The sequence below is a fragment of the Arthrobacter sp. CAN_A214 genome (assembly GCF_015751955.1).
Classification (GTDB): Bacteria; Actinomycetota; Actinomycetes; order Actinomycetales; family Micrococcaceae; genus Arthrobacter_D.
In genome coordinates this window covers 55,482-110,212 of record NZ_JADOUU010000010.1, presented here as the reverse complement: position 1 = coordinate 110,212, position 54,731 = coordinate 55,482, and the positions used below count along the sequence as shown (strand labels likewise).

Genomic DNA, 54,731 nt, shown 5'->3' with positions numbered 1-54,731 from the left:
CTTGAGGCCGCGGAACGCCTGCTCGTCCCCGTAGTAGATGGATGGGGTGCCCCCAACAGTGAAAAGAACCACCAGGGCATGGGCAAGGAGTGCCGGGTCGGTGAGCTGGGTGGCGAGCCGGGTGACGTCGTGGTTCCCCACGAAGGTCAGGGGGGCGAAGCTTTCGAGGAGGGAGTTGTGCCTGTCGAGCGCGGCCGCGAGCTCGAAGAAGTTGGCGTCGTTGAGGCTGCTCCAGACGGCTTTCCACAACTGGTATTGCGTCGTGGAATCGAGCCGTCCTGCGCGAACGTCGGCGGCGTAGTCGCCGTGGATGTATTCACCCACGAAGTAGGAGTCGGGGAATTCCGCCCGGACATCACTCAGCACGGTGGACCAGAACGACGACGGCACGGCGTACGCGGCGTCGAGCCTCCAGCCGTCGGCGCCGCGGCGGAGCCAATGCTTCATCACGTCGGCGACGAAGCGTGCCACCTCCGGCTCCTCATGGTTGAGTGCGGCGAGGTGGTGGTGGCCCTCGAAATCGTCATAGGCGACCTCGCCGCCCGAACTGTCATTGCCGGAATTAGCCTCCCCGGAACTGCCGCCGTCCGGAGGCCAATGGAAACGGAACCAGCCGGCAGTCGGCGCGGATGGGCCGAGGCGCACGGCGTCCTGGAACTGCTGGAACGAGCGGCCGGTGTGATTGAAGACGCCGTCGAGCAGGACGCGGAGTCCGCGACGGTGGGCTTCATCGATCAGCCGGTGGAAATCGTCGTCATCGCCGAGCCGCGGGTCCACGCGGAAGTAGTCCGTGGTGTCATACCCGTGCGTTTCGGACGCGAAGATGGGGCCGAGGGCGAGCCCCGATGCGCCGAGTTCCACCGCGTAGTCGAGCCAATCGACCAGCCGGGTCAACCGATGGGCAATGGGAGTGTCAGCAGGACCGGCGGCCTTCTCGGCTCCCACGAATCCCAGCGGATAGACCTGCCACCAGATGGCGTGCCGCACCCAGGATGGTTCAGATGTCACGGATGTCCCCTCCAATTCTTCCTCGATCCTAGCTTGGGCGGCTACGGCCCGGCGCAGGGAGTACGCCGTGCCGCACGTCCCGTCGGCGGGCGGCCGAGTAGAGCTGCCAGCCGAGGATGATCAGCATTCCGGCGTGCACGGCGTCGCCCCCGTAGTACATCAGCAGTGCCCCCGGTTCGGCCTGGAACGGAGTGAGGCCCGGCGGCGGCGTGGCGTAGAGCACCTTGGCGAGGATTCCGTGGGCCGCAATGGAGGACAGGAGAACGGTTCCCCGCACCACTGCGCCGGACCGGTGCGGATTGGGGTCGATGCCGATGATGGCGGAGGTGAAGAGACAGCCGCTCAGCAGGAAATGCAGGTGAAGAAGGGCCAGTGCGGCCGGCCGGTGGACCACATCCGAGTACAAACCTCCGACGTAGAGTGCCCAGAGTGGCACCGTGACCAGCAGGCCCGCCGTCACCGGATGGGACAATATGCGGATGGGACTGGAGCGCAGGATCCGCGTCACCCGGCGGGAGGCATGCACCGGCAGCCACTTCAGCGCAAGCGTGACCGGGGCAGCCAGAACCCAGAGAAGCGGGATCACCATCCCCACCAGCAGGTGGACGGCCATGGAGGCGACGAAGATCGCGTGGGCGGCCGAGGCCGCGGGGCCGGCTGTGACTGCGGCTCCCAGGAGCGCGCCGGCGCACCAGAGCGCAGTCCGCTTCCGCGGCCAGACCAGGCCGGGTCGGCGCGTTGCCGCGTAGTAGGCAGCCCCGGGAATCAACCACAGCAGGACCACGGCGGCATTGGCGGCAGCGGTGGGAAATACGGCGGAGAGCGCAGCAGGAAGGTCCGGCAGTGACACTGCAGGACTACCCGTGTGTCCGGATTGTTCGCCCTGCCCGCCGTCGCCGCACCAGAAGCACCGCCCCGCCGCTGACGATCAGGACCAGTGCGGTGAAGTTCCAGAGAAGGTCGTACACGGCGAGGTCCACGCCGTAGCGGATCTGGTGGAGGCCGAACACCTTGTGCTGCACCACGCCGTCGTACAGCTGGAAGATTCCGGATCCCAGCAGGACGCCACCTGTCCAGGCCGGCAGTGAAAGCGCGCCGCGGCGGCGGAGGTCGGCGAACAGGAACAGTGCACACACCGTGGCGCCCCAGCTGAAAGCGTGGAAGATGCCGTCGGACACGAGCCCGGCAGCGGTAGTGGAGCGGTCGTAGAAATGGTGCCAGTGGAGGATCTGGTGGAACACCGCTTCGTCGACGAAGGCGACGAGACCACACCCGAACAGGAGCCCACTGAGGATACTTCGCCGGAGGCCGATGCCGGGCCCGGGTTCTGCTGCTGTCTTCGCGCGCATTGAGTTCCCTGCCTGCAGAGTGTGCTGATGCCTGTTCCAGCGTATGACAAGCATCACGGCATATCAGGCCGAGTGTGTCAATGCCCCAATTATTTGACGTTAGACTCGGTTGCTGCGACACGCTTTACTACCACGGACACCCCAGAAGAACGGCACTGCCATGGCAACGGATTACGACGCACCACGCAACAATGACGAGGACAAGGAAGCCGAATCCCTCGAAGCGCTTCAGGCGAACCGCGGCAGCAGCGCGCAGTCGTCATCGGTGGACATCGAGGATGGGGACACGGCCGAGGGAATCGACCTTCCCGGCGCCGATCTGTCCGGTGAGGAGCTCCTCATCCAGGTCATCCCGCCGCAGGAGGATGAGTTCACGTGCTCCTCATGCTTCCTGGTGCGCCACCGCAGCCAGATCGCCCGCGAGAAGAACGGCCTGATCTACTGCAACGAGTGCGAGGGCTGATTCAGGAAACCTGCCTGCTGTGCCAACTCTGGGGTGGTTGGGCGGCGGGCTCCAGCGGCAGGTGACGGACGACGTCGTTCCTTGCCGCTTGGGGTGGATTGAGTACCATCCCTGCCACGGCGAGGAAAGCTACCGGAATCGACACGAGGATGGCGACGGCCACTCCGTACAGGGCAATGATCGCGTAGACCGGCGAGTCGCCGAGGCCGGAAATGAAGGAGGCACAGCCGAGAAGTGCCCACAGCCAGAAAAGTCCGACGGCGAACAGCACAGTACGCGCGCGCCGATATATTAACGGGTAATGCATGCGTTCACGCTTCATAGGTTGAGACCCCAGCACTAAAGGGCTCCGCCCCCCGGCATGCCCGCTTTCCTGAATAGTAGCTCCACCGAGCGCTGTTCGGGCCGTCCGATACCAGAATGAGACGGAACTGACATTCCGGTCAGTTCAGAAGCTTCACGTGGTCCGCGTTGAGGTCCTCGATGCTGTTGACTCCAAGCAGCTGCAGGGTGCGGGCCGTCTGCGTTGCAAGGATCTCAATGGCACGGTCCACCCCCGGCCGCCCGCCAGCCATCAGCCCGTAGAGGTAGGCCCTGCCGATGAGAGTGAAATCGGCACCCAGCGCGAGGGCGGCGACAATGTCTCCTCCACTCATGATCCCCGTATCGAGGATGATCGCAGTCTTGCCCTTGAGTTCGGCAGAGACCTGGGGCAGGAGGTGCAGCGGAACCGGAGCGCGGTCGAGCTGGCGTCCGCCGTGGTTGGACAGGATGATGCCGTCGGCTCCATGGTCCACCGCCCGTTTGGCGTCATCGAGCGTCTGGATGCCCTTGACCACGAGGTTGCCCTTCCAGACACTGCGGAGCCAGTCGAGGTCCTCGTAGGTGAGGGTGGGATCGAACATGGAATTGATGAGGTCCGCCACCGTCCCTGAGTAGCGGGACAGCGAGGCGAAGGACAACGGCTCGTGGGTGAGGAAGTTGAACCACCACGCTGGGCGGTAGGAGGCATCCACCACGGTCTTCAACGTGAGCGCGGGCGGAATCGTCATGCCATTGCGGACATCGCGGAGCCGGGCACCGGCGACGGCGGTATCCACCGTGACCATGAGGGTGTCGTTTCCCGCGGCAGCGGCGCGCGTGATCAGCTCCATGGACCGTTCGCGGTCGGTCCACAGGTAGAGCTGGAACCAGTTGCGCCCGTTCGGAGCCGCGGCCGCGACATCCTCGATGGAGGCGGTACCCATCGTCGAGAGCGTGTAGGGGATACCTGCTGCCTCCGCGGCCTGCGACCCGGCATATTCACCCTCCGACTGCATCATCCGGGTGAAGCCGGTAGGAGCAATGCCGAACGGCTGCGCCGAGAGCCGGCCGAGAATGGTGGTGGAGGTATCGACCTTCTCCACGTTGCGGAGGATGCCGGGCCGGAACTCGAGGTCGAGGAAGGCATCGCGGGCGCGGCGCAGTGAGATTTCCGCCTCGGCCGCACCGTCCGTGTAGTCGAAGGGTGCCGTGGGGGTGCGGCGCTTGGCCATGGCGCGAAGGTCGCCGATGGTATTGGCTCGGCGAAGCCGGGAGGCGTTGCTGAATTCCGGCTTCTTGAATTGCATCAGGGGTGCCAGGTCGGCGACTTTCGGAAGTCGCCGGCGAAGGGCCGGAGGAGTGGCGGGGGTGGGCTGCATTGCGTACCTTTGCTCGGCGTCGGGCGATACCTGTGGTCTGACCACAGACTTTACGGTCTGTGGTCAGACCACGCAAGCTATGCTGGCGCCATGCGCAATCATCAGGCCGTTTCGGCGTGGCTCGAAGTCGAATTGGCGGCAGGGCGCCTCGGAATCGGGTCGCGGCTGCCCGGTGAGCGGGCCATGGCAGAGCAGTTGAAGGTGTCACGGACTTCGGTGCGGGAAGGCATCCGGGTGCTCGAGGCCCTGGGTGTGCTGAAGGCCGGGGTCGGCTCGGGCCCAGGGGCAGGCACGATCGTCACCGCGAACCCGGCGGTGGCACTCGGCTCAACCCTTCGGCTGCACATCGCCAGTTCACACTTGCCTGTCTCGGACATCGTGGAGACCAGGCTGCTGCTCGAGACCTGGGCCGCCGCACATGCGGAAAGTGATGCAGTATCCATGGTGGCGGCGGAACGCCTGCTCGCCGAGATGGACCGCCCTGGCCTGAAGGCCCCGGAATTCCTCGCCCTCGATGCGCTTTTCCACGTTGCCCTCGCGGAAGCGGCGGGAAATGTTCTGGTGGGGGCCATGATGGCCTCCCTGCGCGAGTCGATCCAAACCTACACACAACGCCTCACAGTGGACCTGCCGAACTGGCATTCCACAGCAGCGCGACTGCGGAGCGAGCACCGGGAGATCCTGGACGCGGTGCGGGACGGGAAGGGGCAGTTGGCTGCCGATCACGTGGCCCGGCACATCGAGGGTTTCTACCGGGAGGCGGGCTTTCAGGAATAGTCAGTCGGCTGAGCTTTCGATTTTCGAGCTTCTCCCCTAGACTTCAGGGACTGGTCGAGAAGTAGGCCATGGAACCACTACGTGGAGTAAGCCATGGAACAATTTCCCCAAGTACTTGACCGTCCCCGGGCCCGGCCAGTTGAACCGACGCATTCCTTCGACTGGTCCAGAACCCCGAGTCCCGCGCTGGTTTCCTCCCCCAGCGCCGACGAATCCCCCTTTCCTATAGACCTTTCCGAGGTCTCCACGCGGCAGTTGCGCACTCTGTGCAATCGCACCTACCAGCTGTTGGATTCGGATTACCCTTCGATGGAAACCCGGGACCGTTATGAGGCCCTGGTCGAGGAGCTCGAGCGCCGTGAGTCGGCTGCCGAAGCTCCTGCCGAACCCGAAGGCGCACGGGAGAAATTCCGCGACAACGCCCTCTTCTCACGCTTCGAGCTGTACCGCAATGGGGTGATGGCCGGTTACGTGCAGTACGAAATGCGCGGAGGCGATGTATTGCTTCTACAGGCAGTAATCGACTCGCGGTTCCGGCGGATGGGACTTGAGCCCGTGCTCATGCAGGCGGTGCTGTTCAACGCTCATCGGCGTCGACTCGCCGTCATGCCGTATTGCCCGGAGGCCCAGGACTTCCTCCTGGCACACCCGCAGTTTCTGTCCCTTATTCCTACCAAGCAGCGCCGGCGCTTCAAGCTCCTGACTGCCGCCAGGGAAGCGGCGCAGCAGGAAGCCTGACGCACGGACCAGGGTGAGTGGATGCCTTCCCGGCGGTGATCAGCCGGGAAGGCCAGTGACGCGAAGGGTGATGTTGAGGCGTCCTGCAAGTCCAAGAATTGGATCTGCGGTACCCGGAATCGTTTTTTGGACGCCGTGATAGGCAAGCCGTGAAGCGCCACCGAAAACGAAGAGGTCCCCTGACCGCAACTGCACGTCGTGCCAGGGCCGATTGCGGTTCTCGGTATTCCCGAAACGAAACAGGCAGGAATCGCCAAGACTGAGGGAAACCACCGGCGCGGTGGAACGTTCCTCCTTATCCTGGTGCATTCCCATTCTGGCGGCGTCGTCGTAGAAGTTGATCAGTGCTGCATCGGGGTGATAGTCGGCCGCGTAGTCGGGGCCGAACGCTTCGGCGACCGCATCCTGTCCCAACCGGCTCAACGAGTCCGGGAAGGGAGCCACTGTGGCCCCACCGGCGTCGTCGGCTGTCCTGCTGTATCGATAGGGTTGCCAGTGCCAGCCGAGGCACACGGTCTTCACGGACATGGTGCCTCCGTTCGGCATGGTGACCGAGCGCATCGGTACCGGGCCTGTCGCCCACCTGCGGCATGCCCTGACCAGGTCGATCTGCCGTTGGATCGGAAGCCAGTCGGGGACATGGACAGCATCTGGTGCGGGTTCGCTTCGTTCCCGGGGAAGAAGGGAAGCCGCGTAATCCGTCATTCCTCAATTGTGGCCCACGCCCCGCCTGCACGGTACGGGGATGCAATCCGCTATGGACAAGTTGCGTTTCTTCGTCGCGATCCCGGCCCCTGTCGACGTGGTCTGGGAGACCATGCTCGGCGACGAGACCTACCGCCAGTGGGCCGGGGTATTCCAGGAGGGATCCCACTTCCTGGGTACGTGGGACAAGGGGGCGACCATCCGCATCCTGGGTCCCGGCGAGGATGGTTCCTTCGAAGGGTTGGTCGGTACCGTGGCGGAGAACAGAAGGCATGAGTACATCTCGATCCAGTATTACGGGCAGGTGGTGCAAGGGGTTGATGACGTCACCAGCGAAGCGGCCCGACAGATCAGCGGAACCGAGGAGAACTACACCTTCAGCGAGTCCGACGGCGCCACCACCGTCGACGTCGGGATGGATAGCGCCGACGAGTATGCAGCGATGTTCATCGAGGGCTGGCCGCGGGCGCTCGAGAAGATGAAGGAGCTTTCGGAGGAACGCCGCTAGGTGACCCTTCCAGTCGCGGGGCGGCGAAGCGTGAGCAGCAAGCGATGCGCCGTGACCACGAGTGAAAGCCAGGCGATCCCCAGCGTCCACGCGACCAGCACATCCGTCAGCCAGTGGTGTCCCAGATACACGCGGCTGAGGCCCATGGTGACGGCGAAGGCGAGGGCGATGCCGACCGTAAGCGCACGCGAGCGTTTGCGGCGCTGGCGGAGCACCAGCAGGTAGGCCACGATGCCTGCGATCACCAGCGCATTCAGCGCGTGCCCGCTCGGGAAGGATGGTGAGCTTTCGTAGGGTGGGACCGCGAATTCAAGGGCGGGACGGAGGCGGCCGATAGATTCCTTCCCGGCAACGGTCATCAGGAGGGATCCGAACGCCGCTGCCGGAAGCAGGATCACGGGCGTCCAGGACCTGCGTCGAACGGCAAGCAGGACCATCACCGACACCGCGAGGATGGGCATGCCCACTGGTCCGCCGACATTGGTGTAGGCAGTCACCAGACTGTTCAGCCACGGTTCGCGCAGGGTGAGGGCGAGGTTCAGGGCCGGCTGGTCGAGGGCGGCGACACCGTTCGCTTCAGTGACTGCTTCGTAGACTTCGGCCGACGCCGCCGTCAATGCCGCGGCAAGGCCTCCTCCGATCGCGATGATGAGCAGAAGAACCCAGTGCGGCCCGATCCAGGCAGCAAGCGGTCGGACGCTCCTCACGAGCCACCGACCCAGGGGAGTGCCCCAGCGCGTGAGATCCCGAGGGCCTATCCGGTGATCTTCGTGAGCAGGCATCTTCCGACTCTAGAGTGCAGGCTCCCTGCTTGGCATGTGCTGAAGAGATCGCCAACGAGCCCGGGATCGGCGATAGGGTGTCCGCATGAGTAATCCCGGACTGGCCCGCGACCTCCTGAGCGGAGTCCCCGCCTTTCCCGAGGCGATGCCCACCTTCGACCCGGCCGGAGCGCCGGACTCGCCGATCGACCTTTTCGTCGAATGGCTCACGGCCGCCGTGGAGGCTGGAATCCGTGCCCCGCACGCCGTCAACCTCGCGACCGTGGACGGTGATGGTGCACCGGACGCGCGCGTGGTGATCCTGAAGGACGTGAGCGCGTCCGGGTGGTCGTTTGCTTCGAGCAGCGACAGTCCCAAAGGCCGCCAGCTGGCCGCGAGCCCGGTGGCGGCGCTGACTTTTTTCTGGCCCGATTCCGGACGACAGATCAGGGTGCGTGGCACCGTGTCTCCGGCTAGCGCCGAGGAGAACGACGCCGATTTCCAGCGGCGCCACCCGGTGGCCCGGGCGCTGGTGCTGGCTGGACACCAGAGCGACCGGATGCAGGGCAGGGAGGAGCTCGACACCGGAGTCGCCGCCCAACTCGAGCTGATCGGGAAACAGGGAAGTCCCGGCTCGCCGGGCTGGACGGTGTATACCGTTGCGCCCGACGCCGTCGAGTTCTGGCAGGCAGACGCCGAACGGCGTCATACGCGGCTGCTGTACACGCGGTTCGGGAACGGGTGGCGGGTCAGCCTGCTCTGGCCGTGACGGGAAGCGGTTGATCAGTCGAAGAAGAGAATCCGGACAAGTGCGATAGTGCCGATGACGAGAATGGTCACCCGGAGGACATTCGGTGACAGCCGCCGGCCCACCTTGGCCCCGCTCAGGCCGCCGAGGGTAGCTCCGGCTGCAATGGCAGCAGTGACCCGCCAGTCGATCGACTCCCAGGCCACCAGCATGAAGGTTACGGCGGCGACACCGTTCACCACCGTGGTGAGCACGTTCTTCACCGCGGTGATTCTCTGGAGGCTTTCCAGCGTGACCACGCTCATGAGCCCGACGATGAGGATCCCCTGCGCTGCGCCGAAGTAGCCGCCGTATACCCCGAGCACGAGGATGCCGGCGAGCAGGATGAGGCGTACGGGTGCGGACTCGTCGGCGGGCGGCAACGGCCCGCCCGCCTTGGCTGCAGCCCGGCGCTGGACAGCTGGCGCAATCGCCACCATGACGAGCCCGATCACGATCAGGATGGGCACGATCGCCCGAAAGGCCTCGGGTGGGAGGACAAGGAGCAGGAGCGCACCGGCAATGCCACCGGCAGCGGACAGCGGCAGCAGCTTCAGCAGCAGGCGCTTGTTCGTGGCGATCTCGCGACGGTAGCCCCACGATCCCGTGATGCCCCCGGCTACAAGGCCGATATTGTTCGAGATATTCGCCACGATGGGTGGGTAGCCGAACAGGAGGAGCACGGGGAAGGTCACCAGGGTGCCGGAGCCGACGACGACGTTGATCATGCCGGCCCAGAAGCCCGCAAGGAAGATCACGGCGAGTTCGATCAATTCGATTTCCTTTGGTGCGAGCGCGGCCGAAGCAGCGGTGTCAGTGGCCGAAAATATCCGAATCGGTAATTTCGGACTCGCCCGTATCGAGCGCCGAGATGCTGTCCAGCTCCCGCGGGGTCAGCTCGAAGTCGAAGATATCGATGTTCTGGGAGAGCCGCCCGGGATGGGATGACTTCGGAATGGCGACGACGCCCTGCTGCACGTGCCATCGGAGCACTATTTGCGCCGGGAACTTCCCGTATTGCTCGGCCAACGAGGTAATGGGGGGCATCTCGAGGAGGTTGCTCCGGGGCCCCAGTGGGCTCCATGCTTCCGTCACTATCGAGTGCCGGGCATGGAATGCGCGGACGTCCTGCCGCGTACGGCGGGGGTCGAGCTGGATCTGGTTGACCTCGGGTATCACCCCGGCGTCGAGTACGCGCTGGAGATGGGAGGGTTTGAAGTTGGAGGTTCCCACTGCCCGCACCAGCCCCTCATCGACCAGCGCGGCGATGCCCTCCACGGCCTCCACGTAGCGGCCCTCGTCCGGGTTGGGCCAGTGCACCAGGAGCAGGTCGATGTAGTCGACGCCCAGTAGGCGGCTGCTGTTGGAGAAGGCCCGCCGCGCGCCGTCGTGCCCGTGCCATTCCTTGTTGAACTTCGTGGTGAGGAACAGCTCGTTCCGCTCGATGCCGGAGCGGTGGATGCCTTCGCCCACGCCTGCCTCGTTGCGGTAGTTCTCGGCGGTGTCGATGAGTCGGTAGCCGGCGTCGATGGCGGTGGCAACGGTGTCCGCTGCCTCGGCGTCGTTCAGTGGCCACGTCCCCAACCCCAGCAGGGGAAGGTCGGCGCCGTTGCGCAACGGGACTGTCGGCGCGGGTTTCGAAATCATGGGGCTCCAGGGTTGGTGGGGATGAAACGGTCAGAGTGCCCTGGCCAGGCGGTGACGGAGTTCGGCTATCGCTCCGTCCTGCCCAGCGGTGGAGGGAAGCGGGCCACGCCCCCAAAGCCAGAGGAGAATCTCCTCCGGATCCCCCCGGATCGTTGCGGCGTCGTCGGTTGCGCCACCAGCTGCCGGTGCACGATCAAGCCGCGCAGCAGCACGTTTCAGGGCCACCGACCAGGTGTGCCCTGCGCTCTCCACGCGGACGACGGCGCCGCTTGCTCCGGGGTCGGCGCGGCCCCGGCCCAGCATCACCGACAGTACCTCGTCAATGCCGTCCACTGCGAGGTCTTCATCGAAGGGACTGGCCTGCCCGCCTCCCGCCTGCTCGAGGTCGAACCGGTGCATTGCGGTCTCATGCGTGAGGCGCCTTATCCAGAACCCGACCGTCTGGTCATCCGGGACCCAGCTCTCGGCGGCGTCTTCGGGAGCATGGGTGTCGAACTGCGCAATCAAGCGGTGGTAGCAGTGCTCGAGGAGTGCACCGGGCGGCATGCTGCCGATACTGACGGGCGGCCACCCCCTGCCCGGCCGCGATCCGGTGCGGATGGTCTCAGCCTTCTGCAGGTAGACAATGGCGGTGTGCCGCACGAGGTCCTCGCCGATCCAGCCTGGACAGGATGGCACCCGCATCGCAAGAGTGCCGTCGATCGATGCCGCCAGCGCCGCGAATTCCGAGGACAACAGTTCCCGATACCGGCCGAACGAAAGGGCGTAGGGGTAGGGCTGTCTCATCCACCGAGTCTAGGCACTGCTTCCCGGACTGCCATATGTTACTACCGAGTAATATGTGCTGATGCACCTTCTTCTCCGCACCCTGCTCCAGCTTCTCCGTTCACGGAGGCGCCCCGGTCTCAGTGTGTGGGGGAATTCCTCGCTACCACTGCGCGTCCTTGTGACGGACATCGATATTGCGATGCACCTGAACAACGGCATGTATTTCTCGTTGATGGATCTCGGTCGCTTCGACCTGATGGTCCGTAGCGGCGTCTGGAAACTGATGCGCAGCAAGGGTCGGAGCCCGGTGGCGGCGGGGGAGACGATCAGTTTCCGCAAATCGCTCCAGCTCGGCCAGCGGTACACGATCGAGACCCGCGTCATCGGCTTGGACGAACGGGCCATCTACTTTGAGCAGCGGATGGTGAGCGACGGCGAAATCTGCGCGCGAGCTTTCATTGCAACCCGTCTCGTCTCGCGGAGCGGTCCGGTGAGCAACGAGGACATCATCGCTGCTTTCGGTGCACCGCCGGCGGACCTGGTGCTACCCGACTGGATCCATGAATGGCGCGGAAACAACTCGCTGCCCGGTACCCGGAGGCCGGCCCCTCACGCCTGGCAGTGACCGGATCCCGCCGGCTCTAGGTCCGAGCAGCGCTTCCGTCGGCCCTCCGCCCCCGCACCAGCTTCTGAAGGAAGTACAGGGCGATTCCCACGGCCAGCAGGATAGCGGTGCGAAGCCAGATCTCGCCTCCTTGCTGGGTGAGGAGGAGGACACAGGAAGCGACGGCGAGAACGGGAACCACCGCAGGAATGCGGAAGTGCTTGTGCTCCACCTTGTCGCGGCGCAGCACGAGGACGGCGATGTTGGTGCTCAGGAAGACGAACAGGAGGAGGAGCACCACCGTCTGGGCCAGTGAGGCGAGGTCCCCCGAAAGCGTCAGGATCATGGCCACGGCTGTTGTTGCAACGATCGCAACCCAGGGGGTCCGACGATTGGGGAGAACCTTGCCGAAGACGGAGGGAAAAAGGCCCTGCTCGGCCATGCCGAAAGTGATCCGGCTCGACATGATCATTGTCAGGAGAGCACCGTTGGCCACCGCGACCAGTGCGATCAGGCCGAAAAGCCAGGGCGGGACGCCCGCTCCTGTGGCCGCGACGACGTCGAGCAGCGGCGATGTCGATCCCGCCAGGTCCTCGGCCGGCATCGCTGCGGAGGACGCAAGGCCGATCAGCAGGTAGACGACGCCGGCCGTCAGGAGGGCGCCGAAGAGGGCGCGTGGGTAGACGCGGCTCACGTCGCGGACCTCCTCCGCCACGTTCGCCGATACCTCGAAGCCTACGAAGGAGTAGTACGCGATGAGCGACGCGCCGAGCACGGCGGCGGCCGGACTCACTCCCGCCGGGAATTCCGTCACACGGGAGACGTCTCCGCCGCCTCCGGCAAGGAAGAAACCGACAACGACGATCACGAGGACGAGCCCGGACACCTCGATGACGGTCATCACCACGTTGCTGCGCACGGATTCCTTGATGCCGCGTGCGTTGAGGAGCGCGACCAGAAGGAGGAACACCAGGGCTGCGGGCGCGGCCGGAACATCGATGAACGCGCCCAGGTAGTCACCGGTGAACGCCAGCGCGAGGCCCGCGGCGCTGGTGACACCCGCTGCCAGCATGCAGAATCCGACGAGGAAGGAAAGGAAGGGTTTTTGATAGGCGCGCTCGGCGAAGACCGCTGCACCGCCTGCCTTCGGGTATTTCGTGACCAATTCGGCGTAGGACCCGGCGGTCAGCAGAGCCAGGGCCAGTGCCACCATGAGCGGCACCCAGAGCGCGCCGCCCACTTCGGCGGAGATGACCCCCACCAGAGCATAAACGCCTGCGCCCAGCACATCCCCCAGGATGAACAGGTAGAGAAGGGGGCCGGTGATGCCGCGCTTGAGTTTCGTATCCGCTGTGTGCTCGGTTGTTGCCATTGGAGAAGTCTAGCGAGACTCGATAAGCAGGCTGACTAAAAGCGGCTAGCACACTACCGCTCAGCGCACATGATCTATCGTCCGGCGTTGCGAATTTCCTCAATGGTGTGACGCACCCCATAATTGCCTTCATGAACCATGGCTCGGGGGCAGCCATCCGTGCTGTGACGTAACAAGGAGTTCTTATGAGTTGGCTCGACCGCGATCACACGATCGCCCCCCCCGGATTCAACCGCTGGCTCATTCCGCCGGCCGCACTGGCGGTGCACCTGTGCATCGGCCAGGCGTACGCGACAAGCGTGTACAAGACCGCACTGGTGCAGCACTTCGACGCGAGCCTGACGCAGATCGGCATCATCTTCTCCATCGCCATCGTGATGCTGGGGCTCTCCGCGGCAGTCATGGGCACCTGGGTGGACAAGAACGGCCCCCGGAAGGCGATGGCTACCTCCGCCCTGTTCTGGACCTCCGGATTCGTCGTGGGTGCTATCGGCATTTTCACGAACCAGCTCTGGCTGGTCTATCTCGGTTACGGGGTCATCGGCGGCATAGGTCTCGGCATCGGCTATATCTCTCCCGTCTCCACGCTCATCAAGTGGTTCCCGGACCGCCCGGGGCTCGCCACTGGCATGGCGATCATGGGATTCGGCGGTGGAGCGCTGATCGCGAGCCCGTTGTCTACGCAACTGCTGCGCTTCTACGACCCGAACTCGAGCGCCGAGGGCTGGGTAGCCAGCGGTGATTCCGTGGCCAAGCTCTTCCTGACCCTCGCTGCGGTGTACCTGGTGTACATGCTGTTCGGTGCGTTCACCATCAAGGTGCCGGCCGCCGACTGGAAGCCCGAGGGGTTCGACCCTTCGACGCTCAAGTCCAAGCCCCTCGTTACTTCCGACAACGTGTCGGCCAAGAACGCGATCAAGACCAAGCAGTTCTGGCTTGTGTGGATCGTGCTCTTCTGCAACGTCACCGCGGGCATCGGCATCCTCGAACAGGCTTCCCCGATGATCCAGGACTTCTTCCGCGGCGCCGACGGCTCGACTGCCGTCACTGTTGCCGTTGCCGGCGGATTCGTCGGATTGCTGTCGATCGCCAACATGGGTGGCCGCTTCGTCTGGTCCTCCACATCGGACATCATCGGCCGCAAGCGCATCTACATGGTTTATCTCGGCGTAGGTGCCGTCCTGTATTCGATCCTTGCGCTGTTCGGCGCGAGCACTACCCTGCTCTTCGTCGTCCTGGCCTTCTTCATCATCTCCTTCTACGGCGGCGGCTTCGCCACCGTACCGGCCTACCTGAGGGACCTCTTCGGGACCTACCAGGTGGGGGCCATCCACGGGCGACTGCTGACCGCGTGGTCCGCGGCCGGCATCGCCGGACCACTGATCGTCAACGGCTTCCTCGACGCCCAGGGAACACCCGGTGAGCTGACCGCGGCCGCCTACCAGCCCGCCCTCCTCACCATGGTGGGACTCCTGATCATCGGCTTCGTGGCGAACCTGCTGGTGAAGCCTGTGGACTCCAAGTTCCACGAACCCGTCACAAGCGCAAGCAAAGAACCAGCACGTGGAGGCACCAAATGACCGGAGCAAGGATCGCAACCGTCTGGGCTCTCGTAGGAGTACCTCTTGCTTACGGCGTGTTCCAGACGCTCACCAGGGCCTCGGCTCTCTTCGGCGGCTAGTCAGCACCTACGGGTATCACGACGGCGGGGCAGGTCCAACCTGCCCCGCCGTCGTCGTGAAAAGGTGGAGTACGGCTCGGGTGCCGCCTACATTGGAGGAATGGCTGATTCCACCACCGCAAGCACGCCCACCGCACTTCAGCGGCTCGCCGAAGCCCACCGGGTGGGCACCACCTTCCTGGGGTGGGACGGAGAGCCAAAGCAGGTAGAGCACCAGACCCTCGTCGCGGTACTGACCGCCCTCGGCGTGCCGGCCGGCACCGATAAGGATGTCGAAAAGTCCCTTGCAGAACTGGAGGCGGCCCCGTGGCGCAGGTTGCTGCCGCGCGTCGTCGTCGTTCGGGAAGGCCGGTTGGGCCCTGTCCCGGTGCACGCGCCTGCCGGCGCCGAGGTGCGGGTATGGGCTACCGGCGAGGACGGCATCCATTACAGCGGCACCGTGGACACCTCTCCGATCGCAGAGCGGGAGGTCGACGGGGAGAAGCGCGTCAGCCTTTCCGCGGTGCTCCCGCATGCGCTGCCGCTCGGCTGGCACACTCTTCACGCCGAGGCGGATGGGCTTCAGGAGCAGTGCGCGCTCATCATCACGCCCGACCGCCTCTCGACGACGCAGCGCCTTTCGGACAAGAGGTCCTGGGGACTCATGGTGCAGCTCTATTCGGTGCGGTCGGCACGTTCCTGGGGAATCGGTGATCTCGGTGACCTCGGTTCGCTGGCGCAGGTCGCGGCGGGGAAGGGTGCCGGTTTCGTGCTGGTCAACCCCCTCCACGCCGCCGAACCGGTGCCGCCGGTCGAACCCTCTCCCTACCTGCCCACCACGCGGCGCTTCTTCCACCCGATGTACCTGCGAATCGAGGACATCCCCGAGTATGCGCGGCTCGACGCCGAAGCGCGGGGCCGGATCGACGAGCTCGCAGGGGGCTTCGCGGAGGCTAATACGAGTGCCGACCTCCTGGACCGGGATGCGTCTTTCGCTGCGAAACTCGAGGCGCTCGAGCTGGTCTTCCGGATTGAACGTCCACGCCAGCGGCAGAGTGACTTCGAGGAGTTCCTCGTACACCAGGGACAGGGACTGAAGGACTTTGCGCTGTGGTCGGCCCTGGCCGAGACCTACGCTCCCGGCGGACCCGAGTGGGCGGACGTGGGAAGGCCCGGCAGTGCGGAGGCACTTGCCGAGGCCGAGCGGCTGGCTCCCCGCATCGAATTCCATGAGTGGCTGCAGTGGCTGTGCGACGAACAGCTACAGGAAGCCCAGCTGGAGGCGACGGGAAGCGGGATGGGCATCGGCATCATGCACGACCTCGCCGTGGGAGTCCATCCCAGCGGGGCCGACGCCTGGACGCTGCAGGACGTCCTGGCGCCAGGCATCAGCGTCGGAGCGCCGCCGGATATGTTCAACCAGCACGGCCAGGACTGGAGCCAGCCGCCGTGGCATCCGGAGCGGTTGGCCGAGTCCGGGTACCAGGCCTTCCGCGACATGCTGCGCAACATCCTCCGGCATGCCGGAGGGATCCGGATCGACCACATCCTCGGGCTCTTCCGGCTCTGGTGGATCCCGCAGGGGTCAGCGCCCGGAGGTGGGGCGTACGTGTACTACGACCACGAGGCGCTGATCGGAATCCTCGCGCTGGAGGCGGAGCGCGCGGGCGCCGTCGTCGTGGGCGAGGACCTCGGCGTCTTCGAGCCGGGGGTGCAGGAGTACCTTGCGGAGCGCGGCATTCTCGGGACGTCGATCCTGTGGTTCGAGCAGGACGACGACGGCCCTGTCGTCCCCGAGAAGTACCGGCAGGGGTGCCTGACTACCGTGACCACGCATGACCTGCCGCCGTCGGCCGGTTACCTCGCGGGTGAACATGTTGCGCTGCGGGAAAAGCTGGGCCTGCTCAGCAGGCCGGTCGAGGAGGAGCGGGCTGAGGACCAGGCCGTGCAGGAGACCTTCCTGTCGCTGCTTCGGGAAAGGAAACTGCTGCCGGCGAAGGGCGCAGCATCGGTGCAGGAGACGGTCGAGGCGCTGCACGCGCTGATCGCGCAATCGCCGTCGGTGCTCCTCGGGGTGGCGCTGGCGGATGCCGTGGGAGAGCGACGTACGCAGAACCAGCCGGGCACCAATGACGAGTACCCGAACTGGCAGATCCCGCTGGCCGATGCGGACGGCGAAGCTGTGTTGATCGACCACCTCGAGGACAATGTGCGATTCGCCTCGCTCGTGAAGGTCCTGGGAACCAAAAGTCCGCGCCGCGTCAAGTCAACGGGTGATGCTAAGCAGGCTGACTGATCGAGTTTCTTCGTGATCAGATAGAAGCATGGATGATGAAAAGGCGGAACAGTTCGACGTCGTCGTGGTGGGTGGGGGAGTAGCGGGCCTGAGTGCGGCGCTGGTGCTTGCACGGGCCCGGCGCCGGGTCGCCGTGGTGAATGTCCGGCAGCCCCGCAACGCACCGGCTGAGGCCGCCCAGGGCTTCCTGACCCGCGATGGCGAGTCGCCGCTCGAGCTGGTGCGCCTCGGCCGGGAGGAAGTGGAATCCTACGGGACGGTTTTCCTGGACGGAGAGGTCTGTTCGGCGCGCGATGCAGCGGAAACCTGGGTCCTGGAGCTCGATGGCGGAGGCACTCTCCGTGGCCGGCACGTGGTGCTGGCCACCGGATTGAGGGACATCCTGCCGGATATCGAAGGCGCGCGTGAAGCCTGGGGCAAGGGGCTGCTGCAGTGCCCCTACTGCCATGGCTGGGAGGTGCGCGACCGCGAACTCGGCGTCCTTGCCACCGAGGACACGTCGCTGCAGCAGGCCGTGCTGCTGCGGCAGTGGTCTCCGGTAGTCACGCTTTTCACCCACACCCTCGGCGCTGTCCCGCCCGACGACGCACTCACGCTCAAGGCGCGCGGTGTGCGGATCGTCGACGGCGCGGTCCGCCGCCTCGTTTCCGGACCCACCGGCCTCGAGTCGGTCGAGCTGACTGACGGGACAGTGGTTGAGTGCGCGGCGGTGTTCTGCGAGCCGCAGGCCGAAGTGGGTTCCCCCCTGATCTCGGCCCTCGGCTGCGAGTTCCGGGAGGACGGCTGCGTCGTCACCGATGATCTCGGACGCACGACCGCCGACCGCGTCTGGGCAGTCGGAAACGTAGCGGACCCGAGCGCGCAGCTCGTCTCGGCGGCGGGGGATGCCTACCGAACGGCGGTTTCGGTCAACGCGGTCCTTGCCTTCGAGGACGCCGAGGCCGAGAAGGCGTCTCTCTGACCTGACCGGCTTCATCTCCAGCAGGGGACGGTTCTCACCTGGCGGAGCGGGTCCAGTCCAGCCACTGGGCAGCCTCCTGCACGATGCCCGCCGGCACTGTGTGCGGTCCCTCGAACTCCCGGTACGTCACGTCATACCCATCGTCCTTCAGGGCCGGGACGATGCGGTGGCTGGTGCTGCGGATGGGGAGTATGGTGTCATCGATTCCGTGTGACACGAATACTTCCGGCTGTCCACTCCGCGGGCCCACCGGGATGAAGCCGGGCGAGAAGGCGAGGATGCGCCGGAAGAGTCCGCCATTCGCCAGGCCCAGACCAAGAGCGTAGGACGCGCCGTCGGAGAACCCGGCGATGCCGATTCGCTCAGGATCGATGGCAACCGATCGGAACACCTCCTCGAGCGAGCGTTCGAGGACCCCGACGTCGGGACCGTAGCTGTCCCGGATGGCATCCCAGGTGCTCCCTCGCGAAGCCGGGGACAGGATTACCGCGTTGTACTGGTCGGCAAGGGAAGTGAGCAGGGCCGACCCGCCAGCGGCATCACCCCCTGCGCCGTGCAGGGAAACCAGCAGGGGTGCGGGCTCGCCGGAAGTCAGTGTTGCGGGCACGTAGACCAGTGAGTCCCGCTGCTGTTCCGCACCGAGCGGGCGTGAACCCGGCGTAATCGGGCTCTTCGGGGGTCGCTGGCCGGGCCGGGCGGCGAGGAGCGCCGGATGTTCCGTGTCGTTCAACCGCCCTCCGTCAGCATCGCAGCCGCTCACGGCCCCCAATGCAGCGACGCAGGCTCCGAGAAGGACGGTCCGCCTCGCCGCTTCAGAGGCACTCAAACCCCGTGGAGCTTTCACTGGATTCTCGAATGGCCGCGTCGACAGAATCGACGCGGCCCGGCGTCTCACCGGCTTCGATACGGCGGAGCAGTTCGGTGATACCCGACGTGGGGCCCTCCGCCACCAGCGATACCGAGCCGTCCGGATTGTTGATGGCGGACCCCGTCAGGCCGAGATCCTCGGCGGAACGGCGTGCCCAGTAGCGGAATCCCACCGCCTGCACCTCACCCGTGACGGTCGCGGTGAGGCGCTGCGGCTTCGTGTCCAATGCCGTTTCCTGCCGTTCCGCTTTCCAAGCCCTAGAGTGTAGGGCGGGTTTCGTCGTCCTGGTTCAGGAAGGGCGTGATGTCGACCTGTTCCGGATCACCGCCGCTGGGGCCGGTGCCGTTTGCGCCGGTGGTGGTCCCGCTGGTTCCTCCGCCGGTGCCGGTGGACGTCACCACCGGCACTGTCGGGCTCCCGGAGGCCGATCCGCTACCGGACGAGTCCGCGGGCTTGTCGCGCTTCAAGGCACCGGTCAACTTCTCCTGCATCGCGGGCGCCTTGGTCTTGACCGATTCGGTGGTACTGGAAACCTTTTCCTGGACCTTCGGGTTGTTCCACAACTCGGTGGCCTTCGTCTTGATCTTTTCGTAGCTCCCGCGGCCCGCGCGTGATCCCAGGACGTAACCGGCAGCCATACCTGCGGTGAAAACAAGCTTGTTCTTCATGATGGTGCTCCATTCTTCTCGAGGGTGCGTTCCTCCGAATCTAGTCCAACGCTTCGGCGCGCGCGAGGTCGAAATCGGACAGGCTCCCGCTCAAGCGCACGAAGATGACGGCTCTGCCGCCGGTTTTGCACCATTGCCGTGCACGCGCGTCAGGGAAGGCACGACGACGACGGGGTCAGCAGGGCCGATAGGTTTTTCCGCCCGGCGCGTAGCAGCGCGGACCGGTGTACCCCGGGTAGGGGTCGGCTGCGGGTGGTGCGGGTGCAACGGCGCCGGCGCCGGCGCCGGCATCTGAGTTGGTCGCGAGGATGCAGCAGGCGCGGAATGTCCAGCTGCCCCCTCCGTCAAGCCGCTGCTCGGACGGGGACGGATATCCGCGCAACAAGCGGTCGGCCGTGATCAAGTCGGTCACGGAGCGGACGGCATCGAGGGCGCCGTGATAAGCACAGCCGCGGCGGCAATGATCGTTCGGTGACTGATGAGAGCCCCTCACCGGTCTGCAATGACGAGTAGGTGAGGGGTCGACGGTCGGCTATCGGCGGACACTTGTTGGTGTCGTCCCGTCAGATGAGCCGGTGGGCTGCCCTGCGGTGCCTGCCGCTTTCGCTTGTGACGATCGCAGCTTTCGCTCCAGTAGACAGGATTGAAACAGATCGGGCAACAGGTACACTCTTAGGTGGTCAATCTGACCAGTAACAGGACGATACATCGGCAGGAAGTGGTCAATGTGCGGGATCTCGACGCAATCGACAAGAAAATCCTCGTTGCGCTCGATGAGGACCCTCGCGCTCCGGTGATGGTGTTGGCGCAGAAGCTCGGACTGGCGCGCGGAACCATTCAGGCTCGGCTGGAGCGGATGACGGGTAGCGGTGTGCTGCGCTCGAACAGCAGCCGGATCCTGCCGGCCGCTTTGGGGCGGGCGGTGATGGCATCTGTTTCTGCCGAGCTGGACCAGTCGAAGTTGAATGAGGCAATAGAGGCGCTGCGCAACATCCCTGAAGTGCTCGAATGCCATGCGCCGGCAGGTGACACCGACCTGCTGTGCCGGGTAGTGGCCAAGAGTCCCGACGACCTCTACCGCGTCAGCGAGGTGATCCGGCTGTGCCCAGGCATCCTCCGAACCTCGACAAGCATGTATCTGCGCGAGGTCATCTCCTACAGGACGACGGGGCTTCTTGCAGCCGAGGAATGACGGCCACAAGCCACTCGAAGCTGCATCGGACCGGTTTCCTCTTTTGTGTCCGCTCATGACGGGCGGATCGCCTGCACCGGTTCATTCTCCTACGCTGACAGGAAGCACGATCGCCTGAACCTCCGAGCAAGGGACTGCCCACGTGGCTACGAGCAACATCGCGACACAGATCGAATCGTTCAATAGGGACTTCACCGAAAAGATCGGCCCGGACCTCTCGGCCGCCTTCGTCCGTGAGCAGTTCCAGCTCAATCAGGCAGGCATTCCGGGGAACGCAGTATCGGTGGGCGATCGACTTCCCGAGGCGAAACTGATCGCAGCCGACGGGTCGATCGTCACGCTGTTCGAATCCCTCGGCAGTGCCTCCACTGTCCTTGTGTTCTACCGGGGCGCCTGGTGCCCGTACTGCAACATCACGCTGAAGACCTACCAGCTGGAACTGCTCCCGCTGCTCCAGCAACGCGGTGACGCCCTGGTCGCCATCAGCCCGCAAACGCCCGACGGCTCGAGCGCCGCGGCCGACGGCGGGAATCTGCAGTTTGCGGTCCTCTCCGATGAAGGGAACATGCTGGCGCGGCAGCTGGGCATCGTCACCGCCCCCAGCGACGAAGCACGCAAAGCGCATACGGAACTAGGGTTCGACGTCGCTGACAGCAATGCGGATTCGACCGCAGCTATCCCATTCCCCACTGTCCTCATCGTGGATGCCTCGGGTGTTGTGCGCTTCGTCGACATCCACGTCGACTACACCACGCGCACCGAGGTCACCGATATCGAGGAAGCGTTGTCCTCACTCGGCTGACGGTCCCCGCACGGTGGCCCGACGCGCTGCCTCCGGTGTTACCGCCGTGGTGGATCTCCCCTACCTTCCGACCGCATACCCCTGCATGCCGCGGGGATTCGCACCCGCTCGCAGCATGCCGGTGTCGGGGTCGCGGGACACCGCGCACAACCGCCCGATTTCCCAGTCGCCGGCCCGCCCAACCCGGTGGCCGCGGGATCTCAGCTCGGTGAGGACGTCGTCCCCCACCCGCTGCTCGATGAGAACCACCCCGAGCTGATGCTCGTGAGGGTAGAAGGAACTCGGGAAATGCGTGCTGTTGAATGCCGGCGCGTCGATGGCCTCCTGCAGATTCATGCCACCCAGGATCAAGTTGAGGAAGAAGTGAAGCTGCCACTGATCCTGCTGATCCCCGCCCGGTGATCCGAATGCCAGGACCGGTTCGCTCCCCTTCATCACCAGGGTGGGGGAGAGAGTGGTCCGGGGGCGTTTGCCCGGGGCGAGCGTGTTGGGCAGGCCATCCTCCAACCAGGCCATCTGTAGCCGGGTGCCCAGGGGAAAGCCGAGCTCGGGAATGATCGGCGATGAATGCAGCCATCCGCCGCTCGGCATCGCGGACACCATGTTGCCCCAACGGTCCACGACGTCGACATGGACAGTGTCGGTCCGTGCCTCGCCGCTGGACTTGGGACCGGAGTCCAGCAGGGCCGCGACGGCGTTCGGCTCGCCGACCCCGGTAAGTCCTGCTGCGTCGAAAACGGTTTTCACCTCGAGATCAGGGAGGACCGGCGTTCGGCCGTCCGGGCTGCCCGGCCGGATCTCCAGCGACGCGTCTTCCCCGATGAGTTGACGCCGCTGCGCCGCGTAGTCGGCGGACAACAGTGTTGTCCCTGGTACGTCGGTGACATCGCCGTACCAGGCATCCCGGTCCGCGAACGCCAGCTTGGTGGCCTCGATAATCTTGTGGATGCCGTCGGCTGTACCGGGCTGAACCTCGAGCCCGTCCAACAGGGCAAGTTGCTGCAGGAAGACCGGCCCCTGGCTCCAGAACCCCGCCTTGCAGACAGTGTGTCCCTTGAATGTCAGGGTTTGCGGCTCCTCGTAGTGCGGACGCCAGGACGCGAGATCGTCCCGGCTCAGAAGCCCGCGGTGATCTTTGCCGGAGGAGTCCCGGCAAGGGATGTCCACGAATTCGGTAATTGCCTGCGCCACAAATCCTTCCGTCCACTCCCGGATGGCGGCGTCAATGCCGTCCGAACGTGTTCCGCCGTCGGCGAGCACCTGCTTTTCGGCATCCATCAGCCGCCGGTAGGTCCTGGCCAGTGCCTTGTTGACGAGCAGTTGGCCGGGCTCGGGAACCTTGCCACCCGGCAGGTAGACATCGGCCGAAGATTTCCAGTGCTTCCGGAAGAGCGGCTCCACGCGCCGGATGTATTCGACCACCTTCGCGGCCGCCGGAAAACCGTTCTCCGCATAACTTTCGGCCATCTCCAAAGCCTCCAGCAGGCTGACCGTTCCATGGTCCCGCAGGAAGGTCAGCCATCCCAGGACGGATCCTGGGACGGCCGCGGCCAATAAGCCCGTTCCGGGCACCATGTCGAGATCCAGGTCAGCGAAGGCCTCGAGCGTTGCCGCAGCAGGTGCGGGGCCTTGCGCGCACAATACCGTGGGCTTCTTGTCGTCGGCTCGCGCGAAGATCAGCGGCATGTCCCCGGCCGGACCGTTCTGGTGGGGTTCGACGACGTGGAGGGTGAAACCTGCTGCAACCGCGGCGTCGAACGCGTTCCCGCCGCGCTCGAGGATGGCCATTCCCACCTGGGATGGGATCCAGTGGGTCGAGGAGACCATGCCGAAGGTGCCGGAAAGTTCCGGCCGGGTAGTGAAGCTCATCGGGGAAGCCTTTCTTGTTCAGATATGCGACCGAGGCGGTGCCTGTTCAGCCGGTGTAGTGCTTGTCGGCCACCGCGAGTGCCTCGTCGAGAATATCGATTCCTTCCCGAACCTCGTCGGCTGTCGTGGTGCAGGGCGGAACAATGTGCGTGCGGTTGAAGTGAGTGAATGGCCACAAGCCGCGGCTCTTGCAGGCGTTGGCGAACTCGACCATGGGCGCTGCAGCTGCTCCAGTGGCGTTGAACGGCACCAGGGGCTGACGGGTTTTTCGGTCGACGACGAGTTCGAGTGCCCAGAACACGCCAAGGCCACGGACTTCTCCGACGCTCGGGTGGCGTTCAGCCAGAGCCCTCAACTGTGGTCCGATGACGTCCCGTCCCAGGGCGCGAGCGTTCTCGACAATCCCTTCCTCGTGGAAGATGTTGATCGAGGCGACGGCTGAAGCGCAGGCGAGGGGGTGTCCGGAGTAGGTGAGTCCACCCGGATATGGACGGTCATCGAAGGTCCGTGCAATTTCCTCCGAGATGATGACGCCACCAAGCGGAACGTACCCGGAGTTCGATCCCTTGGCGAAGGTGATCAGGTCGGGTGTCACATTCCAGCGGTCGACGGCGAACCACTCACCGCACCGGCCGAACCCTGACATGACCTCATCGACGATGAACACGATCCCGAATTCGTCACAGAGTGCCCGCACCCCGGGAAGGTAGTTCTCCGGCGGGACGAGGATGCCGTTCGTGCCGACGACGGGCTCGAGAATGATCGCCGCTATGGTGTGTGGTCCTTCGACGGTAATGATGTCCCGCAGGTGTGTGAGCGCACGCTCGCACTCCTCGCTGTCGTCGGCTGCGTGGAAAGCGGACCGGTATGAATAGGGTCCCCAGTAGCGGACGACGCCGGACATGGTGGGCTCGGAGGGCCAACGCCGCGGATCACCGGTGAGGGCTATCGCGCCGGCGGTGGACCCGTGGTAACTGCGGTATGCGGCGAGCACCTTGGCCCTGCCGGTGTGCAGGCGTGCCATTCGGATAGCATTCTCATTCGCTTCCGCACCGCCGTTCGTGAAGAAGACCTTATTGAGATCGCCGGGAGCCAGTTCCGAGATCAACCGCGCTGCTTCGGATCTGGCATCGTTGGCGAAAAGCGGCGCAATCGTGGTGAGTTTGCCTGCCTGTTCCTGGATTGCCGAGATGAGTTTGGGGTGCTGGTGCCCGATATTCACGTTGACCAACTGTGACGAGAAATCAAGATAACGGTTTCCGTCATAGTCCCAGAAATAGGAACCGAGTGCCCCGGCGATGGGTAGCGGGTCGATCTGCGCCTGGGCCGACCAGGAGTGAAAGACGTGTGCCCTGTCCTTGCGACGGATGTCCTCGCCATTCTCGGCGTCCGTTCCGGTTACGGCGGTAACTGTCTTCAACACGGGATCCTCTCGAGGTGGCTGGCTCGACGGGATCGATTGCGTCAATCCGTCGGGTGAAGCTGACCGTGCCCACACTACGTCGGGTTTCACCCCATGACAACAGTTCGATTGTTACAGTACATAAGATCAACGGCCGCCGCTCCAGCTTCCCGCGAACGCCGCACCGGCAATCAGCTCCGCGAGTTCAGGTATCGATTCCGAGACTGCGCCGATGGTGACCCGGATGTGGCCCTGTTGCCGCGGGAGTACGGCAAACGGCGTACCAGGGGCTACTCCAATGCCCTGGCTCGCTAGCCGCACCATGGCGGCTGACTCGTCCGTGACCGGAATCCAGATGTTGATGCCGTCCACGCCGTCGACCTGGACGCCATGCCCCGCGAGGGCGGCGACCATCGCCTCACGGCGGCGCCGGTATTCACGGCGTGCGTGGCTGATATGTTCAGCTGCCGGCGCTTCGGTGAGCAGGCCGAGCAGGATCCGCTGCAGCAGTCGGCTTGTCCAGCCCTGGCCCAGTTGGCGCCGGGAGATGATCTCGTCGATGATGTTCGCGGGCCCGCTCATGGCCGCGAGTCGTAGGTCCGGGCCGTGCGATTTGGAGAAACTGCGCACGTGCAGCGTCCGCTCCGGCAGCCACTGCCCCAGGCTGATCGCCGGCGTCCAGGCAACGTATCCAGCAGAGTCATCCTCGAGGACGGTGACGTCCGCGGCCCCGATGATCCCGGCCAGCTGCTCGGCGCGCGAGGGGGTCAACGAAACCCCTGTCGGGTTCTGTGCGCGCGGCTGAAGGATCACAGCTGCAGCCGAGGTTGCCAGAGCCTGCTCAAGGGCGCCGGGAAGCATGCCCTGATCATCCATGGGAACCCCCACGATTTCTGCACCGGCGGCCTCGAGCAGGTCGAGCAGCAGGGGGAACGTCGGATGTTCCACAATGACGCGGTCCCCGAAGCGGACCAACGCCCGCGTGGCTAGTTCGAGTGCATCCATCGCGCCGTCCACGACCGCAAAGGTTTCGGCGTCGTAGGGCCAGTCCTGTCGGAGAACCTCGATCAGCTCCGGCACCACCGGTGGATCAAGGTAGCTCCCGGGTGTGACGGCACTCGTCAGGTTCTTCAGTACCTGCTCCAGATCCGGCAGGAGCTCGCGGTCTGGCACGCCTGTGGACAGGTCAAGCGTGAAGAGGCTTTGACGATCCAGGGTCTGGCTGTACCGGGTGGACCCGAGACCGATGTCAGCGACCCTCGTACCGCGTCGCCCGTCGGTGTGGATGGCACCCGATCGGGCGAGGAGCGACCAGGCGGCGCTGATCGTCGTCGGCGACAACTCCAGTTGCGACGCGACGGCGCGAATGGATGGCAGCTTCGTTCCCGGCTGCAGGAATCCGTCACGGATCGCCCGGCTGACCGCGTTCGCCACTCCCCTGGATGTCGGTTCGTCGGGCGCCCAGCCAAGTTCGATCGTCGCTTCAGTCATTTTAGTACTGTAACAAAACCTCTATTGTCATGGTGTCCTGCGTCACCTATCGTTGTCCCTGATCGACCTCACACAAGGGCGTGGAGGATGTTGCAGGGTAATTCACCGCTGACTGCGGTAACCGATGCACAAGCCTGCGACTGCTCGCCGCTGAAACGAAACCCGGGGACCACCATGCAACGGTTGAAAGAGAGTGAAAGTCTTGAGTAACGATCTCGATAATGCGCCGAGGGGCTCACAGCAGCCACCGACCACCTTTGCAAAGAAACTGAAATTCATCGGCCCTGGCCTCATCGTGGCGGCGACCGGCGTCGGCGCCGGTGACTTCATCATGTCCGCCCTCGCTGGAGCCGATTACGGCTGGGCCCTGATGTGGGCGATCATCGGCGGCGCCGCCATCAAGCTCATTCTGTCCGAGGGTATCGGGCGCTGGTACCTGGCGACAGGAAAGACGTTCCTGGAGGGATGGCACTCGCTCGGGTGGGTGGCCACCGGCTATTTCGGTGTCTATGTCGTCGTTTTCGGGCTGATCTATGGTGCGGCGCTCCCAGCGGTATCCGCGCTCATCCTGACCGCGATGTTCCCCGGCCCACCGTTCTGGTTGTGGGCGATCCTGTCAGCGCTCGCCGGGTTCATCCTCGTCTGGTTCGGCCGTTACGCGGTGCTCGAGAAAGCGATGACCATCTTCGTGGCGCTGATGTTCCTCACCGTCGTCGGTTCCGCCGTCGTGATCCTCGCGAACCTGGGTAACGTCACCTACAGTCTCGCGCCGTCGGTTCCCGAAGGCTCCTTCCTCCGCATTCTGGGAGTGATCGGCGGCGTGGGCGGAACCATCACCCTGACCTGCTATTCCTACTGGATCCACGCCAAGGGGTGGATAGGTAAACAGTGGATACCGATGATGCGCTTCGACATCACCTCCGCGTACGTCATCACGTCGATCTTCGCGGTGTCCGTCATGATCATCGGTGCCGAACTCCTCTTCGGTTCCGGCATGACCATCGAGGGCAACGAAGGCCTCGTGGGGCTCGCGGACAGCTACGGCGACAGGTTCGGTTCCACCGCGCGCTGGGCCCTTCTGATTGGTATCTGGGCGGCTATCTTCACGTCGATCCTTGGGCCGTGGCACGGTGTTTCCTTTCTCTTCGCCGATTTCGTCCGCATCATCCGGGACGCAAAACGGAAAGAAGTCAGCTCGCACGAGTCGATCACCGAACAGGATCCCTACTTCCGGATCTACCTGGCCTGGATGACCTTCCCGCCGATGTTGCTCCTGCTGATCGACAGGCCGCTGGCCATTGTCCTCGCCTACGGGATCATGGGCGCAATCTTCATGCCGCTGCTCTCCATCGGGCTGCTCTATCTGCTCAATTCCAAGCGGGTCGACCCCGAGTACCGGAGTGGGAAAATCAACAACACCCTCCTGGTCCTGATCGTCCTGCTGTTCGTGTATCTGGGCGGATCCGAACTGTACTCGACGGTCGTCGGGTAAGCACCGCGCCGGTACTGGAGGCGAGGGCGAGGCACGCGCCCTGACGGGGGCCCGAGAAGCCCATCGAGAAAGGATCGGCACCGGAGATGCTCGGTGCCGATCCTTTCTTCATTGTGCCGGACTCAATGGCCGGACGAGCCGCCCGATTCCAGGAACGGACGGACGAGCTTTAGGAGGGGACCGGGGGGATGAAGTGTCCGCCCGTGGTCCCTGCCCGGCAACAGGTGGAACTGCGCCTCCGGCATCAAGGACGCAGCCCGCTGCGAATCCTCGCAGCGCAACCGGTCCTCCGATCCGGCCAGGAGCAGTGAACGCGTGGTGAGTGTTGCCAGAAGGGATTCGGGGAGGCCCGGTTCCGTCTCGCTGCTCCGGAAGTAGGCGCGGAGCGCGAGTGCATCATTCGCGAGGAAAGCAGCGGCAGTCTGGGGGTCGATGTCGTGGCCGTTGGCATCACCCCATCGGGATACGAATTCCGGCATGCCTCCAGTGGTCAACGCGGCGTCATAACCAGGGAAGAACAGCGACTCTATCTGGCCGGCCGGTGACGAATACGTTCCGCCGGCGGAGATGAAGGACAGCATCCGGTCGGGTTGGTTGGCGAGCAAGGAAAAGCCGACCCGGGCACCGAAGGAGTAACCGAAATAATGCGCAGCCTCAATTCCTTCAGCATCCAGAACGGCAAGGACGTCGCCCGTGACGAGGCCCATGCCGTAACTTGACTCATCTTGCGGTTTATCGCTCCGTCCATGGCCGCGCAGGTCGAGTGAGACCACCTGGTACTGATCCTTGAGGGCCTTGACATAACCGAGCCCACGCCAGATCGCGCGTGAAAGTCCCGACCCATGGACCAGGACGATCGGCGGTCCCTCTCCGGTCTTTTCGTAGGAGATCCGCACTCCGTCCGTGTCGTTCACAGCATCCATGTGTGGCCGCCTTCCTTTCCGGGGACGATCTGGTACTTCTGGTCGGGGCGCTGATGCGAGTACGGCTTGCAACATAGCCCTGGTACGACAGCCTGCCCTACCGGTGGAGTGCGCCCCAACGGTTTCGGCGATGATGGCGAGGTGCGGGGACGGGGAGCAACCAGTTGCCCCGGACGTGAACGGCGGCGTGTCCCCGCCAACACGCCGCCATCGTGCTACGGGTGAGACCCCTGTTCACCGGGCTCCCATCGCCGCCAGCCCGGCGCGCAAAAGGAGACACGCGGAATGAACGTCCCGGTCGGCGTAAGCTTGAATCAAGCGGACAAGTTTTGACCACTCCAGGTAATGCCCGCAAGGAGGCTGAATTGGTACAACGTATGGCGGACCCTTCATATCAGGCCCAGCAATGGGAGCGGCGCTACGACCCGAACATCGAAGACGTGAACCGGCTCTGCGACACCCTAGCCGAAATGAAACCGGATTTCGGTGTCCCCTACATTGATCCAGCCCACGACGTGGACACCTGCAAGATCGTCAGCCTCTTTTCAAGCCCGGGAGCAGAATTGCCCTCGGGCTTTGTTTCGTTCGAAAACGATGACCCCAGCGCCATCCGTGCTGCGAGCATCTATGATGCCGTCGGGATTCTTCCCGAGCAGGTCATGCCATGGAACGCCTACCCCTGGTACCTTCCCGAGGGCAAGGAACGCGCGCTTTCCATGGACCAGATCGCCGACGGCGTGAAGCCGTTGCTCAGCTTCCTGCAGCAGGTGCCGCGGGCCTCCGCCCTGGTTGCCCATGGTGCCGATGCCCATAAAGCAGCCCGCCGTCTCATGAAGCTCGAGAACCGCGCCATCCAGAAGCGGGGCTTCAAGATCTACGAAGTCCGCTCCACCGGCGAGCGCGCCTTCAAGGGCACCCCCGCCAACCAGGAACTCTGGCTGAGCGAAATCCACGCCGCCTACCGTGACGCCATGGGCAGGGCCGGAATCCGGTCCCGCCAGACCATCTAGGCCGTCGCCGGAGCGGGCTGGTCCATGGACTGGCCCGCGCGTCTGCGATAGCCGCGGTACATCGTAGGAGTCGACTCCGGTGCAGGGTGCCGCGCGCAGCCTAACGCGCGCCGGGTGAAAGGACCGCCACGAGGAAATTGCTGTCCTCAGTCCAGGGCCGCAGGTCCCAGGTGGAGAACGTGGCGTCCACGGTGAAGCCGGCCTGCGTCGCGTCTTCGAAGAAGCTGTCCCAGGCGTAGCCGCGTTCGCTGCCGAATCCGATCACTGCACGGCCCGAGGATGCCAGGTGCTCACGGAACCGTAGGAGAACGGTGCCGGCCGTGCCCGGTGCAAGGAACGCCATCACGTTGCCCGCGCAGACGACGACGTCGAACGGCCGGGCGAGGCCCTCACCGAGGAGATCGAGTTGTGCGAGGTCGCGGACATGCCAGGTAGCCGTGGGGTGATCCCGGATTGCCGCGGCGATGAGCTCACGGTCGAGGTCCACCCCGACGACGTCGTGTCCCCTGCCTGCCAGTTCGCCGCCGACGCGGCCGGGACCGCAGCCTGCGTCGAGGATTCGGCTGGTCCGGCCCGCCATCGCGTCGATCAGGCGGGCCTCTCCGTGCAGGTCGGCGCCGCCGGACCGGAGCTCCTCGAAGCGTTCGATATAACGGGTCGAGTGTCCAGGATTCTCGCGGACGTGGATCTCCCACAGGGTTTCTTTACGCACGCAGCAAGGCTACCGGACCTGCCGTTCACACCCCCAGCCGGTAGCCGCGCTTGATGACCGTCTCCACGAGGGTGGGGTCGGGAAGGGATTTGCGGAGCCGGTTGACGCTCATTTCCAGGGCATGGTCCGCCCCGCCGGTGGCGAGTATCCCGGCCAGGGCGGTCCGCCCGACGACGGCGCCTCCGGCGGTGAGCAGCGTCTTCAGCAGGAGAAGCTGAGCGGGGGCGAGGGCGATCCGAACGTCGCCGACGATGACGGCGCGGCCCCGGATCTCCACCAGCCCGGACCGGGTCTGCAGTTGTTTCACCTGGTGCTCGGCCAAGTGCTCGCACACCATCCGGATCAGGGCACCCATACGGAACCGTTCGGGTACCAGCGGTTCGATTCCCGCATCGAGCAATGGCTGGGCAGTGACGGGTCCCACTGCCGCCGCCACCAGGCCGTTCCGAAAGCGGTTCGTCAGCGCTTCCAGCAAACCCAGTTCCGCTGCGGTGCTGAAGAGGGCGTCCACGGCCGGCGCGCTGGTGAACGTGACGCAGTCCAGTTGGCCGGCGCAGGCTGCCTCGATGAGCCGGGGCAACCTGTCCGCTCCTTCGGCTTTGATCCACCGGTACGGGGTCACGGTCAGGATCCGGGCGCCGGCTGCCCTCAGTCGCTCAAGCTGATGGACATCGGCGTAGCCATGCAACTGGACGCCGATGGTGAGCCCCGTCAGATCGAGTTGCAGGAGCATGTCCACCAGGGTCGCGGTGGTCTCGTCGTGGCTGATCCCTGCATCGCTGAGGCCGGCAGCGCGCACCGCCCCCCGCGCTTTCGGCCCGCGAACGTAGATCTCGCCGGCATCGAGGATCTCGAGGAGGGAATCCCCGAGGCCGGCGGCATCTGCGGCTTCGAACCAACGCCTCATGCCGTAGGCAGTCGTAATCACGAAGAGGTCCGGTTGAGCGGAGAGCATTGCGCGGGTGTCGGCGAGCAGGGTCACGTCTTCGGCGATCGGCGCGATCTTCAGGGCAGGCGCATGGAGCACCTGGGCCCCGCGGCGTTCAAGCGCCTCGATGAGGTCAGCCGACCGGCGGTCCGAGGTCACGCCGATGCGGAACCCCTCCAACTGCTTGTGGGGCGCCCGGTCACTGGCTGGACCACTTTCGGTACTGGCCGGATCACTTACGGTACTGCCTGGATCACTCACGGTACTGCCAGCTGCTGCGGAAGGGCGGCCAGTTGTGCTGCCCCTGCAAGGTCCAGCCCCACCCGCACCACCTCACCGATGACGAGAACAGCGGGAGACTGGCAGCGTGCAGACCCGGCAGCGGTCACGATTGTGGCCAGCGTTCCGGTGGTGGTCCGCTGCGATGGACTGTAACCCCGCTCGACGACGGCGACCGGCATGTCCTGCCGCATCCCTGCCCTCGTCAGACCGGCTGCGAGTTGGGGGAGCGTCCCGACGCCCATGAGCACCACGATCGTTCCGCCCAGCCCGGTCAGGTGGAGGTGTTCGTCATCAGTCAGGGGTGCATGGCCGGATACCACAGTGAAAAGGTGGCTCACTTCCCGGTGTGTGACGGGTATGCCGGCTGCGGCTGGAACGGCGATCGCGGAGCTGATACCGGCAATCACACGGCACGGCACCCCTGCTTCCACGCAGGCTGCCAGTTCCTCGCTTCCCCGACCGAAAACGAAGGGATCACCACCCTTCAGGCGGACGACGTGCCGTCCAGCCAGAGCCAGGGCGATCAGCAGGGCCTCGATCTCCCGTTGGGGAATCGGGTGGTGCCCTGGCTGTTTTCCGACGTCGACCAGTTCCGCGGCAGGGGCGAGTTCCGGAAGGTCCGCGGTCGGCGCGAGCCGGTCGAAGAGGACGACGTCGGCTTCTTTCAGCGCCGCGGCCGCGTGCAGGGTCAGTAGACCGGTGGCGCCGGGTCCGCCGCCCACCAGGGTCACGCTGCCATTGGGGAGAGCGGCTTCCTCGTGCGTGAGCGGAATTCTGCGGAGACGGCTCAGTTGTTCCACCTGCGCCCAGCCCGGCTGGCCGTCGTCGACGACCGCTACCAGCTGGACGTCGTCGAGCATTGACGGATTGAAGTCCCCGGGACGTTCCAGGCGCCGCACAGTTGCCCGGGCTGCCTGGTAGCGGCGTACTGCACGGCGCGAGGCGGCCTCGCCTCCGGTGATGAGCACGGTGCGTCCGGCAAGATCGATGCGCAGCTCCACGGTCATGCCTCCACCGACGCTGTAGCTTCGCGCAGCGGGATCGTCGACCCCAGCAGCACCGGGACGGGAGCACGGCGGCTCTCCTCGATTTCAGCCTCGGTGGCAGGTCGGCGCTGGCCGCGTTCCTCGACGAGGACGATCGACTGATCGGCAGCATCAGGGGCATTGACGAAGGAACGGAAGCGCCGCAACCGTTCCGGGTCCTTCAGCGTTGCCGCCCATTCGTCTTCGTAGTGGTCGACGTGGCGGGCCATTGCCGCCTCGAGGTCGGCCCCGATTCCCAGCGAATCCTCCACCACCACGCTCCGGACGTGATCGATGCCGTTGTCCAGTTCCTCCATCCACCGGGCGGTGCGCTGCAGGCGATCCGCGGTGCGGATGTAATACATGAGGTACCGGTCGACGTACCGAATGAGCGTCTCGTCGTCGAGGTCCTTGGCCAGCAGTTGGGCGTGCGCGGGCTGGAATCCACCATTGCCTCCGACGTAGAGGTTCCAGCCCTGATCCGTGGCAATCACCCCGACGTCCTTGCCGCGTGCCTCCGCACATTCCCGTGCGCAGCCGGAGACGCCCATCTTGAACTTGTGCGGTGCGCGTAGCCCCCGATAACGCAGTTCAAGATTTATGGCCATGGACACGGAATCCTGGACGCCGAAGCGACACCAGGTGGACCCGACGCAGGACTTCACGTTGCGCAGCGCTTTTCCGTACGCCTGGCCCGATTCGAAGCCGGCTTCCACAAGGATTTTCCAGATCTCGGGCAGCTGCTCAAGGCGCGCTCCGAACATGTCGATGCGCAGGGCCCCGGTCAGTTTCACGTAAAGGCCGAAGTCCTCGGCGACGCGGGCGATGACTGCCAGCTTCTGTGGGGTGATCTCGCCGCCGGGAATCCGGGGCACCACCGAATATGTCCCGTTCCGCTGCATGTTCGCCAGTGCACGGTCATTGGTGTCCTGAAGTGTTCCGCGCCCGCCGTCCAGCACATACTCCGCGCGCTGGCTGGCGAGGATCGAGCCGATCACCGGTTTGCAGATGTCACAGCCATGGCCGGCCTTCGCCGTCTCGTCCACTCCGAAGCGGGCGAGGATCTCGGTAAAGGACGCCAGATCGAGGGCCTGGATGGCTTCGAACAGTTCGGGGCGTGACATCGCGAAGTGTTCACACAGGCCCTTGGAGATTGCCATTCCGGTTTTGGTGAGTTCACCGTTCAGCAGTTTCTTGAGCATCGGCACGCAGGAGCCGCATTGGGTTCCGGCCCGGGTGCAGCCCTTGAGCGCACCCATCTCCAGTGCGGGCTCGATGCTTGATCCGTCGGGCGCAGTGCCGTGGACGGCCGAGCGGCACGCTCCGGCGGTGACGTTGTTGCAGGAACACAGGATGGCGTCGTCCGGCAGTTCGGTCTCCGGGGCAACGCCGGTCGTGGAGGACAGGTAGGCGCCGGGTTCGGCCGGCAGTTCGCGGCCGAGCATGGGGCGCAGGGCGGTGTACGGGGAGGCATCTCCTACGAAGATCCCGCCCAGCAGGGTCTTGGCGTCGTCGGTGACCACGAGTTTCTGGTAGAGCCCGCGCGCAGGATCTGCGTACACGATCTCCAGGCTCGTCCCGGTTCTGGCGAAAGCATCACCGAAGCTTGCAACCTCCACTCCTGACAGCTTGAGTTTGGTCGCCGTATCGAAGCCGGGGAACGTCGAGGTACCGCCCCGGATGCGGTCGGCACACACCTCAGCCATCAGGTTGGCCGGTGCCACCAGGCCCATGCAGGTGCCCCCGAAATCCGCTACCTCACCGATGGCCCAGACTCCGGGAGCCGATGTCGCGCAGGTTCCGTCAATGCGGATACCGCCGCGGGTGCCCAGTTCCAGGCCCGCCGCTCGTCCCAGTTCATCGCGGGGCGTGATGCCGACAGCCATCACCACGAGGTCGGCCGGGAGAACCTTGCCGTCGGCCATTCCCACTCCGGTCACACGGCCGGTGCTGTCGGTTTCGATACTGCTGGGGTACACCCCGCAGTGGACCGCCACGCCCCGAGCGGTGATCAGGCGCCTCAGTGCTTGCCCCGCGCCTTCATCGAGTTGTGCGTTCATCAGCCAGTTGGAGCCGTTGATGACGGCCGACGAGGCACCGAGCTGCTGAAGCCCTCCGGCCGCTTCCAGTCCCAGCAGTCCGCCACCGATGACGACCGCTCTGACCGGCTGTTCCAGGACGGGTTCCAGCGTGGCAACGGCGGAGGCCATGCGCCGCACATCCTCAAGCGTGCGGTACACCAGGGCGTGCTCAGCTCCCGGAATGGCTGCGCGTGCGGCATCCGATCCCGTGGCGAGAACGAGTTCATCGTAGTCATAGCGTGTTCCGGAGAGTCCGGTGACCTGCTGTGACTCAAGGTCGAGTGCCGTAGCCGGTTCTCCCGTCAGCAGATGGATGGCGGGTTCACGCCACATCAGGGGTTCACCGAGGGAAAGGTCGACGTCCTCGACCAGCGCCCGGCTAAGCGCCACCCGGTCATAGGGCACGGAGGGCTCTTCGGCAAGGACGGTGATGTGCAGACCATCCATTCCGCCGCGCCACAAGGTCTCCACGAAGCGATGGGCCGCCGGTCCGCCGCCGACCACCACGATCCGGCGAAGAGGGCCCTTCCCGGACTCAGCGCTGAAGGGTTGAACGTTGACCATTGGTACACCTCTCCCGCCGGAAAGTTGTCCCCGGCCTAAGCACCCAGCCTAGGAACCGACGGTTTCCCTCACGTGTCCCGAATGTATCGCCACGTTAACTTTGGCCTCACGGGACAACGGGAGGGCCGGTGAGACCGAAGTTACCGCGGGGCAACAACACAGTCCTTCGGCCGAAATCAGGGACGCCTAGATTTCTGGGATACCCACATGGACCGTAGCAGCGCCAAGAGGAAGGGCCACCATGACTGAACTCGTCCTGGACAAGGTTGAGAACGCAGATTCGGACGGGGCGCAGACTACCGCGAGAACAGGCGCTCCGGCCCTGTGGCAGCACGTCTGCCCTTTGGCGGACCTGGAGGAATCGTGGGGAGAGGCAGCACTCATCGGAGACGAACAGATTGCACTCTTCAAACTGCCCGGCGGAAAAGTTCATGCAGTGAGCAACCGGGACCCTCGAACATCCGCGCAGGTGATGGCCCGGGGGATCGTGGGTTCCACAGGCCTCCGCCCGACCATCGCTTCACCTCTTCACAAGGAGATCTACGACCTCGAGACCGGGGAATGCCAGCTCGGCGGTGCCGGCCTGACCATCTATCCGACGCGTATCGTCGATGGAATCGTGGAAATCGCAGCAGCAGCATAACCAGCGAGTGGACGTTTCATCCCGCAGCGATGTTCTATGGGCAGCATGACAGAAACAGCAATCCTTATTGCCTGTGCCCATGGAACCGACAATGCGGCGGGCCGCCGCGAGATCGACAGACTCCGCGAGGAGATTGCCGGACTTCGCCCCGGAATCGATGTCCGGGAAGCATATGTCGATGTACAGCAGCCGGAGCTTCCGGACGTCATCGCTTCCCTGCCTGAGGGTGTTCCCGCGATCATCGTTCCCCTGCTGCTCTCGGTCGGTTATCACGTCAAGGTGGATATCGCCCGCGCCGCCCAAGGCCGGTCCAATACGTTTGCCGCCCTACCCTTGGGCCCGGATCCCCGCCTGGCAGGGCTTTTGGCGGGCCGGCTCTTGGAGGCGGGCGTTCGGGATCCCGAAGCGGTGGTGCTCGCCGCCGCGGGCTCGTCCGATGCCTGTGCCAGTGTTGACGTGGGTCATCTGGTCCGGGACCTGCAGGCCCTGCGGGCCGGTCCGGTCCGACCGGGGTTCGGATCAAAAGCCCGGCCCTCGGTTCCGGAGGCCACGCGTGCCTTGCGGGCAGCCAGCCATGCCGGCCGTGTCGCCGTGGCTTCCTACCTTCTGGCACCTGGATACTTCCACGACCAGCTGTCGCTTTCCGGTGCAGACGTGGTGAGTGCGCCCCTCCTGCCACACCCCGTGGTCGCCGAGGTGGCATTGGAACGTTACGACGCCGTGGCCCTTCGCCTTCAGCAACCGGTCCCGCCGACGCCGCGAAACTGCGACCGCCCTTGCCGCGCAGCAGTGGAAACGTGCGTGCGGGCCTACTGACCGGGCAGGCTGTTTTGTCAGTGGCATTGGCTAGCCTCAAGGGGTAAGGACGTACCATTCCGGGAAGGTTGCATGCTTCAGGCCAACAAGCTGCTGCAGATCAGTCGTATCTATATCGAGCCGGCAGCCGCCGCACTGCCCCGCGGGCAGGAGATCCTCGCGCGCTGGCCCGAGGCCGACGTCGTCGAGGTGGCCAGTCACTGGCGCATCCCCGAGCTGAACGGCAACGAGGCCAACGTGCAGCGGTGGGTCCGCATCAAGACCGAAGCGTTGGTGGTGGGCGTCAAGAAAAGCCTGAGCGCGAAGCCCAACGGGCGGTCCGCGGACTTCATCGCGCCGTCGACGGCGAACGGCTGCGCCATGGCGTGTGCCTACTGCTATGTGCCCCGTCACAAGGGTTACAGCAACCCCATCACGGTGTTCGCGAATATCGATCAGATCAGCGGTTACCTGGAGCGGCACGTCGCACGGCAGGGCATGAAGCTCGAACCCAACCAGTGCGACGATTCCGCCTGGGTCTACGACATCGGCGAGAACAGTGACTGCTCGGTCGACGCCCTGGTCAGCGACAATGTACAGGACCTCGTGGAGCTGTACCGGGAACTGCCCACTGCGAAGCTGTCCTTCGCCACCAAGTACGTGAACCGCGAGCTGCTCACGTGGGATCCGCAGCGGCGAACGAGGATCCGCTTCTCGCTGATGCCGGAGAAGATCGCCAGAACCGTCGACGTCCGGACCTCCCCTGTCAGCGAGCGGATCGCCGCCATCAACGACTTCGTGGATGCCGGTTACGAGGTCCACGTCAACTTCTCACCCGTGATCATCACCCCCGGCTGGCTGCAGGAATGGAAGGAACTGTTCCTGCAGCTCGATGCGGCGCTGTCACCAGCAGCGAAGGAACAACTTGCTGCGGAGGTGATCTTCCTGACCCATAACCAGCAGCTTCACGAGGTGAACCTCGGCTGGCACCCTCAGGCCGAGGAGATCCTATGGCGTCCGGACCTGCAGGAGGTCAAGAAGTCCGGCAACGGATTCACCAACGTGCGGTACATTGCCTATGAGAAGCGGGGGTATCTCGACAAGCTCCTGGCCCTTGCCCAGGAAACTATTCCATACTGCCGCATCCGGTATGCCTTCTAAGGGGAGCCTCATGGCGTCTGAACCAGTCAGCCACTGGCCGGAACCCCCGGAGCTCCCGCGCCCGGTCATCATGGACCAGTTCTGGGCCGACGCCGTCTTCCTGCACTGGCGGATCCCGCCGTCGACGGCGGCGCGGTTCATGCCGCCGGGCACCGTTCCTGACGAGATCGACGGCTCGGCCTGGGTGGGGTTGATCGGTTTCCGCATGGACGGCGCCGGTGTGGGCAGGAGCCTGCCCGTTCCTTACTTCGGTTCGTTCGCCGAGATCAATGTGCGCCTCTACTCCCGGGAGGAGGACGGAACCAGGGGGGTGGTCTTCGTCACGCTCGATGCCTCCCGACTCGCCGTCGTGCTCGCCGCCCGGGCCGGCGGGATCCCCTATGTGTGGTCTCGGTGCCGTCCCCTCGCTGCAGGAGAGAGGCCGGCGTCGTACGGGTACGACGTCGCACGGTACCGCGGGCAGGCGTCCTCGCGCTTTGCCGTGGAGCCGGATCTGGCGGGCAAGGCCGACGACGCCGTGTCCCTCGAGCTGACGGCCCGCTTCGGCCTGCACAGCACGTTCGGCGGACGCACGCTGTACATTCCCAATACCCACACGCCGTGGCCCCTGCATCCGGCCATGGTGACCGAGCTCGACGACGGGCTCCTGCGCGCTGCGGGATTCTCGGTGGACGGGCCGCCTGACTCCGTGCTGTTCTCGCCGGGTGTCCAGACCCAGTTCGGAAAGCCGCGGGTGGTGCCCGGTCGAGCTCCTAGCGGATTCCGGAGGGCCGGATGCTGAGGGTCTCGATAGTTGATTCGGGGGTGGCGTCCACTGTGAGCCGGACAGCCTTCGCCACCTGCTCGGGGCGGATCCAGGCCTCCGGGGTGTAGTCCTTGCCCTCCCAGTCGTGCAGTTCCTGCTGCATGTCGGTGGCTACGCGGCCGGGATGGATTGAGCTGACGCGTACCCCGTGGCTGCGTTCCTCTTCGCGGAGGGCATCGGTCAGCGCACGGAGCGCGAATTTCGTGCCGCTGTAGATTGCGGATCCGGCACCCGAGCTGTAGCCGGAGCCGGAGTTGATGGCAATGACCTGCCCCCGCGCGGTTCGAAGGGCCGGGAGGAGCGTCCTGGTGAGCGAAGCGACGGCGAAGAGGTTGATCTCGAAGCTCTCCCGCCAGGCGTCCTCCGGAATCTCCGCCACCGTACCCATCCGCAGCACTCCTGCCGAGTGGATCAGCACGTCGAGGTGGCTGATGCCGGTACAGGCCTGTCCCATCTGGGCCGAATCGCGGAGTTCCGCTGCAAATGGTTCAGCTGAGGGGAAGTCTGCGGCGAGGCTTTCCAGCGCCTGGGCGTCCCTGCCGCCCAGCAGGAGATGGTGGGTCGAGGCGAGCTCCCGTGCGATGGCGAGTCCAATACCGCGGGAGGCTCCGGTGACCAGGGCAACAGGGAGTCTTGTCATGGGGAAATCCTAACAATTCGGCGTCACTCCCCGGACGCGCGGTCCTTTCCTCCGCAGTGCTCTTACCATGGATTTACCTATCCAGCAAATTTTGAGGTGGTGCGTCATGAGTTCTTCGCGCATGGCAGGGAAAATACCTGCCACACTCGCCACACTCGCACTCGTTGCGGGCCTTGGCATCACCGGAACCGCGCCAGCGTCCGCGGCGTGCGGGACCACGTGGGGGTCGCTTCCAAAGGCAAGTAGTTCGATTACCAGCGCGCCTATTACCAACGTGCGTACTGGGCGGCATGACTGTTTCGACAGAATGGTCATCGATTTTCGCGGGAAAGCCCCCAGTTACAGCATCAAGTACGTCTCCAGCGTGCACGGCATCGGTTCAGGGAACCATATTCCCCTCCGCGGGAACGCCGATCTGCGATTGATTATGGATGCTCCGGCGTATAACGAATGGGGACAGGCTACCTATCACATCGCAAACCAGAACGAGCTGTCGAACGTCGACGGCTTCCTGACCTTCCGGCAGCTTGCCTGGGGCGGTAGCCACGAAGCGCAGACACTCATCGGACTGGGCGTCCGTGCCCGGCTCCCGTTCCGGGCGTTCGTGCTCGACGGCCCAGGAGGAGGGTCGCGTCTGGTCATCGACGTCGCCCACTACTGGACGTGATGAAAGCCCTGACCGGGTCGGGATAAAGCGGACAAACCCGGCCCGGTCAGGGCCTCACTTTGGCACTGTACAACCCCGGTCGAATAACGTCCATGCCGGAGGTCGCTGAAGCGCTTGATCCAGCTCTGCGGCGGGTTTCGGTTCAGCGTCCCCCTCCGGTGGAGGCGACCCGGGTAGGGAGAGGTGCACCCGGTATAGTGAGGGCGGCCCTGTCGTCGAAAACTCCCTGCCGCTCCCACCCGGTGAATGAGGAACCGCAGGGTCCACTGGGCGTCGGGGCCATCAGATGCCTCGTCGAGGCCTCGCGGCACCACCGCTCCATCTACCGGAAGTCGCAGATCAATGAACATCACGAACGTGCGCAGCTCCATCCAGGTACAGGCTGACAACGCACTTCAGCTCGAGGAACGTCTGAACGCCGCCCTCGAGGACCTCCAGCATGTGGCCACCGGCACCTGCTCCCAGGGAATCCTGATCGACCGGGTCCAGCCGGGCCACTATACGGTCTCACTCAGTTCCGAGGTTCCCTATGGGTTCACGCACGAGCGCAGCTACTAGCACCAGCCAGGAACCCAGGTACGCAGAAAGGCTCCTCCCGTCCGGGAGGAGCCTTTCCGTGCGTATCGGGCCATCAACTATCAGTCCATGGTGAAGATGCGCCGCACCACGCGCCCGTCCGCGAGCGCGTCCAGGCTCTCGTTGAGGTCGGTAAGGGGCCGCGTGTCGGTGTGGAGGAGTTCCACCGGCAGGCTTCCTGAACGCCACAGGTCGAGGTAGGCCGGAATGTCCCGGGAGGGCACTGCATCTCCCATGTAGGATCCCAGGAGCCGCTTGCCCGTCCCCGCGAACTGCAGGGCCTGCACAGTAAGCTCCTGTTCGGGATGCGGCAACCCCACGGACACCAGGGCGCCGCCGCGTGCCAGCAGGGCGAGTCCGGCCTCCATGACGCGGGCGCTGCCCACCGCTTCAATAACGACGTCGGCGCCCTCCCCGCTCCCGGTGAGGCCCGCGAGGAGCCCCGCTGCTTCATCGGGGGAGCCGGCCGCGTGCGCACCGCACCGCCGCCCGAGGTCCTGCTTGGCAGCGAGCGGATCGATGGCCACCACCGTGGTGTCACGAACCTGTGCTGCGGCCATGACGGACATGAGCCCGACGGCTCCCAGCCCGAATACCACCACGGACTGCCCCGGCTTCACCTGGGCCGTATTGAGGACAGCGCCAATACCGGTCAGGGCCGCGCACCCGAACATCGCGGCGATGTCGAACGGTACGTCGTCGTCGATCACCACCGCCGACTCCCGTGCCACGACGGCGTACTCGGAGAAGGCGGAAACGCCCAGGTGATGATTGATCCGAACCCCGTCCTCCGAGCGCAGGAGGGCGTCGCCGTGCAGCAGGTTCCCGCTTCCGTTCGCTTCCGCTCCGCGGTAGCACAGCGCGGGACGCCCGGCACTGCACGCCCTGCAGTCCCCACATGACGGCACGAACACGAGCACCACGTGGTCCCCGGAAGCCACATCGCTGATATCCGGTCCTACCTCCTCAACCACTCCTGTCGCTTCATGGCCCAGCGCCATCGGGAGGGGCCGCACGCGGGAGCCGTCGATCACCGAGAGGTCGGAGTGACATAGGCTGGCGCGCTCGATCCGGACGAGGAGCTCCCCGGCCCGTGGACGGGGGATGGGAACGTTCTCGATCCGCAGGGGGTTGCTTTCCGTATAGGGACGGCTTGATCCGGCGGTGTGGAGCACGGCGCTGCGCATGGTCGATCTCATGGAGTGTCCCCTGTTCGAAGTGAAGGTCCTGCGCCAGTTTAGGCCGGACGCACTAGCGTTAGGGATAGAAGCCCACCGGAGTACCAAGGAGACCGCAGGATGGAAGTACCCTTTTACGTCTGGACACTCACGATCGTGGGCATCGTAGGATTGCTGCTGTTCGACTTCTTCTTCCACGTCCGGAAGGCACACACGCCCACCCTGCGCGAGTCGGCGATCTGGTCCTCCATCTACGTCGGCCTCGCCCTCGTATTCGGTGTGGGAGTCCTGATCTTCGGGGGCCCCACCATGGGCACCGAGTACTTTGCCGGCTATGTCACCGAGAAGGCATTGTCGGTGGACAACCTCTTCGTGTTCCTCATCATCATGTCCACCTTCAAGGTGCCCCGCGCGGATCAGCAGAAAGTGCTCCTGTTCGGGATCGTCTTCTCCCTGATAGCGCGGACCGCCTTCATCTTCCTCGGCGCCGCGCTCATCAACAGCTTCGCGTGGATCTTCTACATCTTCGGACTGATCCTGCTGATAACGGCGGGCAACCTGCTGAAGCCTCATGCGCACAGCGACGACGGCCAAACCCTCATGGTCCGCCTCGCGAAGCGCTTCCTTCCCGCCTCGGAGCACTACGACGGCGACAAACTGTTCACCGTCGAGAACGGCAAGCGGGTTCTCACCCCGATGCTGCTGGTCATGGTGGCCATCGGCGGAACCGACATCCTCTTCGCCCTCGATTCGATTCCTGCCATCTTCGGACTCACCCAGAACGTCTTCATCGTCTTCACCGCGACCGCGTTCTCGCTGATGGGCCTGCGCCAGCTGTTCTTCCTCATCGACGGACTGCTCGACCGCCTGATCTACCTTTCGTACGGGCTGGCCGTAATCCTCGGCTTCATCGGTGTGAAGCTGATCCTCCACGCCCTGCATGAGAACAACCTGCCCTTCATCAACGACGGTGAACCGGTGCCCGTCGTCGAGATCAGCACAGGACTCTCGCTCAGCGTGATCCTCGGGGTCCTGGTGGTCACGGTCCTCGCGTCCGTCTTCAGCCCGAAGGGCAAGGCGAAGAACGCCGTCTCGGGTGCGAAGCGCCATGCGGAGGAATACCTGGACCTCAACTACGAAACGGACATTGCAGAGCGCGACAAGATCTTCGAGAAGATGTGCGCCGAGGAAGCCGAGCTGAAGAAGCTTCCCGAGAAGTACAAGCGCCTGATCCGGAACGAGACCGAGTTCATGGATCTCATCCGGCAAGCTCATCATGAGCACGATCGCGCCCTCGAACGTGAACCGGGCCGCTAGCATTCGATGAGAAGCATGACCACACCGGCCCGGCATGGCGGCGGAAGCCATCGCTAGGCAAGGAAGCGTCTCGCGCGCCGCGGTTCTTGTCACTGCACTGACAGCGATCTCCACCCTGTTCGGCTTCCTCCGCGACGTCGTGATCGCTGCCGTGTACGGCGCTGGGGCCAGCCTTGATGCCTACCTCGTGGCGCAGGGGCTCATGAACATCGTGCTCGGGCTGATCGCCTATGCCATGGCCCGCTCGGTAATTCCTGTCACGGCGCGTGAAGCGGCAGCCGAACCGGACGGATGCAAGGGGCATTCGGGTTTCGATGTGGCGCTCACCGTCACCATGGTGGTCCTCGGGCTCGGCGCGATAGTGATGGGGATCTTCGCCGGCCCCGTGACGTCCCTGATCGCCCCCGGCTTCGAGGGAGCCCAATTCGAATTGACCCAGCAGTTGACGCGCATCGTCCTCGTCGCCACGGTGCTCATCGCGGGCACCGACCTGCTGGCTGCGGTGGCGCAGGCTCACGGACGGGTGGTGTGGTCATCCCTGCAGGGAGTGCCCTTCAACATCATCATGATCGGTGCTGCGGGGGTCTTCGGACCCCGGTACGGAATCTCCGCGCTCGCCGTGGGTTTCGTCGTCGGGTCAGGAGCACGGCTTCTGCTCCAACTCCCACCGTTGCGTGCACTGGGAACCCGGGTACGGCCGAGCTTGGCTCTCCGGGACCCGGGTTTCCGCGAGATCGCGCGCCTGGTGCCGCCGCTGCTGGTCGGCAGTGCCATCGGGAACATCAACACCCTGGTGGACCGGGCCGTCGGATCCACGCTCGAGGAGGGTGCGATCACCGCACTGTCCTACGGCTGGCGGCTGGTCAACCTGCCGGAAACCCTGCTCATCGCCTCACTCCTGGTGCCGCTGTATCCGGCCCTCAGTGCGGCGTCAAAAGACCCCACCGAAGTGCGGCGGTTGGTGGGCCGCGGCCTCGCCGTGACGGTGACTGTCCTCGCTCCGCTGTGCCTGATCCTCGCCCTGGCGGCTGCTCCCCTTGTTGAACTGGCCTATGGGAGGGGGGCTTTCGACGCCGAGGACGCCGCAGCCACCGCCACCGCCGTGGTCTGGTACGCCCCCGCGCTCATCGCGCTCGGGTGCCGCCAGGTGGTGGTGAGCGCGTCCTACGCCGTGGGTGACTCGAAGGCGCCGGTGATCGTCGCGGTGGTGGCAATGCTGGTGAACGTGGTGGGCGACATCCTGTTGGCCCCGGTCCTCGGGATTGCGGGGATCGCCCTCGCTACGAGCGCGTCACTGCTGGGGGCGGCGCTTCTGAACGGCTGGCTGCTGCACCGCCGTCATGGAGGGCTCGACGCCGGTGCCGCAGCAGCGCTGGTCGGGCGAGCGGCGCTGCTGGCCGTCGTCGCCGGAGGAGCCGGCCTCGTCGTCGCCCAACTGCTGGACGGCCGGCACCCCGCTGTCCTGGCCGGTGCCATCGGGGCAGTCGTGGGGGGACTGTATGTGCTCGGGCTCATGGTCCTGCGCGCACCGGAGCGCCACGTTCCCTTCGACATGCTGCGGGCGGCGCGACGCAGATAGTTCCCAGCGGTACGCCCCGGGAGCAGGAGTCACTTCCCGCGCGCGAAGCGTCCCATCGCCAGGTTCAGCGTGGGGCCGACGTCCCGGGGATCCCAGATGCTGTGCTGGGCCCTCCGGGACCACGCCAGAGTACTCACGACGTCGGCGACCAGGCCCCCGCGGCGCTCCACGGACGCGCGGCGCAGGTCCCCGGCCAGCCAGACGTACCGCACCCCGGGCCGAGCGTCATCGAGGGATGCCACCGACTCGCCGAGTAGGAGCCGGCCCCACATGTCCGTCAGTCCCGGCCGTGCGGCGTTAGCCAGTGCCATGGAGCCGAAGAACCGGCCGTTGAGGTCGATCAGGTAAGGCACGCCGTCGTCGCCGGTCAGGAATTGGAGCTCGACCAGTCCGTGCCACCCCAGCTCGGACAGGAGCGCCTCGACCTTGCGCGCGAGCTCCTCATCGACCGGAATGGTCTCTGCGCGGGCGGACGCGCCGTTGGGGGTGGGCCACAGCCTCGTGGACAGCTGCTGGGTCCTTCCGCTGAGGTGCCCCCCGTGGAAAACGCCGATCAGGGCGCCGAGGCCGCCACGGATGACCTGCTGGAGCACCGGCTGGGCCCCCGCCTGACGGATGCGCTTGATCTGGGGCAGAGCAGCAGTGATATCAGGGAAGAGCTTGGCCTCGATGCGGTGCGGCCGCGTCTGTCCGGGCGACCAGTGTTCGCGGCACTTGACCACCACCGGACCCCGCCAATCCTGCACCGACTGGTCGGTCGCCAGCTCGGTGGAGGGGGCCGCGAGCCCCACCCTCGCCGCATACTGCGACAGCTGCACCTTGTCCAATGCGGCTTCCACTACACCGGCATCGGGATGGGCCACAAGCGTCGGTATCTCGGAGCGATACTCGGCAAGGGCGGCCATCCAGTCGTCGCCGCCGCCGAAAACGATGTCGTAGGCGCCGGCTTCCACTGCCTGGCGGACGCCCTCGATGAACGCGGACCCGTTGTGGCGCGGCCGGGGGACCAGGTGATGGGCGTCGCAGGCTCGCGAGGCGCCCAGCATCCCGCCGGAATCGGGCGTGCCGACGCCTACGAACCAGCCCGCCTGCCGGAGGGACCGGGCTGCCGCCAGCGCGCCGCGGTCGCGACCGGTGCCCACGATGAGTGCCCTCCGCTGCGCACGTCCAGCGGAGATGTCCCGCAACGCGGGGTGGGTTGCGGGCACCTCGTCATCGGTGTTTCTCAACTCGAACCTCAAAATAGTCTTGGTACTGCTTCTGGTGCACAGCATCAGCCGGCGATTGACGACGGGCCACCCCTGCCCAACCACAACGCTATCGGGAAAACATAAGAACTGCTCCCACAATCGGCTCAGGCGCGCCGATGCAGTCCACGGGGACGGAGGCCGAAGCGGGTGTATGACGTCGGGAAGCTTCTGTCCGCGGGCATCGACCCCGCGTCTGCGGCGGCTGCCTGTGGCTTCTAGTAGCCGGCGTCGCTTGAGCGACCGTGGGCTGTTCCTGTGAGGACGCCGATACCGACCAGCTGCGGTCCGGAGCAGCAACCCGTCCCGGTGCCCTCCTCCGGCACCTGATCGGTCGTCTCCCCGGCCGTGCCGCAGGAGTTGGAGGCGACGGGTGCGGGCGCATCACATGAGCCGCCGAGGTCCGTACTGCAGACCCCGGTTTCGGGCAGCTCGAGCTGCAGGCGGGACGCATCCGCGGAATCCCCCGCGATACTGGCGACCACGGAGCGGACCTGTTCGTAGCCGGTGGCGAGCAGGAACGTGGGGGCGCGCCCGTAGCTTTTCATCCCGACGAGGTAGAAATTCTTCTCCGGGTGGGCGAGCACATCGGCGCCGTGGGCGGGAACGGTTCCACAGGAATGGAACTCGGGATCGATCAATGGGCCCAGAGCGCGGGGGGCTTCGACGGCGGGATCGAGCTCGAGCCGCAGTTCACGCAGGATTCCGAGGTCGGGGCGGAAACCGGTTGCCGGGACGAGGGCGTCCACCTCGAAGGTCCGCTGCCCCGCGGCAGTGGATGCCGTGACTGCCAGGGCCGTCCCACTGACGTCCAGTGCAGTGATGGTGCAGGAGGTGATCAACTCGACGACGCCGTCGTCGACCAGTGCCCGGAGACGGCTACCGAGGGCACCCCGGGCAGGCAGTCCGTCGAGGGCCCCGCCCCCGTAGAGGCGGTCCGCGGACCCGGTTCCCCGGACCGCCCACACGATCGAGGTTTCGGGAGCGGCTTTGGCGACCTGGCCGAGGTTGATGAGCGTATTGGCGGCCGAGTGTCCTGCACCGACCACCAGAACCCGTTTGCCCGCAAACCTGGTGCGCTGCTCCCCGGTCACATCCGGCAGGGGTTCGGTGATTGAACTCGCCGCGGAGTCCTCGCCCAACGCTGGTAGGCCACCCTGACCCAACGGGTTGAGCTGGCTCCAGGTGCCGGAAGCATCGATGACGGCCTGCACCAGGTGGTCCCGGACGCCGTCAGGCCCTGTGACCCGGACCAGGAACGGTTGCTCGTCGCGGTCCTTCGTGCGGGTCTTGTCCATCCCGAGCCGGGTGACTGCCAGAACCCTCGTCTTGACGTGCAGCGCCTCGGCAATGGCCGGAACGGCTGCCAGGGGTTCGAGATAGTCCTCGACGAGTTCCCGCCCGTACGGCAGGGCGGTAGGGCGAGGCCCTGACCAGCCTGTGGGTTCCAGGAGCCGCCGGGCCGCGGGATCCACGTTGTACTGCCAGGGGGAGAAGAGGCGGATATGCGCCCACTGCCGGATAGCGGCACCCACCAGGGCGCCCTGTTCGAAGACCAGCGGAGTCAGCCCACGTTCCAGCAGGTGCACAGCTGCTGACAGTCCGATCGGGCCGGCTCCGATCACGGCTACGGGAAGTGCTGTTCTCTCACGCATGGGGCGTTCTCCTGAATGGGGGTGGTGACGGTACTGGGCAAGCCTCCGACCGCGGCAAGGCAACGTCGATTTGCAGGTGCCTACGGGTGGGCGGGAGCCCCGGCCGGTAGGAGTTCGGAGATCAGTTGCTGGATACGGGTCCTGATCTCGTCCCGGATCGGGCGGACGGAGTCGACGCCCTTGCCCGCGGGATCCTCGAGCACCCAGTCCTCGTAGCGTTTGCCGGGGAAGTAGGGACACTCATCCCCGCAGCCCATGGTGATGACTACATCGGATGCCTTCACGGCGTCGTCGGTCAGGATCTTCGGGGTTTCGGCGGTGATGTCGATCCCCTCCTCGGCCATCGCCTCGACGGCCGAAGGGTTGATCTGGTCAGCGGGCTGTGAACCTGCCGAACGTACTTCGATGCGGCCCTCGGAAAGGTGGCTCAGGAATCCGGCGGCCATCTGCGACCGGCCGGCATTGTGGACGCAGACGAACAGGACGGACGGTCTGCCGGCCTCGGCGGCGTCCGTTGGCATGGCGGCCGGAGTGCGGGATTCAGTCATGGTTATACCTTCGTGGTGGCAGGATCAGCGATCCCGGAATGGATGACGGTATCGGGGGCGGGAAAGTACCTGGTGCGGGCCCAGAGGGCGGCGTAGACCAGCGCAACGAGCACTGGCACTTCGATAAGGGGACCGACGACGCCGGCGAGGGCCTGGCCCGAGGTGACGCCGAAGGTGGCAATAGCGACGGCTATTGCGAGTTCGAAGTTGTTGCCCGCAGCAGTGAAGGCGAGGGTGGTGGTGCGGGCATACCCGAGGTTGAGGAGCCGCCCCAGGACCATGCCTGCGGCGAAGACAATGAGGAAGTAGGCCAGCAGCGGCAGTGCGATCCGGGCGACGTCGAACGGGTTCGAGGTGATCTCATCCCCTTGGAGCGCGAACAGCAGGGTGATGGTGAACAGCAGGCCATAAAGCGCCCAGGGCCCGATCTTCGGGAGAAAACGCTCCTCGTACCACTGGCGGCCCCTGGCTTTCTCACCCACAGTTCGGGTCAGATAGCCCGCGAGCAGAGGGATGCCGAGGAACACCAGGACGCTGGCGGTGATCGCCCAGAAGGAGAACTCGGCACTGGTGGTCGGCAGTCCGAGGAGGTTCGGCAGCCACTGCAGATACACCCAGCCGAGGGCTCCGAAGGCGAGGACCTGGAAGACGGAGTTGAGAAAGACCAGGACCGCTGCGGCTTCGCGGTCTCCGCAGGCGAGGTCGTTCCAGATCATCACCATGGCGATGCACCGAGCGAGGCCCACGATGATCAGCCCGGTGCGGTATTCGGGCAGGTCCGGCAGGAAGATCCAGGCCAGCGCGAACATCAGTGCCGGTGCGGCCAGCCAGTTCAGGACCAGCGAGCTGATCAGAAGCTTGCGGTCCTTCAGGACCGCCCCGGTTTCGTTGTACCGGACCTTCGCCAGGACCGGGTACATCATGATCAGCAACCCCACCGCGATGGGCAGGGACACATTGGCGACCTTCACCGAGTCCAGCGCTTCGGAGATGCCCGGAACGAAGCGGCCCAGAAGCAACCCGGTGACCATGGCGGCGATGATCCAGACCGGGAGGAACCGGTCGAGGGTCGAAAGCTTCCCCCGGACGGCGGCTTCGGGGCGTGGGCCGGATAGAGAGTCGGTACTCACCGTGCTCCTTTCTGCGGGGAAGGATCGCCCGCTGTCACATACATTGATCGATATCGATACGAGTATGGTGAAAAACATCGATGGTTGTCAATGTCAGTGCATAATGGTGGCATGACCACCATGTCCCAAGTTCGCCCTGAGGGGTCGGTTGCCCCTGCGCCCTGCTGCACGCCGTCGGGATCACCGGCAATGAGTGCTGCGCGGGCTCTGGAGCTCTCGAAGCAGTTCAAGGCGATAGCGGATCCGAACCGGTTGCGACTGGTCTCCCTGATCTCCTCCAGCGACGGAAGTGAAGCGTGCGTCTGCGACCTGACCGCGCCGCTCGGCCTGGGGCAGCCCACGGTGTCCCACCACCTGAAGATCCTGGTCGACGCCGGGATCCTGCACCGCGAGAAGCGCGGTGTGTGGGCATACTATTCCCTCGTGCCCGGGGCACTGAACACCCTTGCGGGAGTCCTCGGCGAATCGCGCTGACTCAGGAAGTGAGACCTGTATGAGCTACAAAGCCGCCAAGCCCGCTGTGCTGTTCGTGTGCGCAAAGAACGGGGGCAAGTCCCAGATGGCAGCGGGGCTCATGCGCAGCGCCGCAGGGGACTCCGTAACCGTCGCGTCTGCGGGAACGAATCCTCGTGCTGCCATCAACCAGCTCTCGGCCGAATCGCTGGCGGAGATCGGAGTGGACATCAGCGGCGAATTCCCGAAAGCTGTCACGGTGGAGGCCCAGCAAGCGGTCGACGTCGTCGTCATCCTCGGGGCTGAAGCCCAGCTCGATGAGATCGAAGGAACCCGGTACGAGCGGTGGGAGACCGACGAACCGAGCATCCGAGGCATCGAGGGGCTGGAGCGGATGCGACTGGTTCGCGACGACATCGACGAGCGCGTCAGGGTGCTCCTCGGTCAGTTCAGGGAACAGGCGGATTGAGCTGCTGGTGATCGTCGGCCAACACGTCTTTTCCTACCGGATCCGCACCGAACCGCTGTCGACCTCCCAGCGGGCATCCAGGCGGACATTGGCGAGGAGCCGTCGATCATGGGTGACCAGCAGCAGTGCGCCGGTGTAACTCTCGAGCGCATCCTCGAGCTGCTCGATTGCCGGCAGGTCGAGGTGGTTGGTCGGCTCGTCGAGCACCAGGAGATTCACCCCGCGCGCCTGCAGCAGTGCGAGTCCGGCCCGCGTGCGCTCGCCGGGGGAGAGCGATCCGACGACGGCGCCCACCTGGTCGGCCTTCAGTCCGAACTTCGCCAGCAGGGTCCTTACTTCGGCCTGCGCGAGGTTCGGGACTGCCGCCTCGAACGCATCCCCGAGCGGCAAGCCCTCCGCCAGCTGGCCGCGTGCCTGATCGATTTCGCCGACCGCCACGTTCGACCCGAGGGAGGCGGTGCCGACGTCCGGCTCCTGATGGCCCAGCAGCAGCCGGAGCAGCGTCGACTTTCCCGCGCCGTTGGGCCCGGTGATCCCGATCCGCTCACCGGCGTTGAGCTGGAGTGACACCGGGCCGAGGGTGAAACCGCCCTGCGTCACCGATGCGTTGTTGAGGGTGGCCACCACGGAACTCGAGCGCGGCGCGGAGCCGATGCTGAACTGCAGCTGCCACTCCTTGCGCGGTTCCTCGACCTCCTCCAGGCGGGCGATCCTCGACTCCATCTGGCGTACTTTCTGCGCCTGCTTCTCCGACGACTCCATGCTGGCCCTGCGCCGGATCTTGTCATTGTCGGGGCTCTTCTTCATTGCATTGCGGACGCCCTGGGAGCTCCACTCCCGCTGCGTGCGGGCCCGCCCGACCAGCTCCGACTTCTTGTCGGCGAACTCCTCGTACGCTTCGCGCGCATGGCGCTTCGACACAGCACGCTCCTCGAGGAAGGCGTCATAGCCGCCGTCATATACCGCGACCCTGTTCTGCGCCTGGTCGAGCTCCACCACGGTAGTGACGCAGCGGGCGAGGAACTCGCGGTCATGGGAGACGAGCACGGCGCCACCCCTCAGTCCCAGCATGAACTCCTCGAGCCGCGCCAGCCCGTCGAGGTCGAGGTCATTGGTCGGTTCGTCGAGCAGCACCATGTCGAACCGGCTCAGCAGCAGGGCAGCGAGCGCCACCCGCGCCAGCTGGCCACCCGAGAGTGCGGTGGTCGGCGTCGCGGGATCGATGGCCTCGGCCACGTCGGCCAGGACCGCGGGCATGCGTTCATCGAGGTCGGCGGCGCCGGAAGCCATCCAGTGATCGAGCGCCGCAGCGTAAGCGTCATCCGCCCCCGGCGTCCCGGAACCCAGGGCCTCCGCCGTCCGCTCCATGGTGACCGTCGCCGCCGTCGACCCTGTGCGGCGCCCAAGGTACTCGGCCACCGTTTCGCCACTGATCCGCTCGTGCTCCTGGGGGAGCCAGCCCACGAAGGCGTCGGTCGGACTGGTGCTGACCGACCCCGCGAACGGGGAGTCCATGCCGGCCAGCAGCTTCAGGAGTGTCGATTTGCCGGCGCCGTTCGGGCCGACCACGCCCACCACATCTCCCGGCGCAACCGTCAGGTTCAGGTTGGCGAAGAGGGTCCGGTGTCCGTAGCCGCCGGACAGTGCCTTGGCCACGAGGGTTGCAGTCATTGCTCCATTTTAGGCAGTGGAATGCCCGCGGCTGACCGAGCTGGAACCGTGCTCCGGTGGGCAATGCTGTTACACGGCGACACGCCAGATGCTGTATTCGTCCAGGTGGAGGATGGCACGATGGCCGGCCGTCGAATCACGGATCCATACAACTCCCAGCCCCGGAGCCGTTTCCTCGACGCGGCCGCGGTAGTGGACCTCGTCCTTTCGGCGCGCCTCTACGGTATCTCCCCTGCGAAGTGCCCGGAGATCGTCGATGCGGGTCGAGGTGGAAATCGTCAGGGACATGGGAACTCCTTGGGCGAGGGCAGGCGCCGGGCATTCCCGGGTGCCTCCATGGTGTCCGGAGATTGTTGCTGGATTATTTCCGGGGCGTTATGTCCTTATTGGGCGGTGGATCAGGTCCCAGGGGGTGGCGGCTGAGGAAGTCAGCCAAGGCAGCCGCAAGCGGTGCCGCATGGGTGATGGCGAGTGAATGATCTGCACCGGCAAGCACCATTTCTTCGGCTCGGGGTAACCAGCGCAGCAGAAGCTGCCGTACTTCCGCGAACCACGGTCCGCTGTCGCTGCCGCCGATGTACAGGACGGGTGGAGTAACCCGCCCGGCGTCGTCGGCTCCGAAACGCCAGCCGAGGAGGGCCGGGATGTCAGTTGTGAAAAATGTTTCGGCGTCGCGTTCTACATCAGTGGCATGGCCGGCACAGCGCTGCTCGAGGTCAGTTCGCCAGGCGGGTCCCATGAGACGGGTCAGAGTGCGCTGCTAAGCACAAGTATGCAGTCGATGAAGGCCACAGTGAAGCCGTTGCCGGGTCAGGTTTCAGGCAGCGGAAGGGTCCGCTTTGTTACCTCGGATTTACCCGGCACACTGCCTTCCGGGCAATAGTTGCCTAAGCTACTCAGATGACCGAACCCACAGTTCCGGATCCCGCGTACCTTCAGCAGATCGACTCCGAGACACGAAGACTGCTGGGCGCCGCCACAGTCCAGGAGTCGCCGTTCACCGGTGCGCCTGCGGACCTCGTGACGGAAGTCGAGCGGGCGATTGACGGACTATCCGGCGAACTGGACTCCGTGGTCCACACCCTGCACGCCCATCCTGAGACGGCGTTCCAGGAACACGCCAGCGCGGAACTCCTTCACCAAACCCTCACGAACCGAGGGATCGAGGCCCAACTGGGAGTCCACGGGGTGGAAACCGCAGTGCGGGCCGAAGTGGGGGACAGCTCCCGGGGCAGGACGATCGCCGTGCTCGCCGAGTACGACGCCCTGCCGGGGGTCGGCCACGCCTGCGGCCACAACGTCATCGCCGCGGCGGGCGTCGGAGCGTTCCTCGCTCTCGCGGCCGTGGCCGACCAGCTCCCCGGACGGGTGGTGTTTCTCGGGACGCCCGCGGAGGAAGGCCACTCGGGCAAGGAGATCATGGCCCGCCATGGGGCCTTCGACGACATCGACGCAGCCATCATGGTGCACCCCTACGGGTATGACCTCGCGGACCAGGTGTGGCTCGGCCGCCGGCTGCTCACCATCACCTTCACAGGCGTCGAAGCGCACGCCTCCGCCCAGCCGTTCATGGGACGGAACGCGCTCGACGCCGCCAACCTCGCCTACCAGGGCATCGGGCTGCTGCGGCAGCAGTTGCCGCCGTCGGACCGGGTGCACAGCAACATCACCGAGGGCGGCCAGAGCCCCAACATCATTCCCGGACGCGCGGTGATGAAGCTCTACGCCCGCTCCAAGCACCCCGAAACCCTGAAGGATCTCAGTTCCCGGCTCGAGGACGTTGCCCGGGGCGCCGCCCTGATGACCGGCACCGGCGTCGAACTGCTGTGGGACGAGCATCCACCGTCGCTGCCCATCCGCACCAACAACGCCCTGACCGGCCGCTGGGTCGCGGCCCAGCAACGGCGCGGGCGCTCACCGCTACCGCTGGGCGTCGTCTCCGAGACGCTCGCCGCCTCCACGGACTTCGGAAACGTCAGCTACCGAATCCCGGGCATTCACCCGCTCATCCGCATCGCCGATCCCGGAACGGCTCTCCACACCGAGGGCTTCGCCGCAGCGGCGAACACCGGGGCCGCCGAGAAGGGCGCGTCCGACGGCGCCGCGGGGCTTGCGCTCACGGCGCTCGATTATCTGTGCGACGAGGACCTGCAACGCACGGTGCATGAGGAGTTCGAATCCTCGGGCGGCGCCATCGACGTCCCCTCCTATTTCAACTGACCCGCGATCCGCTAGGAGTACGTGCCCGTGGCATCCTCTGCAGAAACCCGAAGTAGTGTGACCGATCGCTTCCTGACCGGTGTGGAAAAGGTGGGCAACAAGCTTCCCGACCCCTTCATGCTGTTCCTGATCCTCTTCAGCATCACGGCCGTTCTGACCACCGTCATGGCGTGGGCCAACGTCACCGTACAGATTCCGGGAGCGGCGGAGGTCACCGCGATCAAGGGCCTCTTCACCGCAGAGGGGCTCACCTGGCTGACCCAGAACCTCGGCGCTAATTACCTCGGATTCCCGCCGCTGGCCACTGTCCTGCCGATCCTCCTGGCCGTCGGTGTGGCCGAGAAGTCGGGCCTGCTGGCGGCGCTGATCCGCAAGGCCTTCGGCTCTGCACCGCGCTGGGCGCTGCCCTACGCCGTCGGCGCCGTCGGCGTCACGGGTTCCATCATGTCCGACGCCGCCTTCGTGGTCATCCCACCCCTGGCCGCCCTCGTCTTCAAGGCCGCGGGGCGGCACCCCGTGGCCGGCCTGCTGGGCGGATTCGCCGCAGCGGGCGCCGGTTACTCGACCAATATCCTCGTCACG

General features: G+C 65.3%; 57 protein-coding genes (2 of these 57 cut by a window edge). 26 read left to right on the top strand and 31 right to left on the bottom strand.

Features of this window, described 5'->3' with window-relative positions; translation table 11 throughout:
- The 3 genes in view from IWX65_RS10660 to IWX65_RS10650 are tightly spaced (at most 28 nt apart) and all read right to left on the bottom strand, a layout consistent with a single transcriptional unit that may run on beyond the window.
- On the bottom strand, nucleotides 1–1,008 hold the 5' portion of the coding sequence (locus tag IWX65_RS10660; protein ID WP_196882727.1) for an alpha-amylase family glycosyl hydrolase. Its footprint begins 387 nt before the window's first position; 1,008 of the gene's 1,395 nt are visible here — the first part of the coding sequence; its start codon is at nucleotides 1,006–1,008; its stop codon lies beyond the left edge, outside the window.
- Nucleotides 1,009–1,036: 28 nt separating this feature from the next.
- The gene (locus IWX65_RS10655; protein ID WP_196882726.1) at nucleotides 1,037–1,858 is read right to left on the bottom strand and encodes a cytochrome c oxidase assembly protein; all 822 of its coding nucleotides are present in this window, start codon (nucleotides 1,856–1,858) and stop codon (nucleotides 1,037–1,039) included.
- A 7-nt stretch (nucleotides 1,859–1,865) separates the two neighbouring features.
- Nucleotides 1,866–2,357: a DUF2243 domain-containing protein gene (locus tag IWX65_RS10650; protein WP_196882725.1), complete on the bottom strand. Its 492-nt coding sequence runs from the start codon at nucleotides 2,355–2,357 to the stop codon at nucleotides 1,866–1,868.
- A 160-nt stretch (nucleotides 2,358–2,517) separates the two neighbouring features.
- On the opposite strand from IWX65_RS10650, the gene IWX65_RS10645 reads away from it, so the two are divergent.
- Nucleotides 2,518–2,820 (top strand): DUF4193 domain-containing protein, encoded by a 303-nt coding sequence (locus IWX65_RS10645; RefSeq protein ID WP_196820505.1) that lies wholly within the window; start codon nucleotides 2,518–2,520, stop codon nucleotides 2,818–2,820.
- 1 nt (nucleotide 2,821) lies between these two features.
- Here the strand turns inward: IWX65_RS10645 and IWX65_RS10640 are convergent, their stop codons facing one another.
- Complete coding sequence (locus IWX65_RS10640) at nucleotides 2,822–3,142, bottom strand: hypothetical protein (protein WP_196882723.1); 321 nt, start codon at nucleotides 3,140–3,142, stop codon at nucleotides 2,822–2,824.
- 121 nt (nucleotides 3,143–3,263) lie between these two features.
- Complete coding sequence (locus IWX65_RS10635; RefSeq protein ID WP_196882721.1) at nucleotides 3,264–4,502, bottom strand: alpha-hydroxy acid oxidase; 1,239 nt, start codon at nucleotides 4,500–4,502, stop codon at nucleotides 3,264–3,266.
- A gap of 90 nt (nucleotides 4,503–4,592) precedes the next feature.
- On the opposite strand from IWX65_RS10635, the gene IWX65_RS10630 reads away from it, so the two are divergent.
- Complete coding sequence (locus tag IWX65_RS10630; protein ID WP_196882719.1) at nucleotides 4,593–5,279, top strand: FadR/GntR family transcriptional regulator; 687 nt, start codon at nucleotides 4,593–4,595, stop codon at nucleotides 5,277–5,279.
- 93 nt (nucleotides 5,280–5,372) lie between these two features.
- Nucleotides 5,373–6,017: a GNAT family N-acetyltransferase gene (locus IWX65_RS10625; RefSeq protein ID WP_196882717.1), complete on the top strand. Its 645-nt coding sequence runs from the start codon at nucleotides 5,373–5,375 to the stop codon at nucleotides 6,015–6,017.
- A 39-nt stretch (nucleotides 6,018–6,056) separates the two neighbouring features.
- On the opposite strand, the gene IWX65_RS10620 is transcribed toward IWX65_RS10625, so the two are convergent.
- Nucleotides 6,057–6,722: an alpha-ketoglutarate-dependent dioxygenase AlkB family protein gene (locus IWX65_RS10620; RefSeq protein ID WP_196882715.1), complete on the bottom strand. Its 666-nt coding sequence runs from the start codon at nucleotides 6,720–6,722 to the stop codon at nucleotides 6,057–6,059.
- 52 nt (nucleotides 6,723–6,774) lie between these two features.
- Here IWX65_RS10620 and IWX65_RS10615 point away from each other — a divergent pair, with 52 nt between their 5' ends.
- Complete coding sequence (locus IWX65_RS10615; protein ID WP_196882713.1) at nucleotides 6,775–7,230, top strand: SRPBCC domain-containing protein; 456 nt, start codon at nucleotides 6,775–6,777, stop codon at nucleotides 7,228–7,230.
- On the opposite strand, the gene IWX65_RS10610 is transcribed toward IWX65_RS10615, so the two are convergent.
- Nucleotides 7,227–8,012 (bottom strand): phosphatase PAP2 family protein, encoded by a 786-nt coding sequence (locus IWX65_RS10610; protein ID WP_196882711.1) that lies wholly within the window; start codon nucleotides 8,010–8,012, stop codon nucleotides 7,227–7,229. The two genes, IWX65_RS10615 and IWX65_RS10610, sit on opposite strands and share 4 nt — an antisense overlap.
- A gap of 85 nt (nucleotides 8,013–8,097) precedes the next feature.
- On the opposite strand from IWX65_RS10610, the gene IWX65_RS10605 reads away from it, so the two are divergent.
- Nucleotides 8,098–8,760: a pyridoxine/pyridoxamine 5'-phosphate oxidase gene (locus tag IWX65_RS10605; protein WP_334683806.1), complete on the top strand. Its 663-nt coding sequence runs from the start codon at nucleotides 8,098–8,100 to the stop codon at nucleotides 8,758–8,760.
- Between the two features lie 14 nt (nucleotides 8,761–8,774).
- On the opposite strand, the gene IWX65_RS10600 is transcribed toward IWX65_RS10605, so the two are convergent.
- From IWX65_RS10600 to IWX65_RS10590, 3 genes are read right to left on the bottom strand one after another with little or no spacing between them, the layout of a single operon-like run.
- Nucleotides 8,775–9,551, bottom strand: a complete 777-nt coding sequence (locus IWX65_RS10600; RefSeq protein WP_334683805.1) for a sulfite exporter TauE/SafE family protein — start codon at nucleotides 9,549–9,551, stop codon at nucleotides 8,775–8,777.
- Between the two features lie 40 nt (nucleotides 9,552–9,591).
- Complete coding sequence (locus tag IWX65_RS10595; protein WP_196882709.1) at nucleotides 9,592–10,425, bottom strand: aldo/keto reductase; 834 nt, start codon at nucleotides 10,423–10,425, stop codon at nucleotides 9,592–9,594.
- A 30-nt stretch (nucleotides 10,426–10,455) separates the two neighbouring features.
- The gene (locus IWX65_RS10590) at nucleotides 10,456–11,211 is read right to left on the bottom strand and encodes a maleylpyruvate isomerase family mycothiol-dependent enzyme (RefSeq protein ID WP_196882708.1); all 756 of its coding nucleotides are present in this window, start codon (nucleotides 11,209–11,211) and stop codon (nucleotides 10,456–10,458) included.
- A 61-nt stretch (nucleotides 11,212–11,272) separates the two neighbouring features.
- Between IWX65_RS10590 and IWX65_RS10585 the strand changes: the two genes are divergently transcribed.
- A complete protein-coding gene (locus tag IWX65_RS10585) occupies nucleotides 11,273–11,818 on the top strand; it encodes an acyl-CoA thioesterase (RefSeq protein ID WP_196882707.1) in 546 nt (181 codons plus the stop codon).
- A gap of 16 nt (nucleotides 11,819–11,834) precedes the next feature.
- Here IWX65_RS10585 and IWX65_RS10580 read toward each other — a convergent pair whose 3' ends face one another.
- Nucleotides 11,835–13,169, bottom strand: coding sequence for an APC family permease (locus IWX65_RS10580; RefSeq protein ID WP_196882706.1), 1,335 nt, complete (start codon nucleotides 13,167–13,169; stop codon nucleotides 11,835–11,837).
- A 185-nt stretch (nucleotides 13,170–13,354) separates the two neighbouring features.
- Here IWX65_RS10580 and IWX65_RS10575 point away from each other — a divergent pair, with 185 nt between their 5' ends.
- The 4 genes from IWX65_RS10575 (at nucleotide 13,355) to IWX65_RS10565 (ending at nucleotide 18,086) form a co-directional block, all read left to right on the top strand.
- Nucleotides 13,355–14,749: an OFA family MFS transporter gene (locus IWX65_RS10575; RefSeq protein WP_196882705.1), complete on the top strand. Its 1,395-nt coding sequence runs from the start codon at nucleotides 13,355–13,357 to the stop codon at nucleotides 14,747–14,749.
- Nucleotides 14,746–14,850 (top strand): MFS transporter small subunit, encoded by a 105-nt coding sequence (locus IWX65_RS18065; protein ID WP_442858937.1) that lies wholly within the window; start codon nucleotides 14,746–14,748, stop codon nucleotides 14,848–14,850. The genes IWX65_RS10575 and IWX65_RS18065 overlap by 4 nt, the downstream gene beginning before the upstream one ends.
- A 100-nt stretch (nucleotides 14,851–14,950) precedes the next feature.
- Entirely contained in the window at nucleotides 14,951–17,125 is a 2,175-nt protein-coding gene (gene malQ, locus IWX65_RS10570; protein WP_196882704.1) for a 4-alpha-glucanotransferase, read from the top strand.
- Between the two features lie 28 nt (nucleotides 17,126–17,153).
- A complete protein-coding gene (locus tag IWX65_RS10565; RefSeq protein WP_196882703.1) occupies nucleotides 17,154–18,086 on the top strand; it encodes an NAD(P)/FAD-dependent oxidoreductase in 933 nt (310 codons plus the stop codon).
- A gap of 34 nt (nucleotides 18,087–18,120) precedes the next feature.
- Here the strand turns inward: IWX65_RS10565 and IWX65_RS10560 are convergent, their stop codons facing one another.
- Genes IWX65_RS10560 through IWX65_RS10550 form a run of 3 tightly spaced genes read right to left on the bottom strand, consistent with a single transcriptional unit; the run spans nucleotide 18,121 to nucleotide 19,622 of the window.
- The gene (locus IWX65_RS10560; RefSeq protein WP_196882702.1) at nucleotides 18,121–18,912 is read right to left on the bottom strand and encodes an alpha/beta hydrolase; all 792 of its coding nucleotides are present in this window, start codon (nucleotides 18,910–18,912) and stop codon (nucleotides 18,121–18,123) included.
- On the bottom strand, nucleotides 18,899–19,180 hold the full coding sequence (locus tag IWX65_RS10555) for an acylphosphatase (protein WP_196882700.1): 282 nt from the start codon (nucleotides 19,178–19,180) through the stop codon (nucleotides 18,899–18,901). The genes IWX65_RS10560 and IWX65_RS10555 overlap by 14 nt, the downstream gene beginning before the upstream one ends.
- 31 nt (nucleotides 19,181–19,211) lie before the next feature.
- Entirely contained in the window at nucleotides 19,212–19,622 is a 411-nt protein-coding gene (locus tag IWX65_RS10550; RefSeq protein WP_196882699.1) for a YtxH domain-containing protein, read from the bottom strand.
- Between the two features lie 676 nt (nucleotides 19,623–20,298).
- Between IWX65_RS10550 and IWX65_RS10545 the strand changes: the two genes are divergently transcribed.
- Both IWX65_RS10545 and IWX65_RS10540 read left to right on the top strand, forming a co-directional pair.
- On the top strand, nucleotides 20,299–20,814 hold the full coding sequence (locus tag IWX65_RS10545) for an Lrp/AsnC family transcriptional regulator (RefSeq protein WP_442859189.1): 516 nt from the start codon (nucleotides 20,299–20,301) through the stop codon (nucleotides 20,812–20,814).
- A 142-nt stretch (nucleotides 20,815–20,956) separates the two neighbouring features.
- Nucleotides 20,957–21,616, top strand: a complete 660-nt coding sequence (locus IWX65_RS10540) for a peroxiredoxin-like family protein (protein ID WP_196882697.1) — start codon at nucleotides 20,957–20,959, stop codon at nucleotides 21,614–21,616.
- Nucleotides 21,617–21,676: 60 nt separating this feature from the next.
- Here IWX65_RS10540 and IWX65_RS10535 read toward each other — a convergent pair whose 3' ends face one another.
- The 3 genes from IWX65_RS10535 to IWX65_RS10525 form a co-directional block, all read right to left on the bottom strand.
- Nucleotides 21,677–23,485, bottom strand: a complete 1,809-nt coding sequence (locus tag IWX65_RS10535) for a gamma-glutamyltransferase family protein (RefSeq protein ID WP_334683804.1) — start codon at nucleotides 23,483–23,485, stop codon at nucleotides 21,677–21,679.
- Nucleotides 23,486–23,531: 46 nt separating this feature from the next.
- Nucleotides 23,532–24,905 (bottom strand): aspartate aminotransferase family protein, encoded by a 1,374-nt coding sequence (locus IWX65_RS10530; protein WP_196882695.1) that lies wholly within the window; start codon nucleotides 24,903–24,905, stop codon nucleotides 23,532–23,534.
- 129 nt (nucleotides 24,906–25,034) lie between these two features.
- Nucleotides 25,035–26,378: an aminotransferase-like domain-containing protein gene (locus tag IWX65_RS10525; RefSeq protein WP_196882693.1), complete on the bottom strand. Its 1,344-nt coding sequence runs from the start codon at nucleotides 26,376–26,378 to the stop codon at nucleotides 25,035–25,037.
- Nucleotides 26,379–26,580: 202 nt separating this feature from the next.
- Between IWX65_RS10525 and IWX65_RS10520 the strand changes: the two genes are divergently transcribed.
- Nucleotides 26,581–27,870 carry an Nramp family divalent metal transporter gene (locus tag IWX65_RS10520; RefSeq protein WP_196882691.1) on the top strand — a complete coding sequence of 430 codons (1,290 nt, stop codon included), beginning with the start codon at nucleotides 26,581–26,583 and terminating at the stop codon, nucleotides 27,868–27,870.
- 122 nt (nucleotides 27,871–27,992) lie between these two features.
- Here the strand turns inward: IWX65_RS10520 and IWX65_RS10515 are convergent, their stop codons facing one another.
- Nucleotides 27,993–28,793 (bottom strand): alpha/beta fold hydrolase, encoded by an 801-nt coding sequence (locus IWX65_RS10515; RefSeq protein ID WP_196882689.1) that lies wholly within the window; start codon nucleotides 28,791–28,793, stop codon nucleotides 27,993–27,995.
- 377 nt (nucleotides 28,794–29,170) lie between these two features.
- On the opposite strand from IWX65_RS10515, the gene IWX65_RS10510 reads away from it, so the two are divergent.
- Nucleotides 29,171–29,803, top strand: coding sequence for a uracil-DNA glycosylase (locus IWX65_RS10510; protein WP_196820838.1), 633 nt, complete (start codon nucleotides 29,171–29,173; stop codon nucleotides 29,801–29,803).
- A gap of 100 nt (nucleotides 29,804–29,903) precedes the next feature.
- Here the strand turns inward: IWX65_RS10510 and IWX65_RS10505 are convergent, their stop codons facing one another.
- The 4 genes from IWX65_RS10505 to nirB are packed head-to-tail and all read right to left on the bottom strand — an operon-like array spanning nucleotide 29,904 to nucleotide 35,395.
- On the bottom strand, nucleotides 29,904–30,515 hold the full coding sequence (locus IWX65_RS10505) for a class I SAM-dependent methyltransferase (RefSeq protein ID WP_196882687.1): 612 nt from the start codon (nucleotides 30,513–30,515) through the stop codon (nucleotides 29,904–29,906).
- Between the two features lie 25 nt (nucleotides 30,516–30,540).
- Entirely contained in the window at nucleotides 30,541–31,704 is a 1,164-nt protein-coding gene (locus tag IWX65_RS10500; RefSeq protein WP_196882685.1) for a uroporphyrinogen-III synthase, read from the bottom strand.
- Nucleotides 31,701–32,726, bottom strand: coding sequence for a uroporphyrinogen-III C-methyltransferase (gene cobA, locus IWX65_RS10495; protein WP_196882754.1), 1,026 nt, complete (start codon nucleotides 32,724–32,726; stop codon nucleotides 31,701–31,703). Before cobA ends, IWX65_RS10500 begins: the two co-directional genes overlap by 4 nt.
- A 2-nt stretch (nucleotides 32,727–32,728) precedes the next feature.
- Nucleotides 32,729–35,395, bottom strand: coding sequence for a nitrite reductase large subunit NirB (nirB, locus tag IWX65_RS10490; protein WP_196882683.1), 2,667 nt, complete (start codon nucleotides 35,393–35,395; stop codon nucleotides 32,729–32,731).
- A 241-nt stretch (nucleotides 35,396–35,636) separates the two neighbouring features.
- Here nirB and nirD point away from each other — a divergent pair, with 241 nt between their 5' ends.
- From nirD to IWX65_RS10470, 4 genes are all read left to right on the top strand, one after another.
- Entirely contained in the window at nucleotides 35,637–36,038 is a 402-nt protein-coding gene (gene nirD / locus IWX65_RS10485; protein WP_196882681.1) for a nitrite reductase small subunit NirD, read from the top strand.
- 45 nt (nucleotides 36,039–36,083) lie between these two features.
- Nucleotides 36,084–36,854, top strand: a complete 771-nt coding sequence (locus IWX65_RS10480; protein ID WP_196882679.1) for a sirohydrochlorin chelatase — start codon at nucleotides 36,084–36,086, stop codon at nucleotides 36,852–36,854.
- Nucleotides 36,855–36,926: 72 nt separating this feature from the next.
- Nucleotides 36,927–37,994, top strand: a complete 1,068-nt coding sequence (locus tag IWX65_RS10475) for a spore photoproduct lyase family protein (protein ID WP_196882677.1) — start codon at nucleotides 36,927–36,929, stop codon at nucleotides 37,992–37,994.
- Nucleotides 37,995–38,004: 10 nt separating this feature from the next.
- Nucleotides 38,005–38,775 (top strand): YqjF family protein, encoded by a 771-nt coding sequence (locus IWX65_RS10470; protein WP_196882676.1) that lies wholly within the window; start codon nucleotides 38,005–38,007, stop codon nucleotides 38,773–38,775.
- Here IWX65_RS10470 and IWX65_RS10465 read toward each other — a convergent pair.
- The gene (locus tag IWX65_RS10465) at nucleotides 38,747–39,439 is read right to left on the bottom strand and encodes an SDR family oxidoreductase (protein ID WP_196882674.1); all 693 of its coding nucleotides are present in this window, start codon (nucleotides 39,437–39,439) and stop codon (nucleotides 38,747–38,749) included. The two genes, IWX65_RS10470 and IWX65_RS10465, sit on opposite strands and share 29 nt — an antisense overlap.
- Before the next feature lie 121 nt (nucleotides 39,440–39,560).
- Here IWX65_RS10465 and IWX65_RS10460 point away from each other — a divergent pair, with 121 nt between their 5' ends.
- Nucleotides 39,561–40,106, top strand: a complete 546-nt coding sequence (locus tag IWX65_RS10460; protein WP_196882753.1) for an AMIN-like domain-containing (lipo)protein — start codon at nucleotides 39,561–39,563, stop codon at nucleotides 40,104–40,106.
- Between the two features lie 342 nt (nucleotides 40,107–40,448).
- Nucleotides 40,449–40,664, top strand: coding sequence for a hypothetical protein (locus IWX65_RS10455; RefSeq protein WP_196882673.1), 216 nt, complete (start codon nucleotides 40,449–40,451; stop codon nucleotides 40,662–40,664).
- 80 nt (nucleotides 40,665–40,744) lie between these two features.
- Here the strand turns inward: IWX65_RS10455 and IWX65_RS10450 are convergent, their stop codons facing one another.
- The gene (locus IWX65_RS10450) at nucleotides 40,745–41,869 is read right to left on the bottom strand and encodes an alcohol dehydrogenase catalytic domain-containing protein (protein WP_196882752.1); all 1,125 of its coding nucleotides are present in this window, start codon (nucleotides 41,867–41,869) and stop codon (nucleotides 40,745–40,747) included.
- A gap of 111 nt (nucleotides 41,870–41,980) precedes the next feature.
- On the opposite strand from IWX65_RS10450, the gene IWX65_RS10445 reads away from it, so the two are divergent.
- Together IWX65_RS10445 and murJ are read left to right on the top strand one after the other, a co-directional pair.
- The gene (locus IWX65_RS10445) at nucleotides 41,981–43,177 is read left to right on the top strand and encodes a TerC family protein (protein ID WP_196882672.1); all 1,197 of its coding nucleotides are present in this window, start codon (nucleotides 41,981–41,983) and stop codon (nucleotides 43,175–43,177) included.
- 34 nt (nucleotides 43,178–43,211) lie between these two features.
- Complete coding sequence (murJ, locus tag IWX65_RS10440; RefSeq protein WP_196882671.1) at nucleotides 43,212–44,756, top strand: murein biosynthesis integral membrane protein MurJ; 1,545 nt, start codon at nucleotides 43,212–43,214, stop codon at nucleotides 44,754–44,756.
- 29 nt (nucleotides 44,757–44,785) lie between these two features.
- Here the strand turns inward: murJ and IWX65_RS10435 are convergent, their stop codons facing one another.
- The 4 genes from IWX65_RS10435 to arsB all read right to left on the bottom strand — a co-directional run bounded on the left by IWX65_RS10435 (nucleotide 44,786) and on the right by arsB (nucleotide 49,336).
- Nucleotides 44,786–45,985 carry a carboxylate--amine ligase gene (locus tag IWX65_RS10435; RefSeq protein WP_334683802.1) on the bottom strand — a complete coding sequence of 400 codons (1,200 nt, stop codon included), beginning with the start codon at nucleotides 45,983–45,985 and terminating at the stop codon, nucleotides 44,786–44,788.
- A 236-nt stretch (nucleotides 45,986–46,221) separates the two neighbouring features.
- The gene (locus tag IWX65_RS10430; protein WP_196882670.1) at nucleotides 46,222–47,658 is read right to left on the bottom strand and encodes an NAD(P)-binding protein; all 1,437 of its coding nucleotides are present in this window, start codon (nucleotides 47,656–47,658) and stop codon (nucleotides 46,222–46,224) included.
- A gap of 80 nt (nucleotides 47,659–47,738) precedes the next feature.
- Entirely contained in the window at nucleotides 47,739–48,206 is a 468-nt protein-coding gene (locus IWX65_RS10425; RefSeq protein ID WP_442859188.1) for an arsenate reductase ArsC, read from the bottom strand.
- A 2-nt stretch (nucleotides 48,207–48,208) separates the two neighbouring features.
- On the bottom strand, nucleotides 48,209–49,336 hold the full coding sequence (gene arsB, locus IWX65_RS10420) for an ACR3 family arsenite efflux transporter (protein WP_334683801.1): 1,128 nt from the start codon (nucleotides 49,334–49,336) through the stop codon (nucleotides 48,209–48,211).
- 111 nt (nucleotides 49,337–49,447) lie between these two features.
- Between arsB and IWX65_RS10415 the strand changes: the two genes are divergently transcribed.
- A complete protein-coding gene (locus tag IWX65_RS10415; protein WP_196882668.1) occupies nucleotides 49,448–49,810 on the top strand; it encodes an ArsR/SmtB family transcription factor in 363 nt (120 codons plus the stop codon).
- A gap of 19 nt (nucleotides 49,811–49,829) precedes the next feature.
- Nucleotides 49,830–50,258: an arsenate-mycothiol transferase ArsC gene (locus tag IWX65_RS10410; RefSeq protein WP_196882667.1), complete on the top strand. Its 429-nt coding sequence runs from the start codon at nucleotides 49,830–49,832 to the stop codon at nucleotides 50,256–50,258.
- A gap of 33 nt (nucleotides 50,259–50,291) precedes the next feature.
- Here IWX65_RS10410 and IWX65_RS10405 read toward each other — a convergent pair whose 3' ends face one another.
- From IWX65_RS10405 to IWX65_RS10395, 3 genes are all read right to left on the bottom strand, one after another.
- Nucleotides 50,292–51,929, bottom strand: a complete 1,638-nt coding sequence (locus IWX65_RS10405; RefSeq protein WP_196882665.1) for an ABC-F family ATP-binding cassette domain-containing protein — start codon at nucleotides 51,927–51,929, stop codon at nucleotides 50,292–50,294.
- Nucleotides 51,930–51,998: 69 nt separating this feature from the next.
- Nucleotides 51,999–52,217: a hypothetical protein gene (locus IWX65_RS10400; RefSeq protein WP_196882663.1), complete on the bottom strand. Its 219-nt coding sequence runs from the start codon at nucleotides 52,215–52,217 to the stop codon at nucleotides 51,999–52,001.
- 73 nt (nucleotides 52,218–52,290) lie between these two features.
- Nucleotides 52,291–52,668 (bottom strand): alpha/beta fold hydrolase, encoded by a 378-nt coding sequence (locus IWX65_RS10395; RefSeq protein ID WP_196882661.1) that lies wholly within the window; start codon nucleotides 52,666–52,668, stop codon nucleotides 52,291–52,293.
- Nucleotides 52,669–52,829: 161 nt separating this feature from the next.
- Here IWX65_RS10395 and IWX65_RS10390 point away from each other — a divergent pair, with 161 nt between their 5' ends.
- A complete protein-coding gene (locus IWX65_RS10390; protein ID WP_196882659.1) occupies nucleotides 52,830–54,149 on the top strand; it encodes a M20 family metallopeptidase in 1,320 nt (439 codons plus the stop codon).
- Between the two features lie 27 nt (nucleotides 54,150–54,176).
- A protein-coding gene (locus tag IWX65_RS10385; protein WP_196882657.1) for an AbgT family transporter crosses the window boundary here: on the top strand, nucleotides 54,177–54,731 show its start. The gene runs 1,113 nt beyond the window's last position; the window shows 555 of its 1,668 coding nt (coding positions 1–555); it begins with the start codon at nucleotides 54,177–54,179; the stop codon falls past the right edge of the window.

Excerpts from the sequence above, each read along its gene's own strand:
- IWX65_RS10650 (WP_196882725.1), bottom strand. The coding sequence starts at position 2,357 with ATGCGCGCGAAGACAGCAGCAGAACCCGGGCCCGGCATCGGCCTCCGG.
- IWX65_RS10645 (WP_196820505.1), top strand. The coding sequence starts at position 2,518 with ATGGCAACGGATTACGACGCACCACGCAACAATGACGAGGACAAGGAA.
- IWX65_RS10640 (WP_196882723.1), bottom strand. The coding sequence starts at position 3,142 with ATGAAGCGTGAACGCATGCATTACCCGTTAATATATCGGCGCGCGCGT.
- IWX65_RS10635 (WP_196882721.1), bottom strand. The coding sequence starts at position 4,502 with ATGCAGCCCACCCCCGCCACTCCTCCGGCCCTTCGCCGGCGACTTCCG.
- IWX65_RS10630 (WP_196882719.1), top strand. The coding sequence starts at position 4,593 with ATGCGCAATCATCAGGCCGTTTCGGCGTGGCTCGAAGTCGAATTGGCG.
- IWX65_RS10625 (WP_196882717.1), top strand. The coding sequence starts at position 5,373 with ATGGAACAATTTCCCCAAGTACTTGACCGTCCCCGGGCCCGGCCAGTT.
- IWX65_RS10620 (WP_196882715.1), bottom strand. The coding sequence starts at position 6,722 with ATGACGGATTACGCGGCTTCCCTTCTTCCCCGGGAACGAAGCGAACCC.
- IWX65_RS10615 (WP_196882713.1), top strand. The coding sequence starts at position 6,775 with ATGGACAAGTTGCGTTTCTTCGTCGCGATCCCGGCCCCTGTCGACGTG.
- IWX65_RS10610 (WP_196882711.1), bottom strand. The coding sequence starts at position 8,012 with ATGCCTGCTCACGAAGATCACCGGATAGGCCCTCGGGATCTCACGCGC.
- IWX65_RS10605 (WP_334683806.1), top strand. The coding sequence starts at position 8,098 with ATGAGTAATCCCGGACTGGCCCGCGACCTCCTGAGCGGAGTCCCCGCC.
- IWX65_RS10595 (WP_196882709.1), bottom strand. The coding sequence starts at position 10,425 with ATGATTTCGAAACCCGCGCCGACAGTCCCGTTGCGCAACGGCGCCGAC.
- IWX65_RS10590 (WP_196882708.1), bottom strand. The coding sequence starts at position 11,211 with ATGAGACAGCCCTACCCCTACGCCCTTTCGTTCGGCCGGTATCGGGAA.
- IWX65_RS10585 (WP_196882707.1), top strand. The coding sequence starts at position 11,273 with ATGCACCTTCTTCTCCGCACCCTGCTCCAGCTTCTCCGTTCACGGAGG.
- IWX65_RS10580 (WP_196882706.1), bottom strand. The coding sequence starts at position 13,169 with ATGGCAACAACCGAGCACACAGCGGATACGAAACTCAAGCGCGGCATC.
- IWX65_RS10575 (WP_196882705.1), top strand. The coding sequence starts at position 13,355 with ATGAGTTGGCTCGACCGCGATCACACGATCGCCCCCCCCGGATTCAAC.
- IWX65_RS18065 (WP_442858937.1), top strand. The coding sequence starts at position 14,746 with ATGACCGGAGCAAGGATCGCAACCGTCTGGGCTCTCGTAGGAGTACCT.
- malQ (WP_196882704.1), top strand. The coding sequence starts at position 14,951 with ATGGCTGATTCCACCACCGCAAGCACGCCCACCGCACTTCAGCGGCTC.
- IWX65_RS10565 (WP_196882703.1), top strand. The coding sequence starts at position 17,154 with ATGGATGATGAAAAGGCGGAACAGTTCGACGTCGTCGTGGTGGGTGGG.
- IWX65_RS10550 (WP_196882699.1), bottom strand. The coding sequence starts at position 19,622 with ATGAAGAACAAGCTTGTTTTCACCGCAGGTATGGCTGCCGGTTACGTC.
- IWX65_RS10535 (WP_334683804.1), bottom strand. The coding sequence starts at position 23,485 with ATGAGCTTCACTACCCGGCCGGAACTTTCCGGCACCTTCGGCATGGTC.
- IWX65_RS10525 (WP_196882693.1), bottom strand. The coding sequence starts at position 26,378 with ATGACTGAAGCGACGATCGAACTTGGCTGGGCGCCCGACGAACCGACA.
- IWX65_RS10515 (WP_196882689.1), bottom strand. The coding sequence starts at position 28,793 with ATGGATGCTGTGAACGACACGGACGGAGTGCGGATCTCCTACGAAAAG.
- IWX65_RS10510 (WP_196820838.1), top strand. The coding sequence starts at position 29,171 with ATGGCGGACCCTTCATATCAGGCCCAGCAATGGGAGCGGCGCTACGAC.
- nirB (WP_196882683.1), bottom strand. The coding sequence starts at position 35,395 with ATGGTCAACGTTCAACCCTTCAGCGCTGAGTCCGGGAAGGGCCCTCTT.
- nirD (WP_196882681.1), top strand. The coding sequence starts at position 35,637 with ATGACTGAACTCGTCCTGGACAAGGTTGAGAACGCAGATTCGGACGGG.
- IWX65_RS10480 (WP_196882679.1), top strand. The coding sequence starts at position 36,084 with ATGACAGAAACAGCAATCCTTATTGCCTGTGCCCATGGAACCGACAAT.
- IWX65_RS10475 (WP_196882677.1), top strand. The coding sequence starts at position 36,927 with ATGCTTCAGGCCAACAAGCTGCTGCAGATCAGTCGTATCTATATCGAG.
- IWX65_RS10470 (WP_196882676.1), top strand. The coding sequence starts at position 38,005 with ATGGCGTCTGAACCAGTCAGCCACTGGCCGGAACCCCCGGAGCTCCCG.
- IWX65_RS10465 (WP_196882674.1), bottom strand. The coding sequence starts at position 39,439 with ATGACAAGACTCCCTGTTGCCCTGGTCACCGGAGCCTCCCGCGGTATT.
- IWX65_RS10460 (WP_196882753.1), top strand. The coding sequence starts at position 39,561 with ATGGCAGGGAAAATACCTGCCACACTCGCCACACTCGCACTCGTTGCG.
- IWX65_RS10455 (WP_196882673.1), top strand. The coding sequence starts at position 40,449 with ATGAACATCACGAACGTGCGCAGCTCCATCCAGGTACAGGCTGACAAC.
- IWX65_RS10450 (WP_196882752.1), bottom strand. The coding sequence starts at position 41,869 with ATGCGCAGCGCCGTGCTCCACACCGCCGGATCAAGCCGTCCCTATACG.
- IWX65_RS10445 (WP_196882672.1), top strand. The coding sequence starts at position 41,981 with ATGGAAGTACCCTTTTACGTCTGGACACTCACGATCGTGGGCATCGTA.
- murJ (WP_196882671.1), top strand. The coding sequence starts at position 43,212 with ATGGCGGCGGAAGCCATCGCTAGGCAAGGAAGCGTCTCGCGCGCCGCG.
- IWX65_RS10430 (WP_196882670.1), bottom strand. The coding sequence starts at position 47,658 with ATGCGTGAGAGAACAGCACTTCCCGTAGCCGTGATCGGAGCCGGCCCG.
- IWX65_RS10425 (WP_442859188.1), bottom strand. The coding sequence starts at position 48,206 with ATGACTGAATCCCGCACTCCGGCCGCCATGCCAACGGACGCCGCCGAG.
- IWX65_RS10415 (WP_196882668.1), top strand. The coding sequence starts at position 49,448 with ATGACCACCATGTCCCAAGTTCGCCCTGAGGGGTCGGTTGCCCCTGCG.
- IWX65_RS10410 (WP_196882667.1), top strand. The coding sequence starts at position 49,830 with ATGAGCTACAAAGCCGCCAAGCCCGCTGTGCTGTTCGTGTGCGCAAAG.
- IWX65_RS10405 (WP_196882665.1), bottom strand. The coding sequence starts at position 51,929 with ATGACTGCAACCCTCGTGGCCAAGGCACTGTCCGGCGGCTACGGACAC.
- IWX65_RS10400 (WP_196882663.1), bottom strand. The coding sequence starts at position 52,217 with ATGTCCCTGACGATTTCCACCTCGACCCGCATCGACGATCTCCGGGCA.
- IWX65_RS10395 (WP_196882661.1), bottom strand. The coding sequence starts at position 52,668 with ATGGGACCCGCCTGGCGAACTGACCTCGAGCAGCGCTGTGCCGGCCAT.
- IWX65_RS10390 (WP_196882659.1), top strand. The coding sequence starts at position 52,830 with ATGACCGAACCCACAGTTCCGGATCCCGCGTACCTTCAGCAGATCGAC.